Raw genomic sequence first — 57671 nt, 5'->3', positions numbered from 1 at the left:
CGAACAAATTAAAGCCGAAGGACTTCAAAGTATTTTTGAGGAAGCCGGATTCTCCCTACGTCAACCTGGATGTTCCGCCTGTTTAGCAATGAACGATGACAAAATACCAGCAGGGGAATATTGTGTTTCTACCAGTAATAGAAATTTTGAAGGCAGACAAGGACAAGGCTCTAGAACGTTATTAGCAAGTCCGCTTACTGCAGCTGCGACAGCAATTGCGGGAAAAATCACAAATTTCACTCATAATTTAAACTAAATGGAAAAATTTATTAGTCTCACAGACACTGCAGTTCCATTAGAAATTGAGAACATAGACACCGACCAGATAATACCTGCAAGATTTTTAAAAGCCACAGATAAAGCGGGATTCGGTGAGAATTTATTCAGAGATTGGCGATTTAATAAAGAGGGAAACCCTAATCCCGATTTCAATTTGAATAATAAAAAGTATGCCGGTTCAATTTTAGTAGCAGGAGATAATTTTGGTTGTGGTTCAAGTAGAGAACATGCCGCATGGGCACTAAAAGCTTATGGTTTTAAGGTAATTGTTTCCAGCTACTTTGCCGATATCTTTAAAGGAAATTCCTTAAACAATGGTCTGCTTCCTTTACAGGTAAGTCCTGAATTTCTTGAAAAATTATTCATTGCTATCAATTCAGATGCTTCAGAAAAAATTCATATAGATCTGGAAAATCAGCTTATAAAGATTACCAGTACCGGAGAATCAGAAAAATTTGATATCGACCCCTATAAAAAGAATTGCATGTTAAATGGATATGATGATATCGACTTTTTAGTAAGTCGAAAAGAAGCCATTCAAAAATTTGAAGACACAAAATTACAGTTCTAGAAATCCTAAGGATTTGGAAAAGAACTAAAAAAGAAAAGTATTTGCCCAAAAATTCGATCAAAATGAAACTTAAAATAGCAGTATTACCCGGAGATGGAATTGGACCTGAGATCACACAACAGGCAGTAAAAGTATTGAAATCTGTTGCAGATAGATTTGATCACGATTTCCATTTTGAAGAAGCCTTAGTAGGCGCAACAGCGATAGATCAGTTAAATAATCCTTTACCGGATGCAACTTTAGACCTCTGTAAAGAAGCAGATGCCGTATTATTTGGTGCCATTGGGCATCCAAAATACGATAATGATCCAAGTGCAAAGATTCGCCCGGAGCAAGGTTTATTGAAACTGAGAAAAGAGTTAGGCTTATTCGCCAACGTGCGTCCTATTACTACCTATTCAAAATTAATAGAACAGTCTCCTCTTCGCCCTGAGCGTATAAATGGTGCCGATATGGTTATTTATCGCGAACTTACAGGAGGTATCTATTTTGGAGAAAAATTCATTAGTGAAGATGGTAATAGTGCCACAGATATTTGTACCTATTCCGTTTCGGAAATTGAAAGAGTTGCTCATCTTGCATTTCAGGCAGCTCAGAAACGCAGAAAAAAACTAACCTTAGTAGACAAGGCAAATGTGCTTGAAACTTCCAGATTATGGCGTAAAACAGTTACTGAGCTGGCAAAAGACTATCCAGATGTAAAGCTCGAATTCTTATTTGTAGATAACGCAGCCATGCAAATGATTGTAAACCCTAAGCAATTTGATGTTATACTAACCGAGAATATGTTTGGCGATATCTTATCGGATGAAGCCAGTGTAATAGCCGGAAGTATCGGTTTATTAGCTTCGGCCTCTATTGGTTTAAAAGCCGCTTTATTTGAACCTATTCATGGTTCATATCCCGAAGCCGCAGGAAAAGGTATTGCCAATCCCGTAGCAGCAATACTTTCAGCAGCGATGTTGTTAGATCATTTCAATTTAACTGAAGAAGCAAATGCAATTAGAAGCGCAGTTAACTTAAGCATAGAGCTGAATGTTTGCACACAAGATATCAATAAGGACAATCACTATTCAACTGAAAAAATAGGCGATTTTTTAGATGGACTTATAAGTGATAATGACAACATCAGCATTAATAATGAAAATCTCAATTTAGGCCAAATGACCATTATTTGATAATTTGTATTTAGTTTGAATGAAGAAAACCTCCTTTGATCTTTCGAGTCTTGGGAGGTTTTTGATTATATGAATTTTTATAAAACCTATTTTAAATTCTTCTTATTGGCAATTTCCTCTAAAGCCAAATTATCCTTACTACCCAAATGCGTATGTTTTTTTGAAAGAGCGGGTTTATAAGTATCATTTTCAACCTGCCCACCTATTTCTTTATAAGCATCTCTAAATGATGCTCCTTTCATTACCAGATCATTAATACTATCTACGGTGAAAAGGTATTTATACTTATCGTCCTGCATGTTAATTTCCTTCACTTTTATCTGGGCAATAGAATGTATAAAAACTTCCAGTATTTCTTTAATATTTTCTACGGCATAAATGCTGTTTTCCTTTATAAGTTGAAAATCTCTATGGTAGCCACTAGGAAGGTTATTGGTTATAAGGATCATCTCATTTGAAATGGCCTGTAACTTATTACATTTCCCACGTATCAGTTCAAAGACATCGGGATTCTTCTTGTGGGGCATAATGCTCGAGCCTGTTGTAAGTGCATCTGGAAAGGTTATAAAGTCAAAATTCTGACTCATATACAAGCATATATCCATAGCAAATCGGGAAAGGGTATTAGCCAAAGATGCTATATTGGAAGTTACGGTACGTTCGCATTTCCCTCTGCTCATTTGAGCAGCCACTACATTATATTTTAAGCTTGCAAAACCGAGTTCTTTTGTAGTGAACTCCCTATCTATAGGAAATGATGATCCATAGCCCGCGGCAGAGCCTAACGGGTTTTGATCTACAATTTTTAAGCCTGCCTGTAAGAGATATAAATCGTCTATCATTAATTCGGCATAAGCCGAGAACCAGAGTCCGAAGGAAGAAGGCATAGCAACTTGCAAATGAGTGTACCCGGGCAATAATTTTTCCTGATGTTCTTTTGCCAAACCTAGTAATACATCGATAAGATCTTCTGTTTTGGAAGTTATTTCCTGTAAATTAGCTTTAAAGTAAAGTTGCATAGCCACCAAAACCTGATCGTTCCTGGAACGAGCCGTATGAATCTTCTTTCCTGTATCACCAAGGCTTTGGGTAAGTTCAAATTCAATTTTAGAATGTACATCTTCAAAATCTTCTTCAATAATAAAGCTTCCTTCTTCAACTTTTTCCTGAAGTTTATCTAATTCAGTTAAAATAGCATCTACTTCTTCCGCAGTCAAGATTCCAATTTTCCCCAGCATTTTTGCGTGAGCTTTTGAAGCGGTTATATCATATTCGGCCAGAAATAGATCCAATTCCCTATCGTTACCAACAGTGAATTTTTCAATCTTTTTATCTATAGAAATACCTTTATCCCAAAGTTTCATATCTTATTTTTTAGTTCTACCTACATAGCAGGCAATAATTATTTCAATGCTTTGTTAAGCAGATTTATATATTTTTCAATGCCTTCCTCTATCTCTTTTACATAAATGAATTCATCAGCAGAATGTGATCTGGTAGAATCACCGGGCCCCAACTTTAAAGAAGGACAGGATAACATTGCCTGATCAGAAAGCGTTGGAGAACCATAACTTTTCATTCCCAAAGCACTGCCCGCCATAACTAAGGGATGATTCTTTGGAATTGAAGAGGAATTCAATCTTAACGATCTTGGTTTAAGTTCATCTACGGGTGCTTCCTTTTCAAGGATTTCAGCCACTTCGGCATTCGTATATTTGTCATTTACCCTAACATCCAAAACCAAGTCGACTGATGCTGGTACTACATTATGCTGGCTCCCCGCATTTATTTGAGTGACCGTAAGTTTCACTTCCCCTAAAGCCTCTGAAACTTTATCAAATTTATAATTCTTGAACCAGTCCAACACCTCAATACATTTATAAATTGCACTATCATTATTAGGATGTGCAGCGTGTGAAGCCGTTCCTTTTACCTTAGCATCAAACACTACTAAACCTTTCTCTGCCACAGCCATTTGCATAAGCGTAGGCTCGCCAACAATAGCCACATCAATTTTTGGAATTAAGGGAAGTAAACTAGCAATTCCATTCTTTCCATTTGTTTCCTCTTCTGCAGTTCCAGCAAATAACAAATTATATTTCAAACCTTCTTCCTTGAAGAACCAGGTGAAGGTTGCCAATAAGGAAACTAAACATCCTCCGGCATCATTGCTGCCAAGTCCGAATAACTTTCCATCTTCCACAGAAGCTTTAAAAGGATTACGGGTATAAGCCGAGTTTGGCTTTACAGTATCATGATGAGAGTTTAACAGCAGTGTAGGTTTCTCTTTATTAAAGGACTTATTTACAGCCCACACATTGTTCCCGCTTCTAAAAAAAGGAATCTCTCTGTCAGAAAACCAGTTTTCTAATAAACTTGCAGTACCTTCTTCTTCGGAAGAGAAAGATTGAGTTTCAATAAGTTGTTGCAGCAATTTTAAGGCTTGCGCTTGCAGCTGTGAAATATCCATTATTTTAAAATTTTTGTGTGTATTGAATCTTCTTGAAGTAAGTTGGGTCCGCCTAAACTCACTTTAGAAACTCCTTCTTCTAAGGCATAAAAACAGTTATGAAGTTTTGGTAACATTCCCTCACTAATAATTCCATCTTTTAGAAGCTTTTGATAGCGGACTGTGTCTAATTTTTCAACTACCGAAGTATCATCTGAAGGATCCTGTAAAACTCCATTCTTTTCAAAACAGAAAAAAAGTTCAGTTTCATATTCCGAAGAAAAAGCAATCGCGATCTCGGCCGCTACCGAATCTGCATTGGTATTAAAAAGCTGCCCCTCCTTACTACATGAAATAGCCGAAAATACAGGGGTGATGTCTTGCACTAAAAGTGAAGAAATGAAATGAGTATTAATTTCTTCTACATCTCCCACAAAGCCAAAGTCGATCTCCTTAACAGGTCGTTTTTTAGAGATAATGCTTTTACCATCTGCACCACATAAACCTACGGTATTACTTTGTAAAGCTTGTAACTTCGCCACTATCTTCTTATTGATTAAACCTGCATAGGTCATTGTTATTACATCCATGGTATTGGCATCGGTTATCCTTCTTCCATCCACCATGGTAGTTTTATAGCCTAATTTATCTGCTAATTCCGTCGCCATTTTTCCACCGCCATGAACTAAAATCTTTGGTCCTTCCAGAGAAGTAAAATCCTCAAGAAACAAATTTAAGTCATGTTCATTCTCAATGAGTTTCCCTCCTATTTTAACAACTTTAAGCTGATGTTTTTTCATGCTATCTTTATTACTCAATAAATTCAAATCTTCTATTCACGTGTTGGTCAAGTAACTTTTGATTTACTTCTTAGTTTTTCAACAACTTTTTTAAGACTGCTTGTGCCGCAAAAGTTCGGTTATTTGCCTGATGTATCACTACAGAATTGTCGCTGTCCAATACCTCATCTGCAATTACAATATTTCTTCTTACCGGTAAACAATGCATTACTCTCGCATTATTAGTATGCTGCAATTTTTCCAAATTAAAGGTCCAGGCATTATCTGCGCGTAATACATCTCCATAATGCTCATAACTACTCCAGTTCTTCACATATACAAAGTCGGCATCTTTTAATGCTTCTTCCTGATCGTGAATAATGGGAGTATCTTTGGTGACATCAGAATTTAACTCATATCCAACCGGATGTGTAATAGTAAAATCTACATCCATTTTCTGCATCATTTCCACGAAAGAATTTGGCACCGCATGTGGTAAGGCACGAGGATGAGGCGCCCAGGTGAGCACTACTTTCGGACGCTTTACCTGCTTCAATTCTAAAATGGTCAAAGCATCGGTGAGTGCTTGTAAAGGATGCCCGGTTGCACTTTCCAAATTCAAAATTGGGACAGACGCATATTCCTTAAAACCATTCATCACCATTTCAGCGTTATCCTTATCTTTATCCTTCAATTCTGGGAAAGCACGCACGGCAATAATATCACAGTACTGAGACAGCACCGCAGCCCCTTCTTTAATATGTTCGGCTTTGTTGGAATCCATCACTACACCATCTTCAAATTCCAGTGCCCATCCATCGCTATTCACATTCATTACCATAACTTCCATTCCAAGTAATTTCGCAGCCTTTTCAGTACTAAGACGGGTTCTTAGACTTGGATTGAAAAAAAGCATTCCCAAGGTCTTTCCTTTTCCTAACTCTGGATCTGAGTTATGTTCTTTAAGTTTCAACGCATCTTCCAATAATTCCGGGAGATCTTCTATATCTGATAAATTGATGTAATTCTTCATTCTTATTTTTTTCTCTTTCTGTTTTTCAGAAAAATTGGCAGTTACTATTTGTTTAATTCAGCTTTTAAAGCTTCGAAAAACATTTCGAAATGTTTCTTCTCTATATTTAATGGGGGTAAAATTCGAAGTAGTTTTTTATTAGAAGAAGCTCCGGTAAAAATGTGATGTTCAAATAACAGTGTTTTTCGAAGAGCTGCAATCTCAAAATCGAATTCCAAACCGAGCATTAAACCTCTTCCTTTCAATTGTTTTATTTGTGGAATTCTTTTAACCTCTTCCTGTACAAATTCAAAAAGCTGTTTTGCATTCTTTAATAATTCTTCATTTTCAAGTACCTCCAATACGGCAATTCCCGCAGCACAGGCCAAATGATTCCCACCAAACGTAGTTCCTAACATGCCATGCTTTGCCGGAATGCTGCTGTCAATCAGGATTCCTCCAATTGGAAATCCGTTCCCCATTCCTTTGGCTATAGAAATTATTCCTGGCCGAATACCGTGTTTTTGGTATGCAAAGAAATCTCCTGTTCTTCCGTAACCAGACTGAACCTCATCGGCAATGAGCACCGCTCCATATTTTTCACACAACTCAGCCGTTTTCTGATAAAAAGATGTACTGGCTTCATCCAACCCTCCAACACCCTGGATCACTTCCAGGATTACTGCAGCGGTTTCTCCTTTTTTCAGTTCAGATTCCAAACCTGCAATATCTTCAAAAGCAAGTTTTGTAACCTTATGCAATTGATTTAAAGGAGCTTTTATCCCTTCATTATCTGTTACTGCTACAGCCGCAGAAGTCCTTCCGTGGAAAGCTTTATCGAAGTAAATAACATCGCTTTTTCCTGTATGAAAAGAAGCCAGCTTCAAAGCATTTTCATTCGCTTCAGCCCCTGAATTACACAAAAAAAGACTGTAATCTTTGATATCCGCTGCGTTTTCTAATTTCTCCGCCAATTCCTCTTGTAAAGGATTTTTAATCGAATTGGAATAGAATCCTAGATCCTGTAATTGTGATCTGAGTTTTTCTACATAATGTGAATGCGCATGACCTATAGAAATTACAGCATGACCTCCATAAAGATCAAGATAAGCGGTTCCTTTATCATCATAAACAAATGCCCCTTTTCCTTTCACAGGAGTGATATCATACAGAGGGTATACATCAAATAATTTCATAGTTACGTAGTTGAGATTGAATTGATCTTTTTGAAAGAAGCTTGTATTCCTTTAATTAATGATGAGCTTAAGCCTTCATGTTCCATTTCATTTAGGCCTTCAATAGTACATCCTCTAGGCGTAGTTACCTTATCAATCTCTTCTTCAGGGTGATTGCCGGAATCGATCAATAAACTGGCTGCACCCAGACAGGTTTGCATAGAAAGCTCCTGTGCTTCTTTAGCATCGAAACCAAGTTGTACCGCTCCCTGAGTAGTAGCACGTATCAACCTCATCCAAAATGCGATACCACTTGCGCAAATAACTGTTGCTGCCTGCATTTTACTTTCAGGAATAATAATACTTGTACCCAGCCTATTAAAAATAGCTTCGGCCACAGAAATACGTTTTTCCCCTTTTGTATTGCTGCATAAACAAGTCATAGATTTCCCAACCGCAATAGCTGTATTTGGCATCGCCCTAATGATGAATTGATCTTCTCCTACTATTTGCTCAATTCTAGGAATTTTAAAACCTGTTACAGTAGAAATTATAATATGCTTTTCGGTTAAAAGATCTTTAATTTCATGGAGAATATTCTCTAATTGCAACGGTTGCACAGCAAAAATCAGTACATCTGAATTTTGTACCGCTTCTTTATTGTCGGAAGTTAATTTTACTCCTGAATACTCTTCCAAATCATTAATATCTTCCAACTTACGTTTAGAAAGGTACAGGCTGGTGATCGCATTTTTAACAATAAGTCCTTTTGCAATCGACTTCCCCAGGTTTCCGGTTCCTATAATGGCTACTTTCATAATTTTAATTTTTTATCACTATTCAAGTGAGTGATTTCGAACTCCTAGAAATAATTAGCTTTTAAACGAAGACCTGTATCTTCTGCTAATCCAAACATCAAATTCATGTTTTGCACCGCCTGACCGGAAGCGCCTTTTAGCAAGTTATCAATAGCACTGGTAATCAATAAATTGTTATTTAGTTTTTTCAGATTTATCAAACACTTATTGGTATTCACCACCTGTTTTAAATGAATCTCCTCATCTACCACAAATGTGAAAGCCGCATCTTTGTAATATTCTTTATAGATCTTTTTGGCATCTTCTATAGTTCCACTAAACCTGGTATAAGAAGTTGCAAAAATGCCTCGTGAAAAATTTCCTCTATTCGGAATAAAATTGATTTCCGATGTATGTTCAGGCTGAAGCACTTTTACACTTTGCCCTATTTCATTTAAATGCTGATGCTCAAATTCTTTATAAGCTGAAAAATTATTATCCCGCCAAGTGAAATGAGTAGTAGCCGATAAAGAAGTTCCTGCTCCCGTAGCTCCCGTAACTGCATTAATATGCAATTCATCCTGAAGTAATTTTTCACCGGCTAGAGGTAAAATAGCCAAACTAATAGCTGTGGCAAAACATCCTGGATTCGCTATAAACTGTGCTTTCTTTATTTCCTCTTTTCTGAATTCCGGCAAACCGTACACAAAACTGTGATCTTCAGAATTCATTCTATAATCGGTACTGAGATCGATCACTTTTGTAGTGGCTGAAAATGGATTTTTATTCAAGAATTCAATAGAATTCCCGTGCCCCAAGCATAAAAAAACCACTTCCACATCTCGATTGATATTTCCACTGAAGTGTATATCGGTTTCTCCCAATAGATCCTGATGGATGCTTGAAATTGGGGATCCTGCCTGGGAAGTGCTAAATATAAAGTCTATTTTTACTTCAGGATGCCTCAACAAGATTCTGAGTAATTCTCCAGCAGTGTAACCTGCTCCTCCAATAATTCCTGCTGTGATCATCCTTTATTTTTTACATGTTGATAAATCTTCCCAGAGTTAGAGAGTATCTTAATAAAACCTTTGGCATCATCTGCAGTCCAAGCCGTATTCTCTTCGCCATATTTTCCAAAACCATTATTCATAAGATCGAATTCAGATTCAATTCCATCTAAAGCAAATCTATATGGGTGCAATGTAATAAACACCGCCCCTGTCACCTGCTCCTGCGAGCTTTGCAAGAAAGCTTCAAAATCACGCATTACGGGGTCAAGATATTGGCCTTCATGTAAATGAGTTCCATACCAGTTGGCGATGTAATCTTTATGCTGAAGTTGCCATTTGCTCAAGGTATGCTTCTCTAATAAATGATGAGATTTAATGATGATGGTAGCTGCAGCAGCTTCAAAACCAACTCTCCCTTTTATTCCGATAATAGTATCCCCTACATGTATATCTCTTCCTATCGCATATTTTGAAGCGATCTGTTCTAACATTTCAATGATAGCCTCAGGAGTATTCTCCTCTCCATTAATGGCTGTTAATTCTCCCTTATTAAAACCAAGACTTATATGTTTAGGTTCATTTTCTGATAATTGAGAAGGATAAGCAGATTCCGGTAGAGATTTATGCGATGTTAGCGTTTCGGCTCCTCCTACACTTGTTCCCCACAGGCCTTTATTTACAGAATATTTGGCCTTTTCCCAGTTCATATCCACACCATGACTTTTAAGATATTCGATCTCTTCCTGCCTGGTTAGTTGTTTATCTCTAATTGGAGTAATAATCTTTATTCCTGGCGCCAGAGTTTGAAAGATCATATCAAATCTCACCTGGTCGTTCCCTGCACCCGTGCTTCCATGTGCTATATATTCAGCACCAATTTCTTTGGCATAATTCACAATCTCTATTGCCTGAATAATACGTTCGGCACTTACCGATAAGGGATAGGTATTATTTTTAAGCACATTTCCAAAAATCAGATATTTTACCACCTTATCATAAAATGTAGAAATGGCGTTAATATTCTTATAGGTTTTAGCACCCATCTTAGTTGCCTTATAGCCTATTTCCTTTATTTCTTCATCTGAAAATCCGCCTGTATTTACACTTACCGCATGAACTTCAGTATCTTTCTCATGTGATAAATATTTTGCGCAGTAAGAAGTATCTAATCCTCCGCTATATGCTATTACTATTTTTTTCATTCCTGTATATTTTTTGATCAATTTGATTCTTTATCTTTTTTGTAGAACAAGGTCTGTTTAATGCTTTTTAATCTTCTATAGGTTTTTTCATTAAAACTCTCGTGCCTTGGCTTTTCTTCTTTCTTCTTATTCGGATCGTATAGCATGCCTGTGCATAAGCACATCTTACGTTCGGTACGGGTAAGAATATCATAATTCTTGCAAGTTTGACAACCTTTCCAAAAGCTCTCATCATCAGTTAATTCTGAAAAAGTAACGGGTTGATATCCTAACTCGTAGTTAATTTTCATTACCGCCAAACCTGTGGTAATTCCAAAGATCTTTGCACCGGGATATTTATTTTGGGAATGTTCAAAAATGGCTTTTTTGATATCTTTTGCAAGACCTTGATTTCTATAATCGGGGCTAACAATTAAACCTGAGTTGGCTACGAATTTGTCGTGCCCCCAAACTTCTATATAGCAAAATCCCGCAAAATTATCTCCATCCAAGGCGATAATGGCATTGCCATTCTCCATCTTGGTGATGATATATTCAGGAGTTCTGCGGGCAATTCCCGTACCCCGAACCTTTGCCGATTCAGCTATAGTGTCACAAATGGTCTCTGCATATTTTGCATGAGCCTTGTTAGCAATGAGTATTTTCATCTGCTAAGAAATTTAGTATGAAAAAAAATATTTTGTATTGTTATCTGGGGAAAAGAACCGGACTCACCTAAGTTCCATAAAATTATACACGCACAAGGCGGCGCGGAAAACGGCGTAAGGGGAAACGTTCAGAAGTTATTCTGAAATCATTCGCTAAATATACTGGGATAAAATTTTTCAAGATGTGAAATTCAAAAACTATTAAAAAAAGAAAAAAATGCATTGCTTACCGTCACTACTAGCGTAGCCGGAAGCGCAATATGGGTAATATTATTTCTTTCATTGAAATCACGGGATAAATGTACATTATTTTTTTTACCAACAAAACAGTTTAGATCAAAAATTGAAATAAATCTGGACTGTTATTCAAATATTGCCCAAAGAACTTTTGATCTTTCATTCGTTGTACCAAAGGTTCGAAATCGTTTGGATCCTTCAATTCAATACCTACTACGGCCGGGCCATTTTCCCGATGATGTTTTTTAGAATATTCAAAATGGGTAATATCATCGTCTGGTCCCAGTACTTTTGCCACAAATTGCTTTAATGCCCCGGCTCTTTGAGGAAAACGCACAATAAAATAATGTTTAAGCCCCGCGTAGAGCAAAGCCTTTTCTTTTATCTCGGCAGTACGGGTAATATCATTATTGCTTCCACTAATAATGCATACAACATTCTTTCCTTTTATCTCTTCAGAAAACATATCCAGAGCGCTAATAGACATGGCACCTGCGGGTTCCACCACTATAGCATCTTGATTATAAAGATCTAAAATGGTCTGGCATATCTTTCCTTCCGGAACAGTGATCATTTCATCCAGTGAATTGATACAAATATCAAAATTGCGCTGTCCCACCTTTTGAACTGCAGCACCATCTACAAATCTGTCTATTTCGGCAAGCTCTACCAGTTTACCTTCTTTAAGTGATAGACTCATAGAGGGCGCTCCTTCCGGCTCAATTCCTATTATTTTAGTGTTAGGTGAAAGATTTTTGAAAATAGACGATAATCCTGCTAATAGCCCACCACCACCAAGGGGAGCAAAGATATAGTCTATAGGAACATTGGTTTGCTCTAATATTTCTAAAGCGATGGTCGCCTGTCCTTCAATTACTTTTTCATCATCAAAAGGATGAATAAATACGAGTCCATGTTCATCACCATATTTAATGGCATTCTTATATGAGTCGTCAAAAGTGTCTCCTTTAAGGACAACTTTTACCCACTCCCCCCCAAACATATTGGTTTGCTCTACCTTTTGCTTGGGAGTAGTTATAGGCATATAGATCACGCCTTTAACCTTAAGATTATTACACGCAAATGCCACTCCCTGGGCATGATTTCCGGCACTGGCGCAAATAACCCCTTTATCGAGCTGACTTTGCGATAAACTTGATATTTTATTATACGCACCTCTAATTTTATAAGATCTTACCTGTTGAAGATCTTCTCTTTTTAAAAGCACATTAGCTTCAAACTTCTTACTATAGGTAAATGAAGGTGCTAAAGGTGTTTTTACAACTACCTTTGAAATTCTCGCTGCTGCTTGCTCTACAGCTTGTAGCTGCGGTGTATATACTTCTTTCTTTACCAGATAGCTCATTACGCATGGATTTTTTTCATTTCTGTCATTGCTTCTCGCAACCTTTTTCCAACAACTTCTACGGGATGTTTTCTAATAGAAGAATTCACCGCTATTAAAGTTTTATTGTCTACCCCAGTATCCTTGGTGCCGTAGGCTTTACCTATAAGACCGGATTCCAGATTGGTAATGTAATCCTGAATTAAGGGTTTACAAGAATGGTCGAAAAGGTAGCAGCCATATTCGGCAGTGTCAGAAATAATTCTATTCATTTCATATAATTTCTTTCTTGCAATGGTATTGGCTATTAGTGGTGCTTCATGTAGAGATTCATAGTAAGCAGATTCTTCAATTATTCCCGCCTCTACCATAGTTTCGAATGCCAGTTCTACCCCAGATTTCACAAAAGCTACCAAAAGCACTCCTTTATCAAAATATTCCTGTTCGCTAATAGCTTCAGAGGTAGCTTCAGTTTTTTCAAAAGCAGTATTCTCTGTAGCGGCACGCCATTCCAGTAGTTCCTTATCGTCGTTCGCCCAATCCTGCATCATTCGAGAACTGAAAGCTCCAGAGATAATATCATCCATATGCTTTTGAAAAAGAGGACGCATTAGTTCTTTTAATTCTTCTGAAATTTCATTCGCTTTTATTTTTGCCGGGTTAGAAAGTCTATCCATCATGTTGGTAATTCCCCCGTGTTTTAAAGCTTCAGTAATTGTTTCCCAACCATACTGAATAAGTTTGGCTGCATATGCCGGTTCCACACCTTCAGCTACCATTTTATCGAAACTTAAAATAGACCCGGTTTGTAACACTCCACATAAAATGGTTTGTTCTCCCATAAGATCCGATTTTACCTCAGCCACAAATGAAGAATGCAACACTCCTGCTCTATGTCCTCCCGTTGCGAAAGCATATGCCTTTGCCCATTCAAAACCAATATTTTGCGGATCATTTTCAGGATGCACGGCAATAAGGGTAGGCACCCCAAAACCTCTTTTATACTCCTCTCTAACCTCAGTCCCCGGACATTTAGGTGCCACCATTATAACCGTGATATCTTCACGTATCTTCATTCCCTCTTCTACGATATTGAAACCATGAGAATAAGAAAGCACTCCTCCCTCTTTTATATGTGGTAATATATTGTTGATTACAGGGGTATGTTGCTTATCGGGCGTTAGGTTTATAACCAGATCGGCTGAAGGGATAAGTTCTTGATAAGTGCCCACCTTAAAGTTATTTGATGAAGCATTTTTATAAGATTGTCGCTCCTGCTTAATGGCTTCTTCGCGTAAGGCATAGGAAACATCCAACCCACTGTCGCGCATGTTTAAGCCCTGATTAAGTCCTTGCGCACCGCAGCCTACAATTACTATTTTTTTATCTTTTAAAGCATTAATTCCATCACTAAATTCTTCACTTTGCATAAAGCTACAAGTACCAAGTTGTGCTAGTTGATCTCTTAATGATAGGCTATTAAAGTAGTTTGTCATGATATTGAATTTGTTGTATTAAAATTTTCAAGAATACTTGAAATTGGCATTTCATTTTTGGATACGGCTATTGTTCCGGAACGTACAAATTGCATTAGTCCGTAGGGTTTAAGTTTTTCATATAAATTTTCTATTTCGTGGCGTTTTCCGGTCTTCTCAATCACAAAGAAGTTTTGAGTAACGGTTACTATTCTGGCATTTGTATCTTTTATAAAGTCTTGTATGTTTAGATCCTCTACAAATTCAGAGGATTTCACCTTGTAAAGTGCAGTTTCCTGAAAGATCATTTCATCATCAGTATGATAAAATGCTTTTATAACTTCGATCTGCTTCTCTATCTGACCAACAATTTTCTTGATCTGCTCTTCAGCAACTTCTACCACAATTATAAATCGCATCACTTCGTTAACCTCACTTTTAGAAGCCGTAATACTTTCTATATTGATATGCCGTTTAAGAAATATTGCTGCAATTCTGCTTAGCAAGCCTATATTGTTTTCCGTGTAAATTGAAACGGTATAATTCTTCTTTTCCATTACTCTAATAATATTTCTGAAACCGAAGCCCCTGTTGGGATCATTGGGAATACGTTTTCTTCCTGTTCAACTTTTACCTCCAAAAAATAAGCCTCCTTAGATTCCATCATTTCTTTAACTGCGTGCTCTAATTGAGAACGCTCGGTAACCTGTTTGGCTTTTATATGATATCCTTTAACAATGGCTATAAAATCTGGGTTTACCATCTCGGTGCTGGCGTAACGTTTATCAAAAAACATTTGCTGCCACTGGCGTACCATTCCTAAAAAACCATTATTCAACACCACAATTTTAACTGGCACCTTTGTTTGAAAAATGGTTCCTAATTCCTGAATGGTCATTTGATACCCCCCATCGCCAATTATTGCAACTACTTCTCTATTTGGAACCCCCATCTTTGCTCCAATAGCGGCCGGTAAGGCAAATCCCATAGTTCCCAATCCTCCCGAAGTAACATTGCTTCTGGACTGATTGAATTTTGAATAGCGACAAGCGATCATTTGGTGCTGACCTACATCAGATACAATTACCGCATCACCTTTCGAGCAATGATTAATCTCATCTATAACCTCAGCCATTCCTAACATGCCTTTTTCAGCATTTAGATCATTTTTGATGATCTTTTCAAATTCAATATCATAAAGTTCTTTGAACTTTTGTTGCCACGAAGCATGAGCATTTGGTTTTAATAACTCTAATAAGGCTTTCAGGGTTTCCTTCACATCTCCCAGTACAGGAACATCAGCTTTTACATTTTTATCAATTTCTGCCGGATCAATTTCGAAATGAATCACTTTTGCCTGTTTAGCATAATGTTTCAAATTTCCGGTAACCCTATCGTCAAAGCGCATTCCTATGGCAATAAGTACATCACATTCATTGGTAAGCATATTAGGTGCATAATTTCCATGCATTCCAACCATACCTACATTCAACGGGTGATCTGTATCTAAAGCCGATAAACCCAAGATGGTCCAGGCAGCAGGTAATCCGGCTTTTTCAATAACTTGTTTTAATAACTCTTCAGCATTACCTAAAATAACGCCTTGTCCAAATACCACTAAGGGTTTTTTAGCTGAATTTATCAGGTCAGCAGCTCTTTCCACCTGAAGCAGGTTCACTTCCGGAAATGGGTTATAACTGCGAATCCCTGAGCACTTTTTGTAACTGAATTCTAAAGAATCGAACTGCGCATCTTTAGTAATATCTATTAAAACAGGACCAGGGCGACCAGACCTCGCTATATAAAAGGCTTTAGCTAAGACTTCAGGAATTTCTGAAGCTTTTGTCACCTGATAGTTCCATTTTGTAATGGGGGTAGAAATTCCCACAATATCGGTCTCCTGAAAGGCATCACTTCCTAATAAATGCGAACCTACCTGCCCGGTGATACACACCATAGGAGTGGAATCTATTTGAGCATCGGCAATACCAGTTACTAAATTCGTCGCTCCGGGACCTGAAGTAGCAATAGCAACTCCTACTTTTCCGGTAACTCTTGCAAATCCTTGCGCGGCATGAGTTGCTCCTTGCTCATGTCTGGTAAGGACGTGGTGAATTTTATCCTGGTACTTATACAATTCGTCGTATACAGGCATAATGGCCCCACCGGGATACCCGTAAATAGTTTTTACCCCTTCTTCCAACAGACATTTTATGACTGCCTCTGCCCCCGATACTGTGGTGGCATGAGTGGTAATTTTTTCGAAGCTAGCTGTTTTTACTTCCATAATTCACCTTATTAAAATTCATCGGTTACGCACCCCTGGGATGCCGATGAAACCGTTCTTGCATATTTATAAAGCACCCCTTTTTCAAACTTTAAAGCAGGGGCATTCCAATTTCTTCTTCTATCTTCAACTTCCTGATCGCTGAGAGCTACATTTATTGTATTAGTTTCTGCATTAATTGTAATTTCATCTCCGTCTTTTAAAAAAGCTATCAAACCACCTTCCTGCGCTTCAGGAGTAATATGGCCCACTACGAAACCGTGAGTTCCCCCAGAAAATCTACCATCGGTAATAAGAGCTACATCTTTACCGAGCTTTGCTCCCATAATGGCCGCTGTAGGTTTTAGCATTTCAGGCATACCTGGCCCTCCTTTTGGACCTTCAAACCTAATTACCACTACGTCACCCTTTTTTACTTTACCACTGGAAATACCATCATTTGCTTCATATTCACTATTGAACACCTTAGCTCTTCCTGTGAACATTAAGCCTTCCTTTCCGGTAATTTTTGCTACTGAACCCTGTTCAGCCAGATTTCCATATAGAATTCTTATATGCCCCGATTTTTTAATGGGATCACTTAACGGATGAATAACATCTTGTCCTTCCTCCAGATTTGGAACATCCTTTAGATTCTCGGCTAAGGTTTTCCCGGTAACTGTAAGGCAATCCCCATGTAACATCCCTTCTTTCAACATATATTTTAGAACTGCAGGAATGCCTCCAATTCTATGAACATCTTCCATTAAGTATTTTCCACTAGGCTTTAAATCGGCTAAAAATGGAGTACTCTCACATATCTCTTCAAAATCGGCCATAGTAAATTCTACCTCTGCAGCTTTTGCAATCGCTAGAAAATGAAGTACTGCGTTGGTAGAACCTCCAAGTACCGTTAGTAAGCGAATTGCATTTTCAAGCGACTTTTTGGTTACGATATCCCTTGGTTTAATATCTTTTTCTATTAATAATCGCACTGCTTTTCCTGCAGCAATACTTTCATCTTTCTTCGCATCACTTATAGCCGGATTAGATGAATTATACGGTAGAGCCATTCCTAGAGCTTCGATAGTGGAGGCCATGGTGTTGGCCGTATACATTCCGCCACATGCCCCTGCTCCCGGGCAGGCTTTTTCAATAACCTGATCATAATCCTCATCGCTAATATCTCCGGCAACCCTCGCTCCCCATGCTTCAAAAGCTGATACTACATCCAATTTTTCACCCTTATGGCATCCTGAAGCAATTGTACCCCCATATACTAAAATGGCGGGGCGATTAATTCGTAACATCGCCATTAAAGCGCCAGGCATATTTTTATCACACCCTACTACTGTTATAAGCGCATCATAAGACATAGCATGAATAACAGTTTCAATAGAATCTGCAATAAGATCTCTAGAGGGTAAGGAATATCTCATTCCCGGCGTTCCCATTGAAATACCATCGCTAACTCCAATAGTATTAAAGATTAAACCAACTAATTCATTAGAATTACTTCCTTCTTTGACCAGTTTAGCTAAGTCATTTAAATGCATATTACAAGGGTTGCCTTCATAACCTGTGCTTGCAATTCCTACAAATGGCTTCTTAAAATCTTCTTTGGTTAATCCTATAGCATGCAGCATTGCCTGAGCTGCGGGATTTGAATCGTTTTGAGTTAAAATCTGACTATATTTATTCTCCATATTTGTTTTTCAGTCTAAATATTGATTAAAATTAGTTTCTTAAGAATATCACTGAGAAAATGGCCGTGAGAGAAAATTAATTTCAATAAAGGTTTTTAAAATATAAAACATTGATTATCAATAAAATAAAACACAATTCTTTACGATAGCTGAAATTTTTAAAAAGTAAAACATCTATATCTCGAATAAAGCAGTGTTCGTACACCTTTTAAGTACCGAATTATTCCATTTTAGGATATTCCGAAATTATATTCTGTTCGATTTTTAATATCCCTTTTATGGGAAGCTTTTTTGAGAATATCGTAAAAATCAGCTTTTTTAAAAATCCATGTTTCAATTGGATTTAATGAAGATGATAATGTATCTTAACCTTATAAGATTAGAAGACAACCTAACAAAACATGGAATACGATATCCCGGAAATTTTAAGATCTCAAAAAAGCTTTTTTAACCAAGGCCACACCCTTGATGTGGGAAAGAGAATTGAAAAATTAAAATTATTAAAACAGGTTATAGAAAAAAGGGAAACAGCTATTTGTGATGCGCTATACAAGGATTTCAAGAAACCTACATTTGAAAGTGTACTCACTGAAACTTCTTTTATTCTTCTGGAGCTAAAAAGTATTTTAAAAAGTCTTAAAACCTGGACTAAACCGCAAAAGGTAACAAGCAGCTTCCTTAATTTTCCCTCTTCCGATTATATTTACTCAGAGCCTTATGGCAACTGTTTGATAATAGCTCCCTGGAATTACCCATTTCAATTAGCTATATCCCCTATTATTGGAGCAATTGCAGCAGGAAATACCGTAATATTAAAACCCAGCGAACTTTCTTCTAACACTTCTCAAGTTTTATCGGAAATTTTGAAGGAAGTATTTGAACCAGCATGGGTACAGGTAATTCTAGGAGGAGTCTCCATTTCCGAAAAGCTGTTAGCACAGAAATGGGACTATATTTTCTTTACAGGGAGCGTGGGAGTTGGTAAAATTGTAGCCAAGGCAGCGGCTCCTCATTTAACTCCGACTACATTGGAATTAGGAGGAAAAAATCCTTGTATAATTCATAGTTCAGCTAAAATTGGACTCGCAGCTAAGAGAATTGTATGGGGAAAATATATTAATGCAGGTCAAACCTGTATTGCTCCAGATTATATTTTGGTAGATGCCTCCATTAAAACTCCTCTTATTGAAGCACTAAAAAAAGAGATTACAGCAGCCTACGGAACAGATCCACGATCTTCCTCTGATTACGCACGGATTATAAATGATAAAAATTTTCAGCGTTTGGAAGATTTGATTAAGAATGAGACTTGCATCGCTGGCGGAACAACAGATGTGCTTGATCGCTATATAGCTCCCACGATTATTGATGAACCAACTCGGGAAAGTAAAATCATGGAAGATGAGATATTCGGACCTTTATTACCTGTGATCTCGTACACTTCAGAAACTGAGATTGAGACCATTATTAATTCTTATGAAAAACCCCTCGCTTTGTATATATTCAGTGAAAAAAAAGCTTTTACTGAAAAAATATTGAAAAAATTCAGCTTTGGCGGAGGAGCCATAAATGATGTAGTCGTACAGGTTGCTAATAAGAATTTACCCTTTGGAGGCGTGGGGAACAGTGGAATGGGAGCATATCATCACAAATATAGCTTCGATATCTTTTCTCACAAGAAAAGCATTTGTCGGCGCGCAACCTGGTTGGACGTACCTTTAAGATACGCCCCCTATAAGAATAAGTTGCCTCTTATTAAAAAGTTGCTAAGCTAATTGTAATTATTTTTTACGCTTAAGAGAATATAAATCTTTACGTCTATCTTTCATATTACGAACACTTCCAAAGTTATGTAGTTCCTTTAGCAAGTCCAGATCTACATCAACTAAAAGCGTGCTTTCGGTATTAGGTGTTGCTTCTGCTTTAATTCCGTTTACAGGAAAAGCAAAATCTGAAGGTGTAAAAACAGCACTTTGAGAATATTGAATATCCATGTTATTAACCTTTGGTAAATTTCCCACTGATCCGGCTACTGCAACATAGCATTCATTTTCTACTGCTCTCGCCTGAGCACATATTTTCACTCTGGAATATCCATTCTGGGTGTCTGTCATAAAAGGAACAAAAAGAATATTCATTCCTTCTTCGGCCAATAGTCGAGGTAGTTCCGGGAATTCTACATCATAGCAAATCAATACTCCAATCTTGCCGCAATCGGTGTCAAAAGTTTGTAAACTGTTACCGCCTTTCATCCCCCAGGCCGATTCTTCAGCAGGAGTAATGTGCAGCTTTTCATAACGCTCTACACTACCGTCTCTTCGGCATAAAAATCCGACGTTATACATATGTTCACCCACCGCCTGTGGCATACTTCCCGTAATGATATTGATATTGTAGGTAATGGCGAAATTTCGGAAAGTCTCCAATAATCTATCGGTATAAGAAGACAAGCCACGAATTGCCTCAGCTTCGTTCAAATGATTGAACTGCGCCATTAATGGAGCGTTGAAAAGTTCGGGAAATAAGATAAAATCACTTTGATAATCGCTCACCGCATCTACAAAGAATTCGATTTGAGAAACAAGCGCATCGTAATCCTTAAAAAGACGCATTTGCCACTGTACCAACCCTAACCGAACGACCTTTTTCTTAGTATCGATCAATTTTTCCGGTTTGGTATAATAGATATTATTCCACTCCATAAGAGTAGCAAACTCCTTGCTTTCATGATCGCCGGGCAAATACCCCTTGATCACTTTTTTAACGTGAAAATCATTAGAAAGCTGAAAAGAAAGCACAGGATCGTGAATCTCTTTAAGCTTTACTTTTTCAATATATTTTTTGGGAGTCAACTCTTGAGCGTAAGGTCCGTAATTAGGAATCCTGCCTCCAAAGATGATGGCTTTCAAATTTAGCTGCTCACAGAGTTCCTTACGAGCTTCATAAAGTCTTCTACCCAATCGCATTCCCCTATATTCGGGATGAATAAAGACATCTATTCCATAGAGAACATTTCCATTCTTATTGTGAGTGGAGAAATTTTCTCCTCCCACGATATCGGTATACTTATGATCGTCGTCAATCTTATCATAATCTACGATGATAGAAAGCGCACAACCCGCTATCTTTCCATCTATAATGATACAAAACTGTCCATCAGGAAATTTATTTACGAGTGTTTTTATATCGGCCTTGCTCCAGTAAGCATTTTCCATGCTGGAATACACCTCTATCATGGAAAGCTTTAACTCTTCATAATCTTTAACGCGTAGGTTTCGTAATTCTATTGTAGCTGAATCTAACACAATTCTTTGAGTTTATTGAATGCGAAGATACTCAGGAAATCAATCACTTTAAAAAAATAATACTGATTTAGCAGGAAGCGATAAACTGAAGATAAAAATGACGGTATCAATAAAATCAAGGTATTATAGAACTACAGTCCTATATATCTACCATCTGATTTTTGATTGCAAAAAGAACCAGTCCTACCCTACTCTTTACTTCCAGTTTATGGAAGATACTTTCTCTGTATCCGTCTATGGTTTTAGGGCTTAAATTCATTTCATTTGCAACCTCTTTATATGTAAGCTCAGAACAGGCATGCTGCAGGAATTCCATCTCCCGTTTAGTAAGAGATTCCACCTCTCTTTGTTCGTGTTCATTATTTAAAGCTTCGGAAACTTCAGAATTAAAATAATATCCACTATTCACCACCGCATTCAAGGCCTTAGAAAATTCGTTGGGATCTATATCTTTAAGTAAATAGCCTCGACAACCCAAACGAATCATTTTCAGAATTATATGCTCATCGTGCTCCATACTAAGGGCTAACACCGGTTGGTCAGGCTCGCTTTCCTTTAACCAGGCCATGGTTTCCATACCATTTAACACCGGCATTCTAATATCCAGCAAGATGACGTCTGGTTTTGTTTTACCAGACTGAAGGTAATCTACAAGTTCTTGTCCGTTCTTCATCACTGCCAAAACTGAAAAATCTTCAAAGGAATTTACCAGGCCTTGAAGTGATTGGGCAAATAATATATGATCATCAACTATAATGATGGTTTTACTCATTTTGATGGGTCTTGATTGGATAACGTAAAGATACAGAAGTTCCCTTACCAATGGAAGAATTTAGATTAAAGTCGGCATTAATAAGTTTGGCCCGACTGGACATATTGAACATCCCAGAGCTTTTTTCTACTTCTTCAGGATTAAAGCCCAGCCCATCATCTGCAGCAGAAATGTGAAGCCGGTCCTCTGTAATGTTGAATTCAACTTTTAAATTTCCTGCTTTTGAATGTTTTATAACATTCGAAAAGAACTCTTGAAGTATCCTGAAGAGTATTATTTCGTCTTCCTGCGGAATTTCTAGACTATCCTTTAAGGGAACAAAGGAGGTATTCAAAATATTTAAACGTTCAAATCTTGCGAGTTCACTTTTTACGGAAGCTTCCAAACCAGCATATTCAACCACTTCATTATTTAAAGATTTTGAAAGTGCTCTAACCTCTTGTAATGAACTAGACACAACCTCTTGCACATCTTTGATGTTACTTTGTAAAGCTTCATCTACTGAGCTAGTGAGCATATTTAACTGCATATTTGCTACTGATAATAATTGACCAATATTATCGTGAAGTTCCCAGCTTACATTTTTTAATGTTTGTTCCTGGATCTCTAATTTTGATTGCACCAATTCACGCTGAAATCTCTTTTCTGCTTCCATTTTCTCATAGAGCAGTTTATTCTTACGTTTCTGAAAAGTGACAAAAAACACAATTGCAAAAGCCGTCAATAATAAAATGACCACTATAAAATATACAATTAATAAGATCTCTTCTTTTGCGAGCATATCAAGAATCCAATTATAAAACAAGTATACATAAATACATTGGCTATTACTAATAACGGCTTCCATAAAGCTACAAATTCCGGGTTACTGCTCTCAATGAAAAACCGACTATATATTTTTAAAGGAGTAAGAACAATTTGAAAAAATAAAACCCCAATAGCTATATAAAAAGTAAGAGAAGATTTGAATTTTAAAATCGCCTCACTTTTAAGCATTTCACAAAAGTAGAATCCAACACTTATTAAAACTAGAATTGTTCCTGCAATTGCTGTGTATGCAGCATAAGCCATGAAATAAGACCCTGAAAAAATTAAATTAAGAATAGTGGAGAGTATAAAAAATAAGGCAAGGTATTTTAAGGTTTTTTTCCAGGACACAGTTTTAATAAAAGAGCGGAAAAAGTAAGCCAACACACTAAATTCTATAATACCTTTAATATTATATAACCAAAAATTACGCTGAAAAACACTATCTTTTAGGAAACTTAACTTCTTGTAATCAGAAAAATAGGCATATGAAGAATATATTCCAACTATCTCTACTACAAAAGTAAGCCACAAAAAATACACTAAATATTTAGTATACTTATTTCGTGGCTTCACCCTAAATAAATAAAAACTTCCAGCCATTGCAGCTAATAATTCCAGTAGCTGTAAAAAAGTGGCGTATTGTAAATATTCCAATACTTATAAATTTCAATTAATATTTGGACGGTGGCCAACCTACAGAGCCATCATTAAATGGATCTATTTCATCGTTGTCCTCGTAATTATCATCATTTCCTTGATCATCATCATCTTCATCACAACTTTCAAACTTTTTCTTCTTAGAGGCGGCGAGAAACACCGTTGCCAGACTTGGCTTTCCATCTTCTTTGGGATATGCCCCAAACCAAATATTTATTCCTGGATCTTTAATATTTTGTTCTGTAGATTTATCTCTAACATAATCCAGATATTCCTGAAGTTCATCTAAAGTATAATGGATCTTACAAGAATCTTCATGCTTTTTACCGTTAGTTGTAACTTCACTTCGAGTTTTCCACCATTCATCTTGAAGTTCTTTAGCCTGTTTAATAGAAATACATTTACTTGGTTTTTTCATAATTAACTGATTAGTTATTAGTTAGTAAATGTTAAATTTAAATTAAAATTTTAAATTATTACGTGTCTCGAGAAGATTTAGATTTTCCACTTTGAGACCTTTCCCATTTAGAACAAACTAAAAAACCAATTATAAAGCAGGAATACATAAATACATTGGAATATCTGAATAAATCAAAGTGAAAATCTACAAAATGCGGATTCTTTAAAGAAAAATAACGATTATAAATATAAATAGGAGTTGTACTTAAATGCCACACAAGAAAGGCAATGGAACTATAAAAGGGAATATTTCGATAGAACAATAAAATTTTATCGCTTTTTAAGATGTCGTAATAATATGCACCAACACATATTAATAAAAGTATACTTCCGGAAATAGTTGTATAAGAAGATATTGCCTTAAAAAAGGCATCCGTCAGAATAAGATTCAGTAAACTACTAATTACAAAGAATCCCATTAGCCCATAGAGTACTCTTCTTGTTTTGGGAGAGCTTAACTGATATATAAAAAGATTAAAAAATATAGAAAATGAAATAATTTTAAACGAATTATACAGCCAGTAATTGTGCTTAAAAACCGAATACTCTATGTAAGGAAAGGTTTTGTATCCTTCAAAATAGCTCCAAGGGGAATACAATGCTATAAGTTCAATAAATATAGTTAACCATAAGCCATAAATAAAGTAAACTATTCCTTTGTTTGTTGATTTACTGACTTTAAGGTAATATGCTCCACTTACCGCTGCCAGAAATTCAAATATATACACTACATAAATCTTATTTTCTATAATATAATCTAACACTTACACCATCTTTTGCAGAACCAAAATTTTCATAATACTCAGTTCTTAATTTTTTGTTAATATAAAAGTAATTATCTAATTACTTTTAATTTTAAAATATAAAAAAAAGGGGATTTTTCCCCTTGTAGAGCATGGAAGTATCTCCTACATTTGACTTGTCATTTTAGTTATCTAAAGTGTTTTGGGGCTAAAAAGTGTCGTTGAGTGTGAAATATTATTAGGTAGGGCTTTTAATATTTCGTTTGCACCAAACGGCACTTTTTTATTTATATAATTATATTAAGGCAATCTATAATCAAGCATCTTAAACCGTATTTTCTCCCTGGCAACCTTTTGAGCTATTGTATTCATTCCATATTCATTTAGCTGCAAAATTCTGGGATAACCTCCTGTAGTTTGGCAATCTTTCATTAAAACCAGTAACCGGCCTCCCGAGGTGAGCTGCACAGTTCCCGGCATAACAGGTCCAGTTATTATTGGCTTTAAGCTGTTACACATTGTTTCTTTAAGCTGGAAGGCCATTCGGTTATTTTTTTCTGATATTTCGTATTCAGTATTCATAATATTTTGCTTCTCTTGAGTATTTAAAAGGTGGTACTCTGGACCGGGATATACCTCTACCTCATTTGAATGAATATATTCTGAAGAAAATTTAAGCGCGGCATTGATATTTCCAAATTTAGTTGAGTTACTATTATAAAAGAGTTTAATGCCCTTTTCCAGCTTAGAATTTTGGGTAAGGCCTTTATACCAACTTTTACTTCCCAGAATTTCTGAAGTTTGAAAACCTCCCAAGATGGAAAGATATGCCCTGCACCCTTTTTTTCTCCTTCCAAAACTCACGATATCTTCTGAATTAATATCATAAGGTTTACAGTTCTCTATATTAACACCATTTAATTTTGGTTCTAGGTATCCTCCACAAATTGCAATTACAGAAGGCTTTGAAAATTTTAATTTTGGCCCCATTTGTGTAATTTCCAAAATTGCTGCAGAAGGAGAATTACCCAAAATGAGATTACACATCGTTGCCGCATAGGTATCCATTACCCCACTAATTGGTACTCCAAATTTCATAAACCCATACCTTCCATTATCCTGAATAGTGGATAATAATCCAGCTTGAATAACCTCAATTTCAGCTTCCATAAAAAAATGTTTTAAGTTGAAATTTTCCGCGCTTTTTCTGCTCTAATATTTCCAAATATTTCGCTTTCGACACAGCATAGAATTTCACTTTATCTCCCGGCATAATTTGACAAGGTGGAACCACTTTTTTATCGAATAAATCTACTGGTGAATTTCCTATTATTTGCCATCCACCAGGACTTGAAATAGGATAAATTCCAGTTTGTTTTTCACCTATACCAACAGCTCCTTTTTTTACTTCTAAGCGAGGTTCATTTTTACGTGATATATATAGCCTTTCATCCAGCCCTCCCAAGTAAGGAAACCCAGGTAAAAACCCTATAAAATAAACTGTATAAACCGGCGTGGTATGAATCGAGATTATCTCCTCTACTGAAAGGTTCTTCGACTTAGAAATGAGCACAAGATCTAACCCAAATTCAGGATCATAACACACAGGAATATTAAAGAGCTTATTATGTAATTTATTAGTTATATTAGCCTCACTAATTAGCGCTTTAAGAGCAAATATTTCACTATAGACATCCTCTATATTGTATATGTAAATAATTAATAATGAATTATATGTGTTAGTTACTTCAACTTTTTCTTTAATATAAAAATTTTCAATTCTATTTTTATGATAAAGAACAATTTTCAATATATCTTCCTTAATATTTTCTTCGAATTCTATTAAAATAGCTCGCTCACTCAAGGGTCGAATATGTGGTAATTCCTGCTTCACCCCTTCTTTATTTTTAGATTATTTTCCTGAAGTTTACACGTTAAATACTGAAGTATTTCCACAGAATTTGGGGTATCACTATGTATACAAAAAGTGCCTGCATAACAATCTATTTCACGCTCGTTTTCGCAGATAATTTTATGCTGATAAATCATGGAATAAACATGTTTAAAAACCTCCTCTTTTTGAGTAATAAGTGCGTGAGATTCCGACCTTGAAACCAGGCTATAATCATCATTATAATTTCGATCTGCAAAGGCTTCAAAAATCATTGGAATCTTGTTTTTCCCACGCTCATAAATCACTGAATTTTGAGGCACAAAAAGTGGTAAATTATCATCAAATTCCAACAAGAAATCAATTAATAAATCGGCGATTTTTTCATCTTTTGCAGCATCGTTATATAAAGCTCCATGAGCCTTAAAATGACTTATTTTAGCTCCTTGAGATTGGACGATATTTTGCAGATTAAAAATTTGATGTTGTAGAGAATCCTTCAAATCTTTTTTTGAAATTTGCAGAGATAGCCTTCCAAAATTCTCCTTGTCAGGATAAGAAGGATGCGCACCTATTTCAACCTTATTCAAATTTGCCAGGCATACGGTTTCGTACATACTTTTACTTGTTCCGGCATGTCCTCCACACGCGATATTACATGCAGATATAAAAGGCATTAGTTGTGCATCAAAATCGCCACCTTCTCCAAGGTCGCAATTTATATGAATATTCATAATTTTAATTTTTAAATAGCGCTAAACACGCTGTAGATGGTTTTAGCACCAAGAAAGATTGTTATTCCAATTATAAGAACTCCCCATATATTTTGCCACAAAGTATTTTTACGTTTTCCCATTACAGAAGTTCTATTTACAATCCAAAATAGGAAAATTGCAACTATAGGCAATAATAAACCATTAGCTATTTGAGCGAATTTTATAATATCGACAGGTTTTAATTTGAGGGTAGACACAAAGACACCTATAAATAAAATACTTGCCCAAACAGTTCTAAATTTTGCAGACTTTAAACCACAGGTCCATCCGAAACATCCTTTTACCACATATGCTGCAGCCAAAGGGGCTGTTACTGCCGAGGTAATTCCGGCAGAGAATAATCCCAAAGCCATAAACCATGTGGCAAATTGTCCATACAACGGTTTCAAGCCTAATGCAAGATCGGCTCCTGTACTTACATTTGTAAGATGGGGAGCAGCACCACAAATAACAATAGACATAGATACTACGCCTCCAAGAACTATAGCTGCGACAAGCTCTTTTCGAGCAAATGTGAGTTCAGAAGCATATTTCCATTTTTCACTCACCAAAGCAGCGTGTAAAAATAGATTATAAGGCACCACCGTAGTTCCTACAAGCCCTATTACTGTAAAAATACCACTGCTGGTAGTTGCGGGAATGAAAATTCCCTTAAGTATTCCTAAAAAATCTGGTTTTGTTATAATTGCTGTTATTAAGAAGGATATACTCATTAACATTACCAGCGTTATAAAAACTCTTTCCAGTAACTTGTAGCTATTTATAGAGAGTAATAAGAATGCAATTCCTCCTATAATTACTGACCATACATTCAAAGAAAACCCTGGAAAATCTATTGATAGCGGCTTTGTAATCGCTGTTATCCCAAGGACTGCTCCTGAGATATTCCCCGCTTCATAAGCTGCATTACCTATTACAATAGCTGAGAGAATAAGCATTATAGCCATTATTCTTAAAGCAGGATGATGTATTTGTTCTCGAATACTTTCGCTTAAGCCTTTTTGTGAGATTATACCCAAACGAGCCGCCATTTCCTGAAGACTTATACATGCTATTATGGAAAGAAGTAACGCCCACAGCAATCCGTATCCAAAGTTCACCCCTGCCACGGTGCAAACGGTTACGGTACCCGGACCAATAAAAGCGGCAGAAATTAAAAATCCCGGACCTATGTTTTTAAGCCAAGACTTCAATTCCTGATCTTTGATTCTTTTAAAGCGTACAAAGCAAAACTTCCCAGCCAATGTCCTCCTTCATATCCATCCCCTACTAAATTGGGAAAAGAATAAGCTACATGCTTGTCTGCAAGCTTTCTTAAATGACCATACTTTTCAGGATATCTGGTTGCTAGTCCATAGAAAACCCATCCTCTACTAAAATTTAATCCATCAAGATGTACTAATTTTCCATCTTTTCTATCGGACACAACACCGGGTGATAAATCGAAATTTATATTTTTTAATTCTGGCATGAAATCCTCCATCCAAAGAGCAAAAGCTGCTTTAGGTAAAGTTTTGCTCATAAGATCTACTTCTTCCAGACATGGAGAAAGAAAATCGAAACCACTAGGCTCCCACGTTAAAGGGCAATTATCATCCTTTAAGTAAAAATCTTTAGCTCTTTTCTCTATTAATACTCTAAAATCATCATTCTTACTTACTATCGCATAGTCATATGCAAAGCTCAAAGCAAATGCAGTATTGGTATGCTCTCCAACCCGTATTGGATAATTCAGCTTAGGCAGAAATTCGGTAAATCTAGCCACAATAAGATTGGTAAGAGGTTTAATATTTTCAGAAAGCTCGGAACCCATATCGGTATCCCAAGTTTCTAATTCTTCAGCTAATTTAAGCAACCATGCCCAGCCATAGGTTCGCTCATAATCTTCATTATGTTCGGTATTGAAGTATGCAATTTCTGCTTGTATATTTTCTTTAGATAATGAAGCCTCCAACTTATCTTTTATTTCCTGTGCATTCTCCAGCTTAGGAAATTGTTTTAAAAGTTTCACAAGAGACCAATGAGCATGAACTGATGAATGCCAGTCAAAACAACCATAAAAAGCCGGATGAAGCGCCTGAGGTGATTTTAAATCCTTTTCACTCCCTAGGGTTTGCCCTAATTTATTAGGATATTCTACGTTTATACACGCAAGAGGCAATTTAGCCAGTTTATTAGCTTCCTGTAAATTAAGCTCTACAGTTTCTGCATCTAGCAATTCATCAAGAGAAATTTCCTTCCCCATGATGCTATCTGAATCGTTTGAAGCCTTGTTTTCAATATCAGTCCGGTTCTCACCTTTACAACCAATTATTAGTAAAATCAGAATTCCAATTATGGGTTTTTTCATGTTAACTGTATTGAATCTATATTCATTGTTATTTACTCAAATGTATTAAAATCTTATGTAAGCATTTCCAAACTTCCCAATTTTTAACCTAACCAACCTTCACGATCCAAACTTCTATATTGAATTGCTTCACTAATATGAGCACCTTGGATGTGTTCACTAGCTTCCAGATCGGCTATAGTTCTTGCGACTTTCAAAATTCTATCATAAGCTCTAGCTGAGAGATTCAAACGCTCCATAGCTATTTTTAATAGGTTTTTTGATGCTTCGTCTAGCTTACAAAACTCCCTAATCTGTTTCACATTCATCTGTGCATTATAATGCACTTTCTCGTTATTTTGAAATCGAGAGGTTTGGAGATGCCGAGCAGCGGTTACACGCGTTCTTATATCTACGCTACTTTCGCCTTTTCTTTCCTCACTTAGTTTATCAAAGGGAACAGGTGTAACTTCAATATGAATATCTATTCTATCCAATAATGGTCCGCTAATTTTACTCAAATAGCGTTGCATTTCTACTGGAGTAGATGAGTGCGGAGAATCCGGATCATTAAAAAACCCACTCGGACTAGGGTTCATACTTGCCACTAGCATAAAACTCGAAGGATATGTAACTGTAAATTTTGCTCGGGAAATAGTCACCTCCCTATCTTCCAAAGGTTGCCTCATTACTTCCAGCACTCCTCTTTTAAATTCTGGCAATTCATCCAGAAAAAGCACTCCATTGTGGGATAGGGAAATCTCTCCCGGTTGCGGGTATGCACCACCACCAACAAGAGCAACATCCGAAATAGTGTGATGTGGACTTCTGAACGGGCGCTGAGACATTAATCCAACATTCTCCTTAATTTTTCCAACTACACTATGAATTTTAGTTGTTTCCAGAGCCTCTCTTAATGTCATGGGAGGCAGAATACTGGGCAGTCGCTTAGCCAGCATTGTCTTCCCTGCACCGGGGGGACCTATAAGAATTATATTATGTCCACCTGCTGCTGCAATTTCCATACATCTCTTGATAGACTCCTGCCCCTTTACATCTGAAAAGTCATGCTCCAGATGCTCTAAGTTATTATAAAACTCCTCTCTGGTATTGATTTCTGTTCGTTCTAAAGGAATATCCTTGTCGAAGAACCGGATAACCTGTTGAATACTACTAACCCCATATACTTCCAAACCAGTAACAATAGCAGCTTCTTTAACATTTTGAATTGGCAGTATAATCCCTTTAAACCCCTCTTCTTTGGCTTTTATAGCAATTGGAAGTGCTCCTTTTATAGGCTGTAAACCTCCATCCAAGGATAGCTCGCCCATAATTATATAGTCAGAAATTTTTGAAGATTTTATTTGCTGAGAAGCTGCAAGAATTCCCAAAGCTAAAGTAAGATCGTAGGCCGATCCTTCTTTTCTGAGATCTGCCGGCGCCATATTTACCGTGATCTTCTTCCCCGGAAATTTATAAGAATTATTTTGTAGTGCAGCAACTATCCTAAAACTGCTTTCTTTAATTGCGTTATCCGGCAGACCAACAAGATGATAGCCAATACCGGATGCCACATTTACCTCTACCGTAATAGTGGTGGCTTCCACCCCAAATACGGCACTCCCGTAAACTTTTACCAGCATTTAATTTGATTTTATTAAATGTAGCAAAATTTTAAAGAGCTAATTATTTATTTAACGTTTAGCACATTTTTTCTGTAGTGCTCCAATAATGCATCTATTGGTCGTCTTATTATATTACCAATTTCAAGGTTATAAGGTTGAGCTACAGCTCTAATGATATCTTCACTAAAGAAAGCTATAGTACCAATAAAATGAATTGGAACGTTTTGCGCTTGTTTAAAAGACAGCACTCTACTATGCATAAATTCTTTCAAGCCTTCATGAACCAACTTATAGAAATATCCATTTCTTTCATTACTGAAAATAAATTCTGCAAACGATGCTAAATAGGTATTGGGATTCTCCTTTTTGTAAAGATTCTTTTTGATCTCATCGCTATTCAAGTTGAAATCTGTTTCAAATTTCTTAGCGATATCTGGTGGCATTCTTTTGTAGTAGTAATCTCTAATTAATCGCTTGCCAAAATAGTTCCCACTCGCTTCATCCATTAAGATATATCCTAAAGACTCTACTGCCATGTGAATTTCTTTGCCATCAAAATAGCAACTATTAGAACCTGTTCCTAAAATACATACAATTCCCGGCTCTGTAGTAGCGGCATATACTGCAGCTACCATATCTTCCTTCACCATAACCTCTGAAGCATTGGTGAAAAAATTAGCAATAATCCCTTCAAGCAATGCTCTTGGGGTTTCGGTACCACATCCTGCACCGTAGAAATGAACTTTTTCTACTTTATCCTTTACGTCTTGTAAATCTGAATTTTCTTCAATTCGCTGTTCCAGCATTAATTCAGGAAAGACAGCGGGATTAAGACCATTTGTTCGAGTTTTAAATATTTGTTCTCCACTCTTATCCAGTAGTATCCAGTCACATTTGGTGGAACCACCATCAGCAATTAATATCATTGTTATTTCTTTAAAGAATATAAAAAACCGGTTTAATCACAAAGTTAGACATGTTACTAAACCGGTCTTTCAACTAAATTTATTTCAAATATACACTATACGGCAGAAATGTGTGCAGCAAGTTCAATTAGCTTAGCAGAATATGCATATTCATTATCGTACCACGCGATTAATTTAAAGAAATTATCGTTTAATGCAATACCTGCTTCCGCATCAAAGTTACAAGTATGTTCATCAGAAACAAAATCTTGAGACACAACCATCTCTTCTGTATAAGATATAACACCTTTATATGCACCTTCGGATGCTTTTTTGAATGCGGCTTTAATTTGTTCCAATGTTGCAGCTTTTTCTGTTCTTACAGTTAAATCTACTACAGAAACATCGGCAGTAGGAACACGAAATGCCATTCCGGTAAGTTTTCCTTTAAGTGCAGGAATTACTTTAGTTACCGCTACTGCAGCACCGGTAGATGCTGGAATAATATTATTTAATGAACTTCTTCCTAATCGGTAATTTTTCTTTGCAGGCGCATCTACAGTAAATTGTGTTGCTGTAGCAGCATGAACAGTTGTCATTAAACCTTCAACAATACCAAATTCGTCATCTACAACCTTTGCAAGTGGAGCAAGACAGTTAGTAGTACAAGATGCATTAGAAACAATTGTATCTTCTGCTGTAACGTCCATATGGTTCACGCCCATTACGAACATAGGAGCATCTGCAGATGGTGCTGAAATTACAACTTTCTTAGCTCCGGCAGTAATATGCTTTCCTGCTGCTTCTTTGCTGGTGAAGATACCTGTACAGTCTACAACAATTTCTACTCCGGCTTCATCCCATTTTAAATCTTCAGGATTTCTCTCGGCAGTAATTCTGATGGTTTTACCATTTACAACTAAATGCCCGTCTTTCACTTCAATGCTTCCATCAAAAGAACCATGAACAGAGTCATATTTTAAAAGGTACGCCAAGTGATCTACGTCTAATAGATCATTGATTGCAACCACATCTACTTTATCATTTTTAACAGCATTTCTAAAGGCTATTCTTCCAATACGACCAAAGCCGTTAATTCCAATTTTTGTACTCATTTTTTAATAATTAATGTTCTTAAATAGAAGTGATGTCTGCCACCCTTCTCAAATTTTTATCAAATTTCGCGCCTCCTTGTATAGCAGTTTTCAAAGGCACTGATACTACTTGTTGATGGTGAATACCAACCATTATATTACTTTCTCCGTTTAGAAGCGCATCTACAGCCCCTACACCAAGCTTACTAGCCAATACTCGGTCGTAACAACTTGGAGAACCTCCTCTTTGGATATGACCTAAAACGGAAACTCTTATTTCGTAATCGTCTAAATTCTCTTCAATAAATTCGGCAAGTTCAAAGATATTCTTTCCACTTTTATCTCCCTCAGCTACCACTATGATACTTGAAGTTTTTCCCGATTTCTTACTTTTCTTAAGTGAATCTATTAAACGATCTACTCCTGTATTTTCCTCCGGAATTAAAATTTCTTCAGCCCCGGCACCAATTCCACTGTTAAGAGCAATATCCCCAGCATCTCTTCCCATTACTTCTACTAAAAACAGTCGGTTATGAGAACTGGCCGTATCCCTAATTTTATCGATCGCTTCTACTACTGTATTCAAGGCGGTATCGTACCCAATTGTATAATCGGTACCTTTAATATCGTTATCTATAGTAGCGGGTATTCCAATAATAGGAAAGTTGAATTCTGAATTAAATATGAGTCCACCGGTAAAGGTTCCGTCTCCACCAATAACAACCAGAGCGTCTAATCCCGATTTCTTAATATGGTCGTAGGCTTTTTGTCGTCCTTCTTTAGTCATGAACTCCTTAGAACGTGCAGATTTCAAGAAAGTTCCACCTCTGCTTATAACATTTTTCACAGAACGCGCATTCAGCTCTTCGATATCTCCTTCTATAAGACCTTGATATCCTCTAAAAATCCCTGCGCATTCTACTCCATGAAAAGCACAACTTCTTACTACCGCTCTAATTGCGGCATTCATTCCCGGAGCATCTCCCCCTGAGGTAAGTACTCCTATTTTATTAATTTTTGCTTGCATTAACGTAAAGCTATTTGATTTGTGGATTAAAACCTAATCGAAACGAATACTCAATCGTTTTCGGTTGATAACTCATAAAAAAAGCCCCATTTCTGAGGCTTTTTTTAACTAATTATGAAAACTATTATCTATTAATCAATATTTTATATTCCCAGGCATTTAATTCCATTTCTTTTCCTGCCTGTAATTCTACTTTTTCAGCACTCATATAATCCTCAAAAGATCCTTCGGCATTAACACTGAATTTTACTGGCTCCTTGCTCATATTCGCAATATAAACCACTTTATTTCCAGCCTTTTCTCTTTCAAAAGCCAAAACCTTTTTACTCGCTGAAGTCTCCAAAGGTTTATAAGCTGCAGCTTCTTTCCCGCCATTCAATGCAGGATTCTCATTTTTCAGTTTTCCTAATTTAACCAATACAGGCCAAACTTTTCCTTTGGTCTTTGGAATACTGTCCTTTTCAAAAAATAACAACCTATGATCCATATCATATTCCTGACCACTATAGATAAGTGGCATTCCCGGTACTGTGAAGCTAAGTGCAAGCATTGCCTCAGAAGCATCTCCCATGCGTTCTTGTACAGTTCCACTCCATGAATTTTCATCGTGATTGGTAATAAAATTCATTAACATATCGTCCTCTTGGTAAACAGAATCGATCTTAGTCATATATTTATTCCAGTCTTCTGCTGTTTCTTCACCCTGCGCGATCTTGTTCATAATGTGGTGACCTTCCCAGTTATATCCCATGTCGAAGGCTTTATGAAATAGATCTTTCTTTTCTGATTCAGCAAGCATAAATATTGGTTTTACTTCTTCGATTTTGGTAACTGCTTGTTCCCAGAATTCTGTAGGTACTTCCCCGGCTACATCACTTCTAAACCCGTCGATATTATGATTCTCTACCCAATATTTCATATCGGCAGTCATAGCTTCCCAAAGTTCTTTATTGTCATAATTTAGATCGGCAGTATCTGTCCAACCCCAAGATTTCCCTGTAGTAGGATCTATAGGATCGATTATTTCACCCTTTTCATTTTGAGTGTAATACTCAGGATGTTCCTTTATCCAGTTATGATCCCAACCCGTATGGTTTGCTACCCAATCCAAGATTACGAACATTCCATTCTCATGTGCAGTGTCTACTAGATTTTGGAAATCCTCTTTCGTCCCAAAATTAGGATTCACATCGGTATAATCGGAAATTGCGTAGTAGCTTCCTAAATACTTTTCCCGTTCCTTTTCATCTTTAATATCAGAAACAAAACCACCCCCGGTAGCTTTCCTATTCTTTACAGAAATTGGATACACAGGCATTAGCCAGATCACCTTTACACCAAGATCCTTCAATTGCGGTATATCTTTGGTAAAGGCATTAAAGGTTCCTTCTGGAGAATACTGACGGATATTGGCTTCGTAGATCACGGCATTCTCCATATTATCTTCCGACATCGGTCCCAGAACTTCCACTTCCTGGACTTCTTCTGTCTTTTCTTCCTGCTTATTTTCTTTACAGGACGCCATAAGGGCTACTGCTGCAAAGGTTAATGCTATTTTATTCATAATATTCAGTTTATTTTTTATCTAATTTAATTGTTACTGTGGTTAAATCTTTCTTTAATTCTATTTGATATTGAATGGTTTTTTTCACCTGATTATAAGTGAATTTTATATCCTTACCATCAACATTTATTACTTTAGGCTCATCTTCTATATTATGTATTATTACATCTAACTTCTTGATTTCCGATTTGAAATTAGCTCCCTCTTCTTTCTCAAAACTGAAACTTAGTTGTTCTTTGTTGTATTTAGAAGTCATATGTAAAAGTTCATATTCCCCCTTTTCAAACGCTTTAGGACTTGCGCCATCATCATTGTAGATTTCGCCTTTACTAGCATTTACCTCTTCATCAAAATAGAAATGCACATTTAAAGCTGATACCTTATATTCCTCCGTATTTTGCATAGCTTTCGCCAGAGGAATAAATGCCCCACCCCTAATAAAGGTAGGTATATGATCTTTTTCTAGCTGAATGGTCCTGGTTTGTCCCTTTGCATATTTTTTTCCGGTATAGAAATCATACCAATTTGAAGTGATAGGAAAGTACACTTCTTTCTCTTCAAGACCCGAATCGGTAACTGTAGAAACCAAGATATCTCTCCCCCATAAATAAGTATCGGAAATATTATACAACTTGTAATTTTGATTTTCTTCAAAAAACAACGGACGCATTAATGGAATTCCAGTAGTATGATTTTTAAAACTCAGGGTGTAATTATAAGGTAGCAAGGCATAGCGTAATTCTACTGCTTTCTTTGCCAATGCTTTGGTTTCAGCTTTCTTAAAAACTGGTTCAGATGCCACAGCTTCCTGGGCATGCGGACGGAATACCGGTTGAAATACACCATATTGTAGCCAACGCACATACAATTCATCATCTTCCAAGTCTCCCGCAAAACCTCCCAGGTCTGAATGCATATAAGCCAAACCCTGCATTCCCATTTGAAGAGAGATAGCCGATTGTGATTTTAAACCACCCCAACTTCTACTTACATCGCCCGACCAAGGGATGAGTCCAAATCTTTGTGATCCGGCAGCTCCGGCACGCATTAAAATAAACGGACGAACCTCAGCGAAATCTCTTTTATAGCCCTCTGATATTATCTTAGCCCAAGTATGCCCATAAATATTATGCGTTTCATTGGCGGTTCCTGTTACATGTTGAAGTGCTTCAGGATGAACTTCAGGCTCGCCCAGATCTCCCCACCATCCGGCAACACCCATATCAATAAATTCTTTATAAATATTCCAAAACCATTGTTTTGAAGCTTCTTTAAAAACATCTACCAAGCCGGTGTTTCCAAAATAGAAATCATATTTAAAAGGATTGCCTAAAGAATCTGTAGCCAACACATTCTTAGATACCGCTTCCTGCCATTTTTTTGAAGTGGTTAAAATAAAAGGTTCTGTAATAAGTACCGTTTTCACTCCTTGTTTTTCAAGACTCGAGATCATTTTTTTTGGTGTAGGAAAAGAATCTTTCACAAATTCAAGATTTCCCATAGTGCCTTTTAGCTCGTGCCCAAACCAATACAAATCTAAAATAACCGCATCAACAGGAATACTGTCTTCCTTGAACTTATTAATAGTTTCTAATACTTCTTGTTGAGAGTGATATCCAAACCTGCTAGAAAAATTCCCTAAAGTCCATCGCGGTGGTAAAGGTTGCCTTCCAGTAAGAAGTGTATAATTGCTCATCATTTCTTCCCACGTATCTCCTACAATTAGCTGATAGGTCTTTCTACCACTTATAGTTTCATAAGTGAGTGTATTAGAATGTTCACTATCCAGATCCAGACTTCCAATTGGAGCATTATCAAAATGCAACATGTACTTTTCAGAAGAAAGAACAATTGGCAAGGTATAGTTTAGAAGCTTCGAATTGGTAGTATACCCATAATCTGCACGATTGTAAAGTTCAAGCTTATGTCCTCTTCTATTCATTCCCAGTGCACGGGCACCACCCCCAAATAAAAGCTCGTATTCTTTTATTTTTAAACTGATCTTTTCATGCTCTTCTCCTTTAGAATATCCCAAATCTTCAGCTATGATCTTTTCATCATGAAAGAAGTAATTTACTTGAAAAGGGTTCTTGGTAATTATGACATCGATCCCTTTAGAATCTATAATCACCGAAGCTTCATTCTCTATAAGCTCCAAGGCTGATTCAGATTTAAGAACCACCGCATGAGATTCGGCATTGAAAGTTTCTCCTGTAGGAAGAAAGGAAGTTTCAATAATCTCTGGTGTGTACGCCTTGAAACGATATTGACCATCATTGGTATTAACCACAACAAACTCCCCCTCTATTTCAGCACTCTTAAAAGTTCTATCAAGATTTTGGGAATGGGCAGTCTGAAAGATCACTAAACCTAAAATCAAGGTGATAAACTGCCTAGTTGTTATATTGAATAAAGTTTCTATCATTTAAGCGATTGCTTTTAGTTCAGTTCTAAAATCAAAGGTGACTTGGCTTCAAGTTTCAGTTTTCCGTCCAAATTGATTTCAGAGCCGGTTATAATATTTTTAGCTGCTTTAAAAGAGCCAATTCCCTGAGAAAAACGAGTTAATTCCAAATCCTTTTCTTCAGGATTATTGTTTAATATCACCATCACAGTGCTAGACTCATTTCTTCTGAAATAAACATAGATGTTATCTTCCGGCAAATACTGGAGCAATTTCCCCTTATGTAAAACTTCATTTTCCTTACGATAGTTTAATATTTTTTTAGTGAAGGAATGGTATTCATTTTGAAAATCGGTTCTACCCTCTTCAGTGAAAGCCGATTGTTCATCATTGTTCCAACCTCCAGGAAAATCCTGACGAATAGCACCATCGCCAAACTTATCTTTATTTCCACGCATTCCAATTTCATCTCCATAATACAACTGAGGAATTCCACGAGTAGTAGCTACCAAAGTAGTGGCCAGTTTGTATTTATTGACATCACCATCGTAAATTTCGTTAATTCTATTAGTATCATGGTTCCCTGCAAAGACGAGAATATTATCAATATCGGCATATAGAAAATCGTTCACGAAATTCTCATAAGCTTTAATCATACCTCTATCCCAAGAAGCATCTTCCTCATTAAACATAGCTGTTATAGCATCATGCAATGTAAAATCCATTACAGAAGGCAAATAGGAGTTGTAACTCTGAATTGCACCAATAGGACTATCCTTTTGCCAGTAAGAAATTTGAGCCTGATCGTGCATCCAGACCTCTCCTACAATATTGAAATTAGGATACTCGTCCATGATGGCTTTTGTCCATTTTGAGATCCCATCTTTATCATTATACGAATAGGTATCTACTCTAAACCCATCCAGGTCGGCGTATTCTATCCACCAGATAGCATTTTGTGTCAGGTATTTTAACACCAAAGGATTGCTCTGATTAAGATCTGGCATTGAGCTAACAAACCAGCCATCTACACAATATTTCCAATCGATATCCGATTTATTGGTATCATACTGCGTGGTCATTCGGTAGTTAGAGTTAGCATAACCCGGAAATTGATGAATCCAATCGTAAGTAGGCAGATCTTTGATCATCCAGTGTTCTGCACCCCAGTGATTGGTTACATAATCCATTATAAGCTTCATATCTTTTTTATGCATCTCGGCGGCAAGTCGCTTATAATCTTCATTAGAACCGTATCTAGGGTCAATTTTATACACATCACTTTGCGCATAGGTGTGATATGAGTAGGTCTTGTCGTTATCCTCTAATAAAGGTGTACTCCATAAAGCTGTGGCTCCAAGATCTTCTATATAATCTAAATGATCGATAATCCCTTGAATATCCCCTCCATGTCTTCCTCCAGCAATACTTCTATCGGCCTTTTCCTGTAAGGTTGAATTGGAATCATTTTCAGAATTTCCATTCGCAAACCTGTCGGGCATAATAAGGTACATTACATCGCTGGAATCAAAACCTTTACGAAGCGCCGAATTTGCTCTGCGGCTCTTCAATTCATAATTCTGGCTGAAAGCTACTTTACCTTTGTTAGAGAAATTGATCTTAAAGTTAGAAGTGTGAACTCCTGTAAGATCTACATTCAAAAATATGTAGTTAGGGTTCTCGGTTTTAGTAATTCCCTCTATTACAATATTATCACTAACAGAAACATCATATTTTGCAATATCTTTTCCATAAAGCATAATTTGAAGACTTGATTGCTGCATGTCTTTCCACCAAAATGGAGGTTCCACTTTTTCAACTTGTGAAAATGCTGAAAATGAAATAAATAAGACTAAAAAAACGATGATCTTTTTCATAAATTAAGATATGAAGCAGAGTTTATAAAGCCTTTATAAACTCTGCTGGGTTATTTCACCTAAATAGTTCATTAGCGAAAACATCTAAGTGTAGATTGAATTAATTATTATATGCTTACCGCCGCGTTAGGACTAACCTCTAACTTTTTCCCCTTTACCAAAATACAAATGGGCTCGGTTCCTTCTAACGAGAAGCTACTCTTATCTTTAGTAACATCTACTTTAAGGATCTGGTTTCTAAAATTCACTTTAAATGAATAAGCATCCCACTGCTCAGGAATTCTTGGGTAGAACGACAAAGTATCCTCTGCAATACGCATTCCTCCAAAACCTTCAACAATACTCATCCATGTACCGGCCATACTGGTTATATGACAACCTTCTTTCACTTCATGATTATAATCATCAAGATCCAACCTTGAGGTACGCACATAAAACTCATACGCCTGCTCCATTCTGTCTAATTTTGCAGCCTGAATACTATGCACACAAGGTGAAAGTGAAGATTCATGTACGGTAAGCGGCTCGTAAAAATCGAAATGCTTTTCCAAACTTTCTTTGCTGAATTGATCTTCGAAAAAGTAGAATCCTTGCAATACATCAGCCTGCTTAATGTAACATGACCTTAAGATCCTGTCCCAGCTCCATTTTTGATTGATTGGTCTGTGTATTTTATCTAATTTAGATACCGGAATCAATTCCTTATCTAAGAAGCCATCCTGCTGAAGGAAAACTTCATGCTCTTCAGAATATGGAAAATACATCTCTTCAGCCACTTCCTTCCATTTCAACAATTCGGCCTCGGTAAGATTAGTCAGTCCCATTACTCTATCATAATCTTCGTTGTGACCATCTTTCACTTTCTCGATCATTTCCATACAATACTCAATACACCATTTTGCTAAATAATTGGTGTACCAGTTGTTATGTACGTTATTCTCGTATTCATTAGGGCCTGTAACTCCTAAGATCACATATTTGTTTTTATCATTACTGAAGTTAGCGCGCTGGTGCCAGAATCTAGCTATTGCGATCATCACTTCCAGTCCTTTTTCAGGGATATAATCGAAATCTCCAGTATATCTCACATAATTATAAATAGCGAAGACCATAGCCCCGTTACGGTGGATCTCCTCAAAAGTGATCTCCCATTCGTTATGGCTTTCTTCCCCATTCATAGTAACCATAGGATAAAGCGCTGCACCATTAGAAAAACCTAATTTTTCGGCATTTTCAATAGCTTTCTCTAAATGATTGTATCTATATGAAAGTAAATTACGTGCTACCTGCTGGTCTTTTGTAGCCATATAGAATGGAATACAATACGCCTCGGTATCCCAATATGTGCTTCCTCCATATTTCTCTCCTGTGAAACCTTTAGGACCGATATTTAAACGTTCGTCTTTCCCTGAATATGTTTGATTCAATTGAAAGATATTAAAGCGTATTCCTTGTTGAGCTTTTACATCCCCTTCTATTGAGATATCTGCCATCTCCCATATCCTTGCCCAAGAATCCTTCTGCATTTTTAGTAACTGTTCAAAACCAAGTTCCAAACCTTTTATCAGTACTTCTTTTGATGCAGCAATAAGTCCATTTCTGTCATGGTTCATATCGGTTACATATCCGGCAAACTTCTGCAAACTCACCTTATCACCTTTTGCAGCATCGACTGTGTAGCTAAAATTGATTTGATCTTCCAGCACTTCTTCCTGAAAAGAAGAGGTGATTTTTTTGCCATTTTTTAAAACCTGAGACTGCATGAACGTACAAGCATGAAATTCGGTCTTTAAAGTTTTAGAAACTATAAAACCTTGCTCATTATCTGTGGTAACTTCCAGGGTTTTCCAGAAGCGCTCTTCCCAGTTCGCATCGGTATTGGTAATAGCACTATCCAGATATGGTTTAAAAATGATAGTGGCATCAGAATTTACCGGGCTTATCTCATAATTAATAGCTCCAAGTTCATCTAATTCCATAGATAAGAAACGAGTAGCTATCACATTTACCTGAATATCGTTTGGAAGAGTTGCAAGAAAACTTCTCTTATACCAACCTTCCTTCATATTAAGTTCGCGAGAAAAATCCTCAATCGCTTTACAGGTGTTTAAATCTAATGGCTCGCCATTTACGTAGACATTTATTCCTATCCAGTTTGGCGCATTAAGAACTTTGGCAAAATACTCAGGATAACCGTTCTTCCACCATCCTACTTTGGTTTTATCGGGATAATATACACCGGCAATATAACTCCCCTGAAAGGTCTCCCCGGTGTAATTTTCTTCAAAATTTGCTCGCTGCCCCATTGTACCATTTCCTATACTAAATAAGCTTTCGGAAGATTCTACTCGGCCTTTTTCAAAACCTTCTTCAATGATGGACCAATTATCCGGTTTTATATAATCTTGATTCATTTCTAACGTGTCACTAAATTTTTAATAAACTCTATTTCAATTTTCGTAAAATCGGAAAAAACATGATCTGCTTCATTTAATACAGATTTTTCTCCAATCCCTATACTTACCATATTGGCAGCATTCGCGGCCTGAACTCCTGCTACAGAATCTTCAAACACAATGCAATTTGAGGGCGCCATCTCTAATTCCTTCGCAGCTATCAGGAATACCTCCGGATTTGGTTTTGCCTTGCTCACATTATTTCCATCTACAATAGCCGAAAACCTATGATACAAGTTGATCTTTTCTAAAATACCTCGCGCATTTTTACTGGCAGAACCCAATGCGAATGGAATCTCATTTTCAGTTAAAAAATCTAAGACCTTAGATACTCCAGGAAGAATATCTTTCGCTGTCATTGTCGATATATAAGAGAGATAATTGTCATTTTTGATCGCCATCTGCTCCATAAATTCGTCTTGAGAAAGGCTTACATTTCCCCATCCCAGGATCTTCTCCAACGATGCGACTCTACTAACGCCCTTCAATTCTTCATTTTGGGTCTCTGTAATATCGAAACCTAGATCGTTTGCCAGCTTTCGCCAGGCCAGATAGTGGTACCTTGCAGTATCTACAATTACTCCATCTAAATCGAATATTACTCCTTTACTATTGTTCACTTATATTAATTTTACGTTGTGTTTGTACTCTAAGAGTAAGAATGCCAGACAGTATCATGGCACATCCGCCTATTATTAGTGCATACACAGGTTCATTATTAAAAAATTCTTTTACCAGAAAACCTAATATTGTTGCCGCTACTATTTGAGGAATCACAATAAAGAAGTTGAAAACTCCCATATAATATCCCATTTTAGAAGAAGGCAACGAACCAGATAACATAGCATATGGGATTGATAGAATGCTTGCCCAGGCAATACCCACTCCTACCATTGCCATAAGCAGTCCTATTTTATCAGATAGGAAATAAATAGAGATCAGTCCCAGTCCACCGGCAGTAAGTGCCAGCATATGAGTGAACTTATTACTGGTTCTTCTAGCGAGAACTGGTAATAAAAAGGCAACTGCAGCAGCCACTCCATTATAAACGGTAAACATCACTGTTACCCAATCGGCCGCATCATTATACACCTCGCTGGTTGTATCATGCGTTCCAAATACGTGTCCAGTAACAGCTTGCGTAGTATAAATCCACATAGAAAATAAGGCAAACCAGGAGAAGAATTGAACCCAGGCCAGTTGTTTCATAGCTCTTGGCATGTTAAGCATATCTGTAACTATAATAGTAAAGCCATTTCTGATTTCACGTTTTCTTAGTTGGGACACTATCACGAACAGGATTCCTGCTACAATAAGGCCTACAAATAAGATATAAAGTTCTTTGGTGTAATTATTTAGATAAATATAGGCTGAAACCAATGCCCCTATAATTGCCATGGAAAGCCCCACAGTGAACTGGAGCTTTATATTTTTTGTCTTATCAACTATTTCTACACGTGCTGTTTGCAGATCTTTATCGGCCTTATCGAAGGCAGCAAGTTCTGCTGGGGAATATTCTCTAGATTTAATGACGGTCCATAATACAGCTAATAGGAAAACTACTCCTCCAACATAAAATGACCATTTTACAGAATCTGGTATAATACCTTCAGGAGCAGTGTTACTCACCCCAAACCAATTTGTAAACATGTAAGGTAGTAATGAACCCACTACAGCTCCAATTCCTATAAAAAAACTTTGCATGGAAAACCCTAATGTGCGTTGGCGCTCTGGAAGATTATCTCCTACAAAGGCACGAAAAGGTTCCATAGAAATATTTATAGAGGCATCCATGATCCAAAGGGTTCCAGCTGCCACCCATAAACTGGGTGAGTTAGGCATCACAAATAGCGCTAAAGAAGATAAGATGGCACCTATAAGAAAATAAGGCCTTCTTCTACCTAGCCTTGTCCAGGTTCTATCGCTAAAATATCCAATAATTGGCTGAACCACTAACCCGGTAACCGGAGCAGCAATCCATAAAATTGGAATGTCCTCTACACTGGCGCCTAATGTTTCAAAAATTCGGGAAGTATTTGCATTTTGTAAAGCAAACCCAAATTGAATACCCAGGAAACCGAAACTCATGTTCCAAATCTCCCAAAAACTAAGGGTGCGTTTTTGCATATCGTATAATTTTTTTACTACTACGACAAGCACGATGTCTTGTCAAAACGTATTAACGGAAGTGAAAATATCAGTTTTGACAGGTATTATAAGGCGGTAAAGATATGTATTTTTTTAAAAGCGCAAAGTTAAATTAATGTTTTGTAGAATTTCGTTCTACCAATCCGGTTTCAATTATTATAGTTTGGTGAGGCCCCTCCTCCATTTCTGTATTCTCCAATTTTCTGATAAGAAGTCTGGCAGCCTGGGCACCCATTTCCGCTCCATGCTGACTAACCGTTGTTAGACTTGGCATAAACTGTTTAGAGAGTTCTCCATCAGTAAAACCTATCACGGAAACATCCTCAGGTACTTTTAATCCCTGTTCCTGAACTGCTTTTATAGCATAAATGGCAAAATGTTCATTTACAGCAAATAAACCATCTACTTTTCTTTGAGATAGAAATGCTTTAATTTCCTCTTCACTCCTATCAAAATCTTCTACTCTTAAAATAAGGTCTTCGTTTACTTCTATATTATTTTCTCTCAAGGCTTTATAGTATCCTTCGGTACGCAATTTACCTACACTAACGTAATCTACCGTGGTAATAATTCCAATATTCTTACTACCCAGATCTATAAGTTTCTGCACCGCTTTTTTAGCACCAATAGTATCGTCTATTATTACCTTATCGCAATTTATTTCATCTATAACCCTGTCGAACATCACTAATGGCATCCCTTGATTTACGACTTCATTTAAATGGTGATAATCCTGTTTTTGCTGCGTTTCCTTAGCTACCGAGATAATAAATCCATCGGTACTACCATTTGCCAACAACTCCATATTAATAACTTCCTTGTCAAATGAATTGTTTGACATACATATAATTACATGGTAACCACGCTCGTTAGCTACCTGCTCTATTCCACTAATTACAGTAGTAAAAAAGTGATGTACGATTTCAGGTATGATAACTCCAATAGTTTTAGTCTTCCTATTTTTAAGGCTTAAAGCTATATTATTAGGCTTATAATTATAAAGTTTAGCAAAAGCCTTTATCTTCTGCCTTGTATCTTCACTTATCTCTGCACTATCACGTAAAGCCTTTGAAACGGTCGATACAGAAACGTCTAATTCTCGGGCTATTTGTTTTAATGTTAATTTTTTCTTCATGGATATAATTCAAATTCGAAGGCAATTTTTAAGTATTTGGTAAAAATATCACAAAATTACTGCACACATGGCATTTTAAAAAAGTTTTCAACACGAAAACGTTTTCGTACCAGTATTCATGCAATCTCCCAAAAAGTTAACTAAGATTTTACATACTTTTAACAACTGGAAGTGAGAATATAAAGTTAAAATTTAGTCTAACTAATTGAAAAATTTATGAAAACATTATTTAAAAGTTCGTTGATCTTGCTCTTTATGCTGCCAATGAGCTTTTTTGCCCAACAAAGTGTCAGCGGTAGTGTCACCGAAAGTGCGACCGGTCTACCAATTCCCGGGGTAAATATCATTATCAAGGGAACTACGAACGGAACTACTACCGATTTTGATGGTAACTATACGCTTAACAACGTTTCTAATTCTGATGTACTGGTTTTTTCTTTCTTAGGGTTCACTACTAAAGAGATCGCATATCAAGGTCAGAATACTTTGAATATTCAAATGGATGAGAGCCAAGCAGCTCTTGAAGAAGTCGTTCTTATAGGATATGGTTCTACCTCGAAGCAAGACGCAACAGGAGCGGTGGAAAAAATCGATCAGGAAAAATTTAATCAGGGAGCAGTAATTTCTCCTGAACAACTTATATCTGGTAAATCTGCAGGAGTTAGAATTACTGCCGGTAGCGAACCAGGTGGAGGATCTGAAATACGTATTCGTGGAGGATCGTCTTTATCTGCTAATAACTCTCCTCTTATTGTGGTAGATGGAATTCCATTAGATCAACGTGGTGTTCAAGGGGTGAGAAGTCAGTTAAATGCTATTAACCCTAACGAAATTGAAGATTTTGTAATTCTTAAGGATGCAGCTGCAACATCTATTTACGGTTCAAGAGCATCTAATGGAGTTATTCTTATTACCACCAAAAAAGGTAATTTAGGATCGGACTTCGCTATGACCTATGATCTTAAAGCTTCAGTAGGTGAAGTGGCAGGAAAGGTAGATGTGTTAAATGCTGCCGAATTTAGAAATATTGTAGAAAACACACCTGGAACTGATCCTTCTTTATTAGGAGATGCAGATACCGACTGGCAGGATAAAATTTACCAGACTGCAGTAGGTGCAATTCACAATATAACTGCACAACAAGGATTTGAAAATTTTACATATAGAGTAAACTTAAACCATACCGATCAGCAAGGAGTTTTAAAAACTGACCTTTATGAGCGTAATGCGTTAAATCTTACCTTAACTCAAAACCTTTTCGACAATAATTTAAAGATCACTTTAAACTCTAAAGGGATTTTAGATAAAAATCATTATGCCGATCAAGGTGCAATTGGAGCTGCTGTAGCCTTCGATCCAACTCAAAACGTTTATGAACCGGGAAGTTATTTCGATGGATTCTTTGAATTCAAGACTTCTCCAACTCAGCAACAACAACAAGCTACCAGAAACCCTGTAGCTTTATTGCTTCAACGCAAAAATAATTCAACAAGCAAAAGAAATATCAGCAACATTAATTTCGACTACCGATTTTCTTTCTTACCTGAATTAAAATTCAACTTAAATGCAGGTATCGATTATGCTGAATTGGAAGGTCATGAAACTAGACCGGTAACTTCTGCAGCTAACAATCAGGATGTTGATTTCGAAAATAACTATTACGGATTGAACCGTAACACGTTGTTGGATTTCTTCTTTAATTACAAGAAAGATGTAGAGGCTATAAATACAAATGTAGATTTAACAGCTGGGCACTCTTTTCAGGAATACTTTATTTCTAGCAACAGTAATTACACACAAAGTAATGAACTGGTATTCCCTTTTCCCGTGAAGGATAGGAACTCTTTGGAATCGTATTTTGCCAGAGCAAGCTTTGATATTGCCGATAAATATTTGATCTCAGCAAGTTACCGTTATGATGGTTCTTCAAGATTCAATAAAGATAATAGATGGAGTGGATTTCCTTCAGTTTCCATTGGTTGGAAAATAATGAATGAATCTTTCATGGAAAATTCCGGAGTTTTTTCTAACTTAAAACTACGTGCAGGCTACGGGGTAACCGGAAACCAGGAAATAGCGAGCAATTATGGCTATTTAGGTGTTTACTCACCTAGTTTAAATGGAGCCAACGTTCAATTTGGAAACAACTTTATTGGAACTCTTAGACCTGAAGAATTTGATGAAAACCTGAAATGGGAAGAACTTCAAACTTACAACGCAGGTTTAGATTTTGGATTCTTTCAAAATAGACTTACTGGTAGCGTAGATGCTTATTACCGTCAAACTCAAGATCTTTTGGCTACAGTACCTGTTCCAGCAGGAGCAAACCTTTCAGATTTACTTACTACGAACGTAGGAGAAACTGTAAGCCGTGGTATTGAAGTTGGATTAGATGCTGCTATTATTGAAAAAGAAGATTTTAACTGGAATGTGAATTACAACATTACTTTTCAAGATTTAGAAGTAACTAAGCTTTCTTTAGGAAATGATCCTAACTACTTTATTCCACAAGGAGGGATTTCTGGAGGTGTAGGTAATAACATTCAACTTTGGAAAAAAGGATTTGACCCTTCAACTTTCTTTGTATACCGTCAGGTTTATAACGAAGCAGGACAACCTATAGAAGGTGCTTATGTTGATGTGAATGGAGATAACCAAATTACTGAAGCTGACAAGCAGGCTTACAAAAAAGGAACTCCTGATTTCTATATGGGACTTACAAACACGCTTAATTACAAGAACTTAGATCTAAGTTTTACCTTCAGAGGAAACTTTGGAAATTACGTTTATAACAACACTCAATCTGGTAACGGGTTTGTAGGAGCAGGAACAGTTACTCCTCAAGATTACTACTCAAATCTGAATGCTAATGTATTAGAAACGAATTTTCAGGAAAACCAGTTGTTCTCAGACTATTATGTGCAAAGAGCTGATTTTGTAAGATTAGATAACGTTTCTATTGGATATTTAATTCCGGGAGAAAAAGTAGATTTTAGAGCTAGCTTGACTGGTACTAACCTATTTACGATTACTGATTATGATGGATTAGACCCGGAAATAAGCAGTGGAATTGATAACAATTTCTACCCTAGAATCAAAAATGTAGTTTTAGGTTTAAACTTCGCATTTTAGAAATAAAGAAAATTTAAAAAATAAAATTATGTATAATAAATTCAGACCATTCTTAGTTGTCTTCTTTTGTACACTATTATTTGTGTCATGTCAGGACGATCTAGAATTATCTCCGGAAGACAGTAGACAGACCTCTGCTTCTGTTTTTGATAATCCAGAGTCGTACCAATTATTTTTAGCAAAACTGTATGCAGGATTCTCCTTAAGCGGACAGCAAGGACCTGCCGGGCAACCAGATCTTGCCGGTTTAGATGAAGGATTTTCAAGCTATATGAGGTTATACTTCATGATGCAGGAATTAACTACCGATGAAGCCGTAATTGGATGGAACGACGGTACGATAAAAGATCTTCACTCACAAAACTGGACCTCTGGAAATGAGTTCATTAGAACCATTTACAGTAGAATTATGTATGAGGTAGCTTTAACAAATGAATTTTTACGTCAAACAGAAGAAGCTGCTTTAGATGCCCGTGGTGTAGATTCGGAACTAAAAGCTACTATTACAGAATACCGTGCTGAAGCGAAGTTCTTAAGAGCATTAAGTTACTACCATGCATTAGATATGTTCGGAAACCCTCCTTTTGTAACTGAAGAAGATCCAATTGGAGCTTTTCTTCCAGAGCAAATTCAGAGAAGCGATCTATTCTCTTATATAGAAAGTGAATTGCTTTCTATCGAAGGCGAAATAGCTGCAGCTAGAAGCAACCAATACGGTCGTGCCGATCAGGCAGCAGTGTGGATGTTACTTTCTAAACTTTATATTAATGCTGAAGTTTATACCGGTACTCCTCGCTATAGCGATGTAATTACTTATACCTCTAAAGTAATTGATGCTGGATATACTATTACACCAGACTATCAAAAACTATTTTTAGCCGATAATGATGTAAATGGAGCTCAGGATGAAGTGATCTTCCCTATTACTTTCGACGGATTAGAAACTCAATCTTATGGTGGTATGACATTTATTATTCATGCTGCAATTGGTGGAACTATGGTTCCTGAAGATTTTGGAGTGAGCAGTGGATGGGCTGGTTTAAGAACTACTCAACAATTTGTAGATAACTTCCCTAATCCTGAGGATTCTGAAGATTCACGTGCACTGTTGCACTCAGACGGACAGAATAAAGTGATCAATAACATTTCTACCTTTACTGATGGTTATGCCGTTGCAAAGTACAAGAACGTAGATGTAAACGGAACTGCAGGAAAAGATCCAACAGGAGATTTCCCTGATACCGATTTCCCAATGTTCAGACTTGCCGATGCTTATCTTATGTATGCTGAAGCTGTTCTAAGAGGTGGAGGCGGAAGCACAAGCCAGGCCTTAACATATGTAAATGAATTACGTGAACGTGCGTATGACGGTACCAGTGGAAATATTTCTTCCTCTGCACTTACATTAGATTTCATTCTTAAAGAAAGAGCTCGAGAATTATATTGGGAAGCTCACAGAAGAACAGATCTAATTCGTTTTAATCAATTTACAGAGAATGGAATCTGGGCTTTTAAAGGTGGTGTACCACAAGGAAGCACAACCCAGTCTTATAGAAATATATTCCCTATTCCTTCTTCAGATCTAGGAGTGAATACCAATTTAACTCAAAATACAGGATACTAATACTAAAAAAAATAAAATGAAGAAACTATCAATTTTATTATTTGCCTTTGTAGCAATGCTTAGCTTAAATTCATGTACCAGCGACGATGATGTGGTATTTATAGCGCAACCTGACCCCGAAGGAATCAGTTTTGTAAACAGTTTTAACGATTCTTACGTTCTTACTCCTGCTACATCAGGAAATATCGCCGAACGATTTGTATGGAACACTGTAGATTTTGATGTTCCTACCAACATTACTTATGAACTACAAGGTTCTGCTGATGCAGATTTTACAAGTTTCGATGTGCTTGGCGCAACGGGAGAGAATAACTTCGCAGTTAAAGTTAGTCAGATGATGACCCTTGCAGAGGATGCAGGCTTAGATGCTGATGCGGAAACTGATCTTCCTAATACTGGCATGGTATACTTTAGAGTATATGCTTATGCCGGTAGTGATGGAGGTAATGGTTTAAATGAAACTTCTGAAGTTAAATCTCTTACTTTAGTTTTACCTGAAGGAGAAGTTGAAGCAGCTCCAAAACAATTATACCTTGTTGGAGATGCTACTGCAGCTGGATGGAACCCGAATAATAATAACACACCTATGTTCAGAGATTCTGAAGATCCTAATGTGTACTATTTCACAGGTAAATTCAAGGTAGGTTCATTCAAATTAGTTGCTGGACAAGCATGGGCACCAAGCTATGGTAAAGATGGTAACTCTTTACAATACAGAGAAACTGAAGATGACCCTGATCCAGCTAATTTTGATGTAGCAACTGCAGGTTACTACAGTTTAACTGTAAATATTGACGAATTAACTTATACTTTCGAACCTTATGATGCCAGTGGAGCAGCTACTTATGATGTGATTGGTATAGTTGGGGACGGAACAACTGTAGGATGGCCTGGAGATGACAATCCTACTCCGGATATTCAAATGACTCCATCTTCTATAGATGCTCATATCTGGAATGCACAAAACGTGGAGCTAAATGGAGCTAATGCTAAATTTAGAGCCAACCTTGCATGGGATATGGGATGGGCAGGTCCTTTCCCTAGCGGTCAAGGAGTTTCTGGTGGAGATATTGTAACCGAAGAAGGAGTTTACAACGTATGGTTTAATGATATAACTGGTAGATATATTTTTATCCCTGTACCGGTAACAGAGTAATCAAAACCTAAACCTTTCAAAAGCTGTCTAATAGGTTCAGAGATAACGGTAATCACTGGTTGTCATTGTTCCAAATTAGACAGCTTTTTGATTTTTAAAACCTCAACAATTATGAAAAAAAATATAATCTTATGTGCTGCATTCTTAGCTGTGTTCAGCCTCAATTCGTGTTCTAGTGATAGCGACCCTGCGGTAGATACAACCGATGATACTCCTAGCGGGGAGACTCCTACGCCAGCTGAGCCGATTGCAATAAACCTTTCAGACTACAAAAATGGATCTGGAGTTATGATGCAAACTTTTTACTGGGATGTAGAGCCCCGAGGAGAATGGTGGAACATTCTAAATACTAAAGTAGATGGATGGGCAGAAGCGGGTATAGACCGTTTATGGCTTCCAGTAGCTACCAAAGGACAGTCCGGTGGATATTCAATGGGATATGATCCTTCTGATTATTTCGACTTTGGAGAATATTTCCAACAGGGAACACTCCCTACCCGATTTGGTACCCGAGAACAACTAGAAACATTAATCGCTTCGGCACATGCTAAAGATTTGGAAGTGATAGCTGATATCGTGTTAAATCATAATTCAGGTGGAGGTAGTGAATACAACCCATATAGAGATAAACAAACTTATACACTCTTTGATGAAACTCATGGAAATGCATCCGGAATGTTTAACAGGAGCTACAAAGATTATCACCCCAACGATATCCACGAGAGTGATTCAGGGAACTTATTCTATGATGAGCAAGACGTTTGTCATGATCAAGAGCGTGTGCAAAAGTGGCTATGGAAGGATGAGAATTCTGTAGCTAAGTATTACAAAAATGTAATGGGATTTGATGGCTGGAGATTCGACTACGTTAAAGGATTCGAGCCGTGGGTTGTGAAGGCCTGGTTAGATGAAGTAGGCGGTTTTTCTGTAGGTGAAAACTATGATGGAAATGGAGATGTTCTGAAAAAATGGGTAGAAGAATCGGGATCGGCAGCTTTCGATTTTGCATGTTTCTATAAAATGGAAGAAGCATTCGACCGCCATAACGATCTTAACTATCTATCAAAAGACATGCTACGAAAAACCTATCCCGATAAAGCCGTAACATTTGTAGCTAATCACGATACTGAAAAGGATAGCAATGAGGATAATAATATTTCTTCTGAAAATAAAATGAAGGCGTATGCATATATTTTAACGCATGATGGTTATCCAACTATCTTCTATTCCGATTATGAAAACGAAAATTTTCAGGAAGAGATCAAAAACTTGATCTTAATTCATAATAGTATTGCTAGTGGAAGTGTGGAAGTGCTTTATAACGATAATGATGAATATATCATGAAGCGTTCTGGCGAGGGAACCAATCCGGGCTTGATACTATACATCAATACAAGTGGTAATAATAAACGCCGAGAAGTGGTTAGTAATTGGGCAAGTAAAAAGATAAAAGATTACAGTAATCAGTCTTCCTACTCTCCAACAGTAGCAACCGACGGCAGTGTGAGTATTGAAGCTCCGGCTAATTCCTACAGCATCTGGACTATCATGAAATAGCATTTAAGTTTACCTTTTTTTTTAAAATGGCTGTCAGAATTAATTTTGACAGCCATTTTTGATTCTATAAGAGTCAGAGCAAAATTTCACGGATAATTTAAAAATAAAGTAAAAAAAATATACAAAACTCAGTTTGACTAAAACAACAAACAACCCATTATATTGGAGATAACTCTATTATAAACACCATCAATACATATCAAAAACTACAATAAATACAAAATAACCCCCATTTTATTATGATTTCAATTAATTTATAATTACATGTCTTAATATTTTTATTGCATATAATTAACATTTTTTTAATATTTGAGATAACCAGAAAATAAAACACTTATGAAAACAACTTTTAAACACCTTAAAATTTTAAGCCTATTAATGGTTTTTCCCTTGATAGGGTGGGCACAGACCCCAATTACAGGTAGAGTTTTGGACGAAAGCGGAGAAGGAATTCCTTTTGCTACAATTTTTGAACAAGGTACTTCCAACGGCTCTACTACCGATGAAGACGGAAATTTTGAATTCAATGTATCAAAACTTCCTACCACCATTGTCGTTTCCTACATTGGTTTTAAAACTAAATCTCAGGAGATCACTTCAGCAGCGAACATAATGATTATGTTAGTAGAAGATAGTTTTGGTCTTGCCGAGATCGTTGTTACCGGTAACAGAACCAAGCCTAGAACAATTTTAGATTCTCCTGTCCCAATTGATAATTTTGGAGTAAAAGAATTGGCTAATAGCGGGCAACCTACAATAGATAGAATGCTTACTTTCAAGGTTCCATCGTTCAATTCTCAAAACCAAGCAATTTCAGATGCAACGGCGCATTACGATCCGGCAGATCTGCGTGGATTAGGCCCTAGCAGAACTCTAGTCCTGGTAAATGGAAAACGTAAAAACCAAAGCGCACAGGTCTATCTAAACCGTACTCCCGGAAAAGGAGAGGTTGGAGTAGACCTAAAAAGTATTCCTACTGCAGCCATAGAACGAGTAGAAGTGCTTAGAGACGGTGCTTCAGCTCAATATGGGTCTGATGCTATTGCAGGGGTTATCAATATGGTGTTAAAGAAAAATGTAGAATTCTCAACGTTCTCGGCTAAAACCGGAATTACATCAGAAGGAGACGGCTTTAACTTTTCGTCTGATTTTAATACTGCTTTCACCATTGGTGATGAGGGGTATGCAAACATCACATTAGGCTACTATAAACAAAATGAAACAAATAGACCCGGATCTCCAGGTGTGAACGATCCAGGAGCAGAACGACCCAATGAAATACAATGGCAAAAAGACAACCCTACTTTAGGTATGCATGTAGGTCAACCAGAAATGGAAAAAACAGATCTTTTTGTGAATATGGCTCATCCCGTAGGTGAAAATGGCGAATTTTACACCTTTCATGGTTTTACTACTCGAACCGGTAAAAGTTATGCGTACTACCGTGCTCCTTACTGGAGAAGAGGAGTTGCCGATTCAGGATTTTTAACCAGACCGGAAGATTTCTTAGGGTATCAACCTACTTTTGAAACACAGATCGACGATCATATTAATGCCATCGGACTCAAATATGATTTAGGTGAAAACTGGAGAGCAGATCTTAGTGCTACTTACGGAGCGAACTCTGTAGATTACACAGTAAATAATTCAGTGAACAGAGATTACTTGGCCGATAATAACACGTCGCCAAGAACATTTCACCCAGGAGGATACCGTTTACAGAACTTAATTGGGAATCTTGATGTCAGTGGTCGACTAACAGATCAACTTAGCTTAGCGACCGGCTTAGAGGTTAAAAAGGAATATTTCAATGCATATGAAGGAGATCCATTATCTTATTACAAAGGAGGATCTGATTCTTTTGCAGGAATCAAACCAGCTGAGGCCGGAGAATGGACCAGAAATAACTTTGCTGCTTATGCCCAACTGGATTATGATATTACAGATGCTTTGTTATTAGGAGTTGCAGGGAGATATGAAGATTTCTCCGATTTTGGAGATAACTTCTCCTGGAAAGTAAATGGTCGCTATAAATTAGGTGTAAAAGGTGCAATTCGTGGATCGTACTCAACTGGATTTAGAGCTCCTACCCTACACCAAAGGCATTTAACCAACAGCCAATACATTATTGTTTCAGGGTCTAGCGAACCATTATTGCAAGGTACTTTAGCAAATGACAATCCAGCTGTACAGGCATTGGGCGTACCAACTTTATTTGCTGAAACCTCCAAAAATATCTCTGCCGGTATAACTTACCAGTTTACTCCAAATTTCTATGGATCGGTAGATTTCTATCAAATTAACGTAGATGACAGGGTATTGTTTTCTTCTCAAATTGGAGCAGATGATGATGATTCTTCCATGAATCCGGTAGAGCAGATCTTAGAAGATAATAATGTGGTTGCTGTACAGTTCTTTATAAATGCCGGTGACACCAAAACACAAGGAGCCGATATCGTTTTAAATTATAAGAGCTATGGAGGTTTTGGAGCCAGTTTTGCAGCCAACTTCAATAAAACTACAATTGATGCTATTACCACACCAGCTGCGTTAGCTCAAAACGGTTATAATATTTTTGCTCGTGAAGAGAAAGGTTTGATCACTAATTCCAGACCTAAATCAAAATTAATTCTTGGATTATCTCAAGAATTAGATAAGTGGTATTTTGCCCTGAATAATACAATGTTTGGGAAAGTGACGGTAACAGCTCCAGAATCTGGTGGTGAAGATCAGGATCTTGCAGCCAAAATAGCTACAGACATTGTTGCTAATTATAAGTTCACCGATAAGCTTTCTTTAAATGTGAACGTAAATAATCTTTTTGATGTATATCCTGATGTTACAAAGGCTTCTACCAACACAGCGGGAGCTGGAGGAAGATTCCTTTATTCTTCAGAAGTACAACAACTGGGACAGTTAGGAACTAATTTCAGCGTTGGATTTAACTATCAATTCTAATATCTGTAATTAATTAAAATAAAAAAAGCCACCTACAATAGGTGGCTTTTTTCATCTCAAATAAATAAACTACTGCAAGCTTAAACTTATTATCTGTAAGTGATGGCTCTCCTTCTGTTCGTTTTCATTTAATCCAGGTCCTATGGAAAATTGAATACTCTCAACATTCTGTAAATTAAAATCGCCCTTATTATCATGTTGAAAATAATAAGGAAGAAAAGATGGATACGGTCTTGGTAAAGTTACCGTTCTTACCGGTTGTAGCTCATTAAAGTTAATTTGATATTCCTGAACACCAGGCTTAAGCACTATAATCTTTCCAAAGGACGCTCCATTTCTATCTACAAATGCTACCTGTAATTTTTCATTCTTTTCTGAGGTGCTACCTGCCTTCAGTACAAGTACAGAAACTTCCGAAAGCTTTTCCCTTGCATTTTTAATTTTCTCAGAAAAATTATATCTAAATGAATAATCATATATAGGAGCAGCACCTTTATTTTCAACATCCTCTTCAAATAGATTTTCAATATTAACCTGATAAGCCACTTCCCCATTACTTAATGGAACTAGCTTATTTCCTGGTTTCCATACTGCGACCATGTCTTCTGAATCCTGAGAAGCATTAAAAATCTCTAATGCACTATCCTTTGCAAAAACTGGAACAGTATATTCTTCTCTATTAAAATTATCCCACGCGAAAGGATCTCCGCTCACCGCTCCCGGATAGGCGATTGATCCTTCAGAAGTTTTAACCACTACCCTATAATTTAAATATCCCGGTGTAATGATAGAATCTAACGCTGTCGAACTATAGTTATACCCCTCACCTTTTGCCATTTCCAAGGCCTTATATTTACCGTTAATATTGGCGTATAGCATCACGCTTTCAATAGTTGCAGGGGAAACAACTGTCGCCATCACCTCATATTTATTACCTTGTGTAATTTGAGTGGAAGGTGTGTGTACCAAATAGGTCTTATCTAAATTTGATGGTGGCGCAGTAAACTCTGCTAGTTTTATATTTCCCAAAGTTTCCTTCCCTGAAAAAGCTTTTGTAATTTCTGCATTTTTCAAAAGATATGTCCCGGGCGTGATAGAAAAGCCTTTATTTTTAGCAGTTATAGAATAAGAATTAC

46 protein-coding genes (2 of these 46 cut by a window edge) are annotated in these 57671 nt (G+C 36.9%); 9 read left to right on the top strand and 37 right to left on the bottom strand.

All coding sequences use genetic code 11. The annotated features are described in order from the left end of the window. The 3 genes from leuC to leuB form a co-directional block, all read left to right on the top strand. A protein-coding gene (gene leuC, locus L1I30_RS13075; protein WP_236134745.1) for a 3-isopropylmalate dehydratase large subunit crosses the window boundary here: on the top strand, positions 1 to 256 show its 3' end. It extends 1127 nt beyond the left edge of the window; only the last 256 of its 1383 coding nucleotides appear in the window; its start codon lies beyond the left edge, outside the window; the stop codon is at positions 254 to 256. Further along, the gene (gene leuD, locus L1I30_RS13070) at positions 257 to 850 is read left to right on the top strand and encodes a 3-isopropylmalate dehydratase small subunit (RefSeq protein WP_236134744.1); all 594 of its coding nucleotides are present in this window, start codon (positions 257 to 259) and stop codon (positions 848 to 850) included. 62 nt (positions 851 to 912) lie between these two features. Further along, on the top strand, positions 913 to 2028 hold the full coding sequence (leuB, locus tag L1I30_RS13065; RefSeq protein ID WP_236134743.1) for a 3-isopropylmalate dehydrogenase: 1116 nt from the start codon (positions 913 to 915) through the stop codon (positions 2026 to 2028). An 86-nt stretch (positions 2029 to 2114) separates the two neighbouring features. Here the strand turns inward: leuB and argH are convergent, their stop codons facing one another. The 14 genes from argH to ilvD all read right to left on the bottom strand — a co-directional run bounded on the left by argH (position 2115) and on the right by ilvD (position 18131). Continuing rightward, on the bottom strand, positions 2115 to 3392 hold the full coding sequence (gene argH, locus L1I30_RS13060; RefSeq protein WP_236134742.1) for an argininosuccinate lyase: 1278 nt from the start codon (positions 3390 to 3392) through the stop codon (positions 2115 to 2117). A 38-nt stretch (positions 3393 to 3430) separates the two neighbouring features. Continuing rightward, positions 3431 to 4498 carry a M20 family metallo-hydrolase gene (locus L1I30_RS13055; protein ID WP_236134741.1) on the bottom strand — a complete coding sequence of 356 codons (1068 nt, stop codon included), beginning with the start codon at positions 4496 to 4498 and terminating at the stop codon, positions 3431 to 3433. After that, on the bottom strand, positions 4498 to 5277 hold the full coding sequence (gene argB, locus L1I30_RS13050; RefSeq protein WP_236134740.1) for an acetylglutamate kinase: 780 nt from the start codon (positions 5275 to 5277) through the stop codon (positions 4498 to 4500). The genes L1I30_RS13055 and argB overlap by 1 nt, the downstream gene beginning before the upstream one ends. Before the next feature lie 70 nt (positions 5278 to 5347). Continuing rightward, on the bottom strand, positions 5348 to 6289 hold the full coding sequence (locus tag L1I30_RS13045; RefSeq protein WP_236134739.1) for an N-acetylornithine carbamoyltransferase: 942 nt from the start codon (positions 6287 to 6289) through the stop codon (positions 5348 to 5350). Between the two features lie 44 nt (positions 6290 to 6333). Next, positions 6334 to 7464 (bottom strand): aspartate aminotransferase family protein, encoded by a 1131-nt coding sequence (locus L1I30_RS13040; RefSeq protein ID WP_236134738.1) that lies wholly within the window; start codon positions 7462 to 7464, stop codon positions 6334 to 6336. Between the two features lie 2 nt (positions 7465 to 7466). Continuing rightward, a complete protein-coding gene (gene proC / locus L1I30_RS13035) occupies positions 7467 to 8261 on the bottom strand; it encodes a pyrroline-5-carboxylate reductase (RefSeq protein WP_236134737.1) in 795 nt (264 codons plus the stop codon). Between the two features lie 44 nt (positions 8262 to 8305). Then, entirely contained in the window at positions 8306 to 9271 is a 966-nt protein-coding gene (argC, locus tag L1I30_RS13030) for an N-acetyl-gamma-glutamyl-phosphate reductase (protein ID WP_236134736.1), read from the bottom strand. Then, positions 9268 to 10455 (bottom strand): argininosuccinate synthase, encoded by a 1188-nt coding sequence (locus tag L1I30_RS13025; RefSeq protein ID WP_236134735.1) that lies wholly within the window; start codon positions 10453 to 10455, stop codon positions 9268 to 9270. The genes argC and L1I30_RS13025 overlap by 4 nt, the downstream gene beginning before the upstream one ends. Before the next feature lie 17 nt (positions 10456 to 10472). Next, entirely contained in the window at positions 10473 to 11102 is a 630-nt protein-coding gene (locus L1I30_RS13020) for a GNAT family N-acetyltransferase (protein WP_236134734.1), read from the bottom strand. A gap of 331 nt (positions 11103 to 11433) precedes the next feature. Beyond that, entirely contained in the window at positions 11434 to 12705 is a 1272-nt protein-coding gene (gene ilvA / locus L1I30_RS13015; protein WP_236134733.1) for a threonine ammonia-lyase IlvA, read from the bottom strand. After that, positions 12705 to 14180 (bottom strand): ketol-acid reductoisomerase, encoded by a 1476-nt coding sequence (gene ilvC / locus L1I30_RS13010; RefSeq protein ID WP_236134732.1) that lies wholly within the window; start codon positions 14178 to 14180, stop codon positions 12705 to 12707. The genes ilvA and ilvC overlap by 1 nt, the downstream gene beginning before the upstream one ends. Further along, on the bottom strand, positions 14177 to 14716 hold the full coding sequence (gene ilvN / locus L1I30_RS13005) for an acetolactate synthase small subunit (RefSeq protein ID WP_236134731.1): 540 nt from the start codon (positions 14714 to 14716) through the stop codon (positions 14177 to 14179). The genes ilvC and ilvN overlap by 4 nt, the downstream gene beginning before the upstream one ends. Further along, positions 14716 to 16446 (bottom strand): biosynthetic-type acetolactate synthase large subunit, encoded by a 1731-nt coding sequence (gene ilvB / locus L1I30_RS13000; protein ID WP_236134730.1) that lies wholly within the window; start codon positions 16444 to 16446, stop codon positions 14716 to 14718. Before ilvB ends, ilvN begins: the two co-directional genes overlap by 1 nt. Before the next feature lie 11 nt (positions 16447 to 16457). Continuing rightward, positions 16458 to 18131: a dihydroxy-acid dehydratase gene (gene ilvD, locus L1I30_RS12995; protein WP_236134729.1), complete on the bottom strand. Its 1674-nt coding sequence runs from the start codon at positions 18129 to 18131 to the stop codon at positions 16458 to 16460. A gap of 401 nt (positions 18132 to 18532) precedes the next feature. Here ilvD and L1I30_RS12990 point away from each other — a divergent pair, with 401 nt between their 5' ends. Then, positions 18533 to 19906: an aldehyde dehydrogenase gene (locus tag L1I30_RS12990; RefSeq protein ID WP_236134728.1), complete on the top strand. Its 1374-nt coding sequence runs from the start codon at positions 18533 to 18535 to the stop codon at positions 19904 to 19906. 6 nt (positions 19907 to 19912) lie between these two features. Here the strand turns inward: L1I30_RS12990 and L1I30_RS12985 are convergent, their stop codons facing one another. The 22 genes from L1I30_RS12985 to L1I30_RS12880 all read right to left on the bottom strand — a co-directional run bounded on the left by L1I30_RS12985 (position 19913) and on the right by L1I30_RS12880 (position 46108). Further along, the gene (locus tag L1I30_RS12985) at positions 19913 to 21436 is read right to left on the bottom strand and encodes a carbon-nitrogen hydrolase family protein (protein ID WP_236134727.1); all 1524 of its coding nucleotides are present in this window, start codon (positions 21434 to 21436) and stop codon (positions 19913 to 19915) included. 139 nt (positions 21437 to 21575) lie between these two features. After that, the gene (locus L1I30_RS12980) at positions 21576 to 22208 is read right to left on the bottom strand and encodes a response regulator transcription factor (RefSeq protein ID WP_236134726.1); all 633 of its coding nucleotides are present in this window, start codon (positions 22206 to 22208) and stop codon (positions 21576 to 21578) included. After that, positions 22201 to 22989 (bottom strand): sensor histidine kinase, encoded by a 789-nt coding sequence (locus L1I30_RS12975; protein ID WP_236134725.1) that lies wholly within the window; start codon positions 22987 to 22989, stop codon positions 22201 to 22203. Before L1I30_RS12975 ends, L1I30_RS12980 begins: the two co-directional genes overlap by 8 nt. Continuing rightward, the gene (locus L1I30_RS12970) at positions 22962 to 23672 is read right to left on the bottom strand and encodes a hypothetical protein (protein WP_236134724.1); all 711 of its coding nucleotides are present in this window, start codon (positions 23670 to 23672) and stop codon (positions 22962 to 22964) included. Before L1I30_RS12970 ends, L1I30_RS12975 begins: the two co-directional genes overlap by 28 nt. 16 nt (positions 23673 to 23688) lie before the next feature. Beyond that, entirely contained in the window at positions 23689 to 24093 is a 405-nt protein-coding gene (locus L1I30_RS12965) for a hypothetical protein (RefSeq protein WP_236134723.1), read from the bottom strand. A 58-nt stretch (positions 24094 to 24151) separates the two neighbouring features. Then, positions 24152 to 24898, bottom strand: a complete 747-nt coding sequence (locus L1I30_RS12960; protein WP_236134722.1) for a hypothetical protein — start codon at positions 24896 to 24898, stop codon at positions 24152 to 24154. 279 nt (positions 24899 to 25177) lie between these two features. Then, a complete protein-coding gene (locus L1I30_RS12955) occupies positions 25178 to 26047 on the bottom strand; it encodes a 5-oxoprolinase subunit C family protein (RefSeq protein WP_236134721.1) in 870 nt (289 codons plus the stop codon). Beyond that, on the bottom strand, positions 26037 to 26771 hold the full coding sequence (pxpB, locus tag L1I30_RS12950; RefSeq protein ID WP_236134720.1) for a 5-oxoprolinase subunit PxpB: 735 nt from the start codon (positions 26769 to 26771) through the stop codon (positions 26037 to 26039). Before pxpB ends, L1I30_RS12955 begins: the two co-directional genes overlap by 11 nt. Next, a complete protein-coding gene (gene pxpA, locus L1I30_RS12945) occupies positions 26768 to 27502 on the bottom strand; it encodes a 5-oxoprolinase subunit PxpA (protein WP_236134719.1) in 735 nt (244 codons plus the stop codon). Before pxpA ends, pxpB begins: the two co-directional genes overlap by 4 nt. Positions 27503 to 27513: 11 nt before the next feature. Beyond that, positions 27514 to 28737 carry an Nramp family divalent metal transporter gene (locus L1I30_RS12940; protein ID WP_236134718.1) on the bottom strand — a complete coding sequence of 408 codons (1224 nt, stop codon included), beginning with the start codon at positions 28735 to 28737 and terminating at the stop codon, positions 27514 to 27516. Continuing rightward, positions 28734 to 29894: a DUF2891 domain-containing protein gene (locus L1I30_RS12935; RefSeq protein ID WP_236134717.1), complete on the bottom strand. Its 1161-nt coding sequence runs from the start codon at positions 29892 to 29894 to the stop codon at positions 28734 to 28736. Before L1I30_RS12935 ends, L1I30_RS12940 begins: the two co-directional genes overlap by 4 nt. Before the next feature lie 83 nt (positions 29895 to 29977). Further along, on the bottom strand, positions 29978 to 31516 hold the full coding sequence (locus L1I30_RS12930; RefSeq protein WP_236134716.1) for a YifB family Mg chelatase-like AAA ATPase: 1539 nt from the start codon (positions 31514 to 31516) through the stop codon (positions 29978 to 29980). Between the two features lie 47 nt (positions 31517 to 31563). Beyond that, the gene (locus L1I30_RS12925; RefSeq protein WP_236134715.1) at positions 31564 to 32424 is read right to left on the bottom strand and encodes a BadF/BadG/BcrA/BcrD ATPase family protein; all 861 of its coding nucleotides are present in this window, start codon (positions 32422 to 32424) and stop codon (positions 31564 to 31566) included. A gap of 95 nt (positions 32425 to 32519) precedes the next feature. Continuing rightward, entirely contained in the window at positions 32520 to 33518 is a 999-nt protein-coding gene (gene gap / locus L1I30_RS12920) for a type I glyceraldehyde-3-phosphate dehydrogenase (RefSeq protein WP_236134714.1), read from the bottom strand. Positions 33519 to 33537: 19 nt separating this feature from the next. After that, positions 33538 to 34524 carry a 6-phosphofructokinase gene (pfkA, locus tag L1I30_RS12915; RefSeq protein ID WP_236134713.1) on the bottom strand — a complete coding sequence of 329 codons (987 nt, stop codon included), beginning with the start codon at positions 34522 to 34524 and terminating at the stop codon, positions 33538 to 33540. Between the two features lie 124 nt (positions 34525 to 34648). Beyond that, positions 34649 to 36088: an alpha-amylase family glycosyl hydrolase gene (locus L1I30_RS12910; RefSeq protein ID WP_236134712.1), complete on the bottom strand. Its 1440-nt coding sequence runs from the start codon at positions 36086 to 36088 to the stop codon at positions 34649 to 34651. Positions 36089 to 36098: 10 nt separating this feature from the next. Next, the gene (locus L1I30_RS12905) at positions 36099 to 38513 is read right to left on the bottom strand and encodes a glycoside hydrolase family 31 protein (RefSeq protein WP_236134711.1); all 2415 of its coding nucleotides are present in this window, start codon (positions 38511 to 38513) and stop codon (positions 36099 to 36101) included. A gap of 14 nt (positions 38514 to 38527) precedes the next feature. Continuing rightward, positions 38528 to 40369, bottom strand: coding sequence for a glycoside hydrolase family 13 protein (locus L1I30_RS12900; RefSeq protein ID WP_236134710.1), 1842 nt, complete (start codon positions 40367 to 40369; stop codon positions 38528 to 38530). 107 nt (positions 40370 to 40476) lie between these two features. Further along, complete coding sequence (gene mdxK / locus L1I30_RS12895) at positions 40477 to 42783, bottom strand: maltose phosphorylase MdxK (protein WP_236134709.1); 2307 nt, start codon at positions 42781 to 42783, stop codon at positions 40477 to 40479. A gap of 2 nt (positions 42784 to 42785) precedes the next feature. Then, complete coding sequence (gene pgmB / locus L1I30_RS12890) at positions 42786 to 43445, bottom strand: beta-phosphoglucomutase (RefSeq protein ID WP_236134708.1); 660 nt, start codon at positions 43443 to 43445, stop codon at positions 42786 to 42788. Next, on the bottom strand, positions 43435 to 44952 hold the full coding sequence (locus L1I30_RS12885; RefSeq protein WP_236134707.1) for an MFS transporter: 1518 nt from the start codon (positions 44950 to 44952) through the stop codon (positions 43435 to 43437). Before L1I30_RS12885 ends, pgmB begins: the two co-directional genes overlap by 11 nt. 133 nt (positions 44953 to 45085) lie before the next feature. Further along, entirely contained in the window at positions 45086 to 46108 is a 1023-nt protein-coding gene (locus L1I30_RS12880; RefSeq protein WP_236134706.1) for a LacI family DNA-binding transcriptional regulator, read from the bottom strand. Between the two features lie 216 nt (positions 46109 to 46324). Here L1I30_RS12880 and L1I30_RS12875 point away from each other — a divergent pair, with 216 nt between their 5' ends. The 5 genes from L1I30_RS12875 to L1I30_RS12855 all read left to right on the top strand — a co-directional run bounded on the left by L1I30_RS12875 (position 46325) and on the right by L1I30_RS12855 (position 56535). Then, a complete protein-coding gene (locus tag L1I30_RS12875) occupies positions 46325 to 49240 on the top strand; it encodes a SusC/RagA family TonB-linked outer membrane protein (RefSeq protein WP_236134705.1) in 2916 nt (971 codons plus the stop codon). 28 nt (positions 49241 to 49268) lie between these two features. Next, the gene (locus L1I30_RS12870; protein ID WP_236134704.1) at positions 49269 to 50864 is read left to right on the top strand and encodes a RagB/SusD family nutrient uptake outer membrane protein; all 1596 of its coding nucleotides are present in this window, start codon (positions 49269 to 49271) and stop codon (positions 50862 to 50864) included. Positions 50865 to 50880: 16 nt separating this feature from the next. After that, positions 50881 to 52020 (top strand): SusE domain-containing protein, encoded by a 1140-nt coding sequence (locus L1I30_RS12865; protein ID WP_236134703.1) that lies wholly within the window; start codon positions 50881 to 50883, stop codon positions 52018 to 52020. Between the two features lie 111 nt (positions 52021 to 52131). After that, positions 52132 to 53577, top strand: a complete 1446-nt coding sequence (locus tag L1I30_RS12860; protein ID WP_236134702.1) for an alpha-amylase — start codon at positions 52132 to 52134, stop codon at positions 53575 to 53577. A gap of 336 nt (positions 53578 to 53913) precedes the next feature. Next, positions 53914 to 56535 carry a TonB-dependent receptor gene (locus L1I30_RS12855; protein WP_236134701.1) on the top strand — a complete coding sequence of 874 codons (2622 nt, stop codon included), beginning with the start codon at positions 53914 to 53916 and terminating at the stop codon, positions 56533 to 56535. A gap of 69 nt (positions 56536 to 56604) precedes the next feature. On the opposite strand, the gene L1I30_RS12850 is transcribed toward L1I30_RS12855, so the two are convergent. After that, positions 56605 to 57671: the end of a glycoside hydrolase family 5 protein gene (locus L1I30_RS12850; RefSeq protein WP_236134700.1), read on the bottom strand. Its footprint extends 1537 nt past the window's final position; only the last 1067 of its 2604 coding nucleotides appear in the window; the start codon falls outside the window, past its right edge — the gene reads right to left on this strand; it ends in the stop codon at positions 56605 to 56607.

The sequence above is a fragment of the Gillisia lutea genome, from assembly GCF_021568705.1.
In the GTDB taxonomy this organism is placed as follows: domain Bacteria; phylum Bacteroidota; class Bacteroidia; order Flavobacteriales; family Flavobacteriaceae; genus Gillisia; species Gillisia lutea.
The sequence above is the reverse complement of the archived record's forward strand: the minus strand, read 5'-3'. Positions and strand labels throughout refer to the sequence as shown.

Bases quoted from the DNA above. Each gene is read 5' to 3' on its own strand.
- L1I30_RS12875 (WP_236134705.1), top strand. From the start codon at position 46,325: ATGAAAACATTATTTAAAAGTTCGTTGATCTTGCTCTTTATGCTGCCA.
- L1I30_RS13055 (WP_236134741.1), bottom strand. From the start codon at position 4,498: ATGGATATTTCACAGCTGCAAGCGCAAGCCTTAAAATTGCTGCAACAA.
- gap (WP_236134714.1), bottom strand. From the start codon at position 33,518: ATGAGTACAAAAATTGGAATTAACGGCTTTGGTCGTATTGGAAGAATA.
- L1I30_RS12855 (WP_236134701.1), top strand. From the start codon at position 53,914: ATGAAAACAACTTTTAAACACCTTAAAATTTTAAGCCTATTAATGGTT.
- L1I30_RS12955 (WP_236134721.1), bottom strand. From the start codon at position 26,047: ATGGAAGCTGAAATTGAGGTTATTCAAGCTGGATTATTATCCACTATT.
- argB (WP_236134740.1), bottom strand. From the start codon at position 5,277: ATGAAAAAACATCAGCTTAAAGTTGTTAAAATAGGAGGGAAACTCATT.
- L1I30_RS12980 (WP_236134726.1), bottom strand. From the start codon at position 22,208: ATGAGTAAAACCATCATTATAGTTGATGATCATATATTATTTGCCCAA.
- L1I30_RS12975 (WP_236134725.1), bottom strand. From the start codon at position 22,989: ATGCTCGCAAAAGAAGAGATCTTATTAATTGTATATTTTATAGTGGTC.
- L1I30_RS12865 (WP_236134703.1), top strand. From the start codon at position 50,881: ATGAAGAAACTATCAATTTTATTATTTGCCTTTGTAGCAATGCTTAGC.
- L1I30_RS12900 (WP_236134710.1), bottom strand. From the start codon at position 40,369: ATGAAAAAGATCATCGTTTTTTTAGTCTTATTTATTTCATTTTCAGCA.
- pxpA (WP_236134719.1), bottom strand. From the start codon at position 27,502: ATGAATATTCATATAAATTGCGACCTTGGAGAAGGTGGCGATTTTGAT.
- ilvA (WP_236134733.1), bottom strand. From the start codon at position 12,705: ATGAGCTATCTGGTAAAGAAAGAAGTATATACACCGCAGCTACAAGCT.
- L1I30_RS12870 (WP_236134704.1), top strand. From the start codon at position 49,269: ATGTATAATAAATTCAGACCATTCTTAGTTGTCTTCTTTTGTACACTA.
- L1I30_RS13025 (WP_236134735.1), bottom strand. From the start codon at position 10,455: ATGAAAAAAATAGTAATAGCATATAGCGGAGGATTAGATACTTCTTAC.
- ilvB (WP_236134730.1), bottom strand. From the start codon at position 16,446: ATGGAAGTAAAAACAGCTAGCTTCGAAAAAATTACCACTCATGCCACC.
- L1I30_RS12860 (WP_236134702.1), top strand. From the start codon at position 52,132: ATGAAAAAAAATATAATCTTATGTGCTGCATTCTTAGCTGTGTTCAGC.
- ilvC (WP_236134732.1), bottom strand. From the start codon at position 14,180: ATGACAAACTACTTTAATAGCCTATCATTAAGAGATCAACTAGCACAA.
- leuD (WP_236134744.1), top strand. From the start codon at position 257: ATGGAAAAATTTATTAGTCTCACAGACACTGCAGTTCCATTAGAAATT.
- L1I30_RS12930 (WP_236134716.1), bottom strand. From the start codon at position 31,516: ATGCTGGTAAAAGTTTACGGGAGTGCCGTATTTGGGGTGGAAGCCACC.
- L1I30_RS12880 (WP_236134706.1), bottom strand. From the start codon at position 46,108: ATGAAGAAAAAATTAACATTAAAACAAATAGCCCGAGAATTAGACGTT.
- mdxK (WP_236134709.1), bottom strand. From the start codon at position 42,783: ATGAATCAAGATTATATAAAACCGGATAATTGGTCCATCATTGAAGAA.
- L1I30_RS12885 (WP_236134707.1), bottom strand. From the start codon at position 44,952: ATGCAAAAACGCACCCTTAGTTTTTGGGAGATTTGGAACATGAGTTTC.
- ilvN (WP_236134731.1), bottom strand. From the start codon at position 14,716: ATGGAAAAGAAGAATTATACCGTTTCAATTTACACGGAAAACAATATA.
- argC (WP_236134736.1), bottom strand. From the start codon at position 9,271: ATGATCACAGCAGGAATTATTGGAGGAGCAGGTTACACTGCTGGAGAA.
- pfkA (WP_236134713.1), bottom strand. From the start codon at position 34,524: ATGCAAGCAAAAATTAATAAAATAGGAGTACTTACCTCAGGGGGAGAT.
- ilvD (WP_236134729.1), bottom strand. From the start codon at position 18,131: ATGGAGAATAAATATAGTCAGATTTTAACTCAAAACGATTCAAATCCC.
- L1I30_RS13045 (WP_236134739.1), bottom strand. From the start codon at position 6,289: ATGAAGAATTACATCAATTTATCAGATATAGAAGATCTCCCGGAATTA.
- L1I30_RS13040 (WP_236134738.1), bottom strand. From the start codon at position 7,464: ATGAAATTATTTGATGTATACCCTCTGTATGATATCACTCCTGTGAAA.
- L1I30_RS13020 (WP_236134734.1), bottom strand. From the start codon at position 11,102: ATGAAAATACTCATTGCTAACAAGGCTCATGCAAAATATGCAGAGACC.
- proC (WP_236134737.1), bottom strand. From the start codon at position 8,261: ATGAAAGTAGCCATTATAGGAACCGGAAACCTGGGGAAGTCGATTGCA.
- L1I30_RS12935 (WP_236134717.1), bottom strand. From the start codon at position 29,894: ATGAAAAAACCCATAATTGGAATTCTGATTTTACTAATAATTGGTTGT.
- L1I30_RS12965 (WP_236134723.1), bottom strand. From the start codon at position 24,093: ATGAAAAAACCAAGTAAATGTATTTCTATTAAACAGGCTAAAGAACTT.
- L1I30_RS12990 (WP_236134728.1), top strand. From the start codon at position 18,533: ATGGAATACGATATCCCGGAAATTTTAAGATCTCAAAAAAGCTTTTTT.
- argH (WP_236134742.1), bottom strand. From the start codon at position 3,392: ATGAAACTTTGGGATAAAGGTATTTCTATAGATAAAAAGATTGAAAAA.
- L1I30_RS12910 (WP_236134712.1), bottom strand. From the start codon at position 36,088: ATGAATAAAATAGCATTAACCTTTGCAGCAGTAGCCCTTATGGCGTCC.
- L1I30_RS12925 (WP_236134715.1), bottom strand. From the start codon at position 32,424: ATGATATTAATTGCTGATGGTGGTTCCACCAAATGTGACTGGATACTA.
- L1I30_RS12905 (WP_236134711.1), bottom strand. From the start codon at position 38,513: ATGATAGAAACTTTATTCAATATAACAACTAGGCAGTTTATCACCTTG.
- leuB (WP_236134743.1), top strand. From the start codon at position 913: ATGAAACTTAAAATAGCAGTATTACCCGGAGATGGAATTGGACCTGAG.